The organism is Acinetobacter sp. UBA3461 (genome assembly GCF_002381195.1).
Taxonomy (GTDB): Bacteria; Pseudomonadota; Gammaproteobacteria; order Pseudomonadales; family Moraxellaceae; genus Acinetobacter; species Acinetobacter schindleri.
Map to the genome: position 1 here is coordinate 1 of NZ_DFRO01000025.1, position 57,671 is coordinate 57,671.

55 protein-coding genes and 1 riboswitch (1 of these 56 running past the window's edge) are annotated in these 57,671 nt (G+C 41.4%); of the genes, 25 read left to right on the top strand and 30 right to left on the bottom strand.

Annotated elements, in window-relative coordinates; translation table 11 throughout:
- Positions 1-728: 728 nt before the first annotated feature.
- The 10 genes from B3D47_RS05575 to B3D47_RS05620 form a co-directional block, all read right to left on the bottom strand.
- Positions 729-1,145 (bottom strand): roadblock/LC7 domain-containing protein, encoded by a 417-nt coding sequence (locus B3D47_RS05575; RefSeq protein ID WP_163165868.1) that lies wholly within the window; start codon positions 1,143-1,145, stop codon positions 729-731.
- Positions 1,146-1,155: 10 nt separating this feature from the next.
- Complete coding sequence (locus B3D47_RS05580; protein ID WP_004895107.1) at positions 1,156-1,692, bottom strand: GTP-binding protein; 537 nt, start codon at positions 1,690-1,692, stop codon at positions 1,156-1,158.
- Positions 1,693-1,704: 12 nt separating this feature from the next.
- The gene (locus B3D47_RS05585; protein WP_286860465.1) at positions 1,705-2,676 is read right to left on the bottom strand and encodes a hypothetical protein; all 972 of its coding nucleotides are present in this window, start codon (positions 2,674-2,676) and stop codon (positions 1,705-1,707) included.
- Positions 2,677-2,730: 54 nt separating this feature from the next.
- Entirely contained in the window at positions 2,731-3,090 is a 360-nt protein-coding gene (locus B3D47_RS05590) for a hypothetical protein (RefSeq protein WP_004895102.1), read from the bottom strand.
- A gap of 485 nt (positions 3,091-3,575) precedes the next feature.
- Positions 3,576-4,157: a lytic transglycosylase domain-containing protein gene (locus B3D47_RS05595; protein WP_286860467.1), complete on the bottom strand. Its 582-nt coding sequence runs from the start codon at positions 4,155-4,157 to the stop codon at positions 3,576-3,578.
- 133 nt (positions 4,158-4,290) lie between these two features.
- Positions 4,291-4,776, bottom strand: a complete 486-nt coding sequence (locus B3D47_RS05600; protein WP_286860469.1) for a GNAT family N-acetyltransferase — start codon at positions 4,774-4,776, stop codon at positions 4,291-4,293.
- Positions 4,777-4,888: 112 nt separating this feature from the next.
- Positions 4,889-6,088 carry an acyl-CoA dehydrogenase family protein gene (locus B3D47_RS05605; RefSeq protein WP_286860470.1) on the bottom strand — a complete coding sequence of 400 codons (1,200 nt, stop codon included), beginning with the start codon at positions 6,086-6,088 and terminating at the stop codon, positions 4,889-4,891.
- Positions 6,089-6,116: 28 nt separating this feature from the next.
- Positions 6,117-7,412: an acyl-CoA dehydrogenase family protein gene (locus tag B3D47_RS05610; protein WP_286860473.1), complete on the bottom strand. Its 1,296-nt coding sequence runs from the start codon at positions 7,410-7,412 to the stop codon at positions 6,117-6,119.
- Positions 7,413-7,664: 252 nt separating this feature from the next.
- Positions 7,665-9,038, bottom strand: coding sequence for an ABC1 kinase family protein (locus B3D47_RS05615; protein WP_004809593.1), 1,374 nt, complete (start codon positions 9,036-9,038; stop codon positions 7,665-7,667).
- A 147-nt stretch (positions 9,039-9,185) separates the two neighbouring features.
- Positions 9,186-9,494, bottom strand: coding sequence for a hypothetical protein (locus B3D47_RS05620; protein WP_286860475.1), 309 nt, complete (start codon positions 9,492-9,494; stop codon positions 9,186-9,188).
- Between the two features lie 199 nt (positions 9,495-9,693).
- Here B3D47_RS05620 and B3D47_RS05625 point away from each other — a divergent pair, with 199 nt between their 5' ends.
- The 5 genes from B3D47_RS05625 to B3D47_RS05645 all read left to right on the top strand — a co-directional run bounded on the left by B3D47_RS05625 (position 9,694) and on the right by B3D47_RS05645 (position 15,573).
- Positions 9,694-10,077, top strand: coding sequence for a DUF1311 domain-containing protein (locus B3D47_RS05625; RefSeq protein ID WP_286860478.1), 384 nt, complete (start codon positions 9,694-9,696; stop codon positions 10,075-10,077).
- 357 nt (positions 10,078-10,434) lie between these two features.
- Positions 10,435-11,445: a 50S ribosomal protein L3 N(5)-glutamine methyltransferase gene (gene prmB, locus B3D47_RS05630; RefSeq protein ID WP_004809587.1), complete on the top strand. Its 1,011-nt coding sequence runs from the start codon at positions 10,435-10,437 to the stop codon at positions 11,443-11,445.
- A 12-nt stretch (positions 11,446-11,457) separates the two neighbouring features.
- Positions 11,458-12,552, top strand: coding sequence for a chorismate synthase (gene aroC, locus B3D47_RS05635; protein ID WP_005222326.1), 1,095 nt, complete (start codon positions 11,458-11,460; stop codon positions 12,550-12,552).
- A 404-nt stretch (positions 12,553-12,956) separates the two neighbouring features.
- Entirely contained in the window at positions 12,957-13,865 is a 909-nt protein-coding gene (locus tag B3D47_RS05640; protein WP_004809584.1) for an AEC family transporter, read from the top strand.
- A gap of 241 nt (positions 13,866-14,106) precedes the next feature.
- Positions 14,107-14,194, top strand: a riboswitch (glycine riboswitch).
- 131 nt (positions 14,195-14,325) lie between these two features.
- Positions 14,326-15,573 carry a D-amino acid dehydrogenase gene (locus B3D47_RS05645; protein ID WP_376747604.1) on the top strand — a complete coding sequence of 416 codons (1,248 nt, stop codon included), beginning with the start codon at positions 14,326-14,328 and terminating at the stop codon, positions 15,571-15,573.
- A gap of 46 nt (positions 15,574-15,619) precedes the next feature.
- Here B3D47_RS05645 and B3D47_RS05650 read toward each other — a convergent pair whose 3' ends face one another.
- Positions 15,620-16,279: an A1S_1983 family putative colistin resistance protein gene (locus tag B3D47_RS05650; protein WP_262478315.1), complete on the bottom strand. Its 660-nt coding sequence runs from the start codon at positions 16,277-16,279 to the stop codon at positions 15,620-15,622.
- Between the two features lie 99 nt (positions 16,280-16,378).
- Here B3D47_RS05650 and ispF point away from each other — a divergent pair, with 99 nt between their 5' ends.
- Positions 16,379-16,867, top strand: coding sequence for a 2-C-methyl-D-erythritol 2,4-cyclodiphosphate synthase (gene ispF / locus B3D47_RS05655; RefSeq protein ID WP_262478316.1), 489 nt, complete (start codon positions 16,379-16,381; stop codon positions 16,865-16,867).
- Here the strand turns inward: ispF and B3D47_RS05660 are convergent.
- From B3D47_RS05660 to B3D47_RS05670, 3 genes are all read right to left on the bottom strand, one after another.
- Positions 16,855-17,379: a protein tyrosine phosphatase family protein gene (locus B3D47_RS05660; RefSeq protein ID WP_262478317.1), complete on the bottom strand. Its 525-nt coding sequence runs from the start codon at positions 17,377-17,379 to the stop codon at positions 16,855-16,857. The genes ispF and B3D47_RS05660 overlap by 13 nt on opposite strands.
- A gap of 62 nt (positions 17,380-17,441) precedes the next feature.
- Complete coding sequence (locus B3D47_RS05665; RefSeq protein WP_111810749.1) at positions 17,442-18,533, bottom strand: 3-deoxy-7-phosphoheptulonate synthase; 1,092 nt, start codon at positions 18,531-18,533, stop codon at positions 17,442-17,444.
- A 127-nt stretch (positions 18,534-18,660) separates the two neighbouring features.
- Positions 18,661-19,551 (bottom strand): sulfite exporter TauE/SafE family protein, encoded by an 891-nt coding sequence (locus B3D47_RS05670; protein WP_262478318.1) that lies wholly within the window; start codon positions 19,549-19,551, stop codon positions 18,661-18,663.
- Positions 19,552-20,110: 559 nt separating this feature from the next.
- Between B3D47_RS05670 and lpxB the strand changes: the two genes are divergently transcribed.
- On the top strand, positions 20,111-21,283 hold the full coding sequence (gene lpxB / locus B3D47_RS05675) for a lipid-A-disaccharide synthase (protein ID WP_262478319.1): 1,173 nt from the start codon (positions 20,111-20,113) through the stop codon (positions 21,281-21,283).
- A gap of 12 nt (positions 21,284-21,295) precedes the next feature.
- Here lpxB and B3D47_RS05680 read toward each other — a convergent pair whose 3' ends face one another.
- Positions 21,296-22,228, bottom strand: coding sequence for an AraC family transcriptional regulator (locus tag B3D47_RS05680; protein WP_262478363.1), 933 nt, complete (start codon positions 22,226-22,228; stop codon positions 21,296-21,298).
- A gap of 178 nt (positions 22,229-22,406) precedes the next feature.
- Between B3D47_RS05680 and B3D47_RS05685 the strand changes: the two genes are divergently transcribed.
- Entirely contained in the window at positions 22,407-23,621 is a 1,215-nt protein-coding gene (locus B3D47_RS05685) for an alkane 1-monooxygenase (RefSeq protein WP_248603751.1), read from the top strand.
- A gap of 66 nt (positions 23,622-23,687) precedes the next feature.
- On the opposite strand, the gene B3D47_RS05690 is transcribed toward B3D47_RS05685, so the two are convergent.
- Positions 23,688-25,475: an acyl-CoA dehydrogenase gene (locus B3D47_RS05690; protein ID WP_253170687.1), complete on the bottom strand. Its 1,788-nt coding sequence runs from the start codon at positions 25,473-25,475 to the stop codon at positions 23,688-23,690.
- Between the two features lie 113 nt (positions 25,476-25,588).
- Between B3D47_RS05690 and B3D47_RS05695 the strand changes: the two genes are divergently transcribed.
- Entirely contained in the window at positions 25,589-26,569 is a 981-nt protein-coding gene (locus tag B3D47_RS05695; protein ID WP_004895070.1) for a GlxA family transcriptional regulator, read from the top strand.
- A gap of 7 nt (positions 26,570-26,576) precedes the next feature.
- Here the strand turns inward: B3D47_RS05695 and B3D47_RS05700 are convergent, their stop codons facing one another.
- Positions 26,577-27,773 (bottom strand): MFS transporter, encoded by a 1,197-nt coding sequence (locus tag B3D47_RS05700; RefSeq protein ID WP_286860491.1) that lies wholly within the window; start codon positions 27,771-27,773, stop codon positions 26,577-26,579.
- The gene (locus B3D47_RS05705) at positions 27,766-28,206 is read right to left on the bottom strand and encodes a MarR family winged helix-turn-helix transcriptional regulator (protein WP_286860493.1); all 441 of its coding nucleotides are present in this window, start codon (positions 28,204-28,206) and stop codon (positions 27,766-27,768) included. The genes B3D47_RS05700 and B3D47_RS05705 overlap by 8 nt, the downstream gene beginning before the upstream one ends.
- Positions 28,207-28,460: 254 nt before the next feature.
- On the opposite strand from B3D47_RS05705, the gene B3D47_RS05710 reads away from it, so the two are divergent.
- A complete protein-coding gene (locus tag B3D47_RS05710) occupies positions 28,461-29,180 on the top strand; it encodes a hypothetical protein (RefSeq protein ID WP_262478323.1) in 720 nt (239 codons plus the stop codon).
- Positions 29,181-29,512: 332 nt separating this feature from the next.
- Here B3D47_RS05710 and B3D47_RS05715 read toward each other — a convergent pair whose 3' ends face one another.
- Positions 29,513-30,067 carry a thermonuclease family protein gene (locus B3D47_RS05715; RefSeq protein ID WP_108675274.1) on the bottom strand — a complete coding sequence of 185 codons (555 nt, stop codon included), beginning with the start codon at positions 30,065-30,067 and terminating at the stop codon, positions 29,513-29,515.
- Between the two features lie 232 nt (positions 30,068-30,299).
- Complete coding sequence (locus B3D47_RS05720) at positions 30,300-31,217, bottom strand: LysR family transcriptional regulator (protein ID WP_005222303.1); 918 nt, start codon at positions 31,215-31,217, stop codon at positions 30,300-30,302.
- Between the two features lie 91 nt (positions 31,218-31,308).
- Here B3D47_RS05720 and B3D47_RS05725 point away from each other — a divergent pair, with 91 nt between their 5' ends.
- The 5 genes from B3D47_RS05725 to B3D47_RS05745 all read left to right on the top strand — a co-directional run bounded on the left by B3D47_RS05725 (position 31,309) and on the right by B3D47_RS05745 (position 35,718).
- Positions 31,309-32,550 carry an acyl-CoA dehydrogenase family protein gene (locus tag B3D47_RS05725; RefSeq protein WP_004895058.1) on the top strand — a complete coding sequence of 414 codons (1,242 nt, stop codon included), beginning with the start codon at positions 31,309-31,311 and terminating at the stop codon, positions 32,548-32,550.
- A 50-nt stretch (positions 32,551-32,600) separates the two neighbouring features.
- Complete coding sequence (locus B3D47_RS05730) at positions 32,601-33,722, top strand: phosphotransferase family protein (RefSeq protein WP_184104669.1); 1,122 nt, start codon at positions 32,601-32,603, stop codon at positions 33,720-33,722.
- A complete protein-coding gene (locus B3D47_RS05735; RefSeq protein ID WP_005222301.1) occupies positions 33,719-34,417 on the top strand; it encodes a histidine phosphatase family protein in 699 nt (232 codons plus the stop codon). The genes B3D47_RS05730 and B3D47_RS05735 overlap by 4 nt, the downstream gene beginning before the upstream one ends.
- Positions 34,418-34,453: 36 nt before the next feature.
- The gene (locus B3D47_RS05740; protein WP_005222300.1) at positions 34,454-35,197 is read left to right on the top strand and encodes an SDR family oxidoreductase; all 744 of its coding nucleotides are present in this window, start codon (positions 34,454-34,456) and stop codon (positions 35,195-35,197) included.
- A gap of 179 nt (positions 35,198-35,376) precedes the next feature.
- On the top strand, positions 35,377-35,718 hold the full coding sequence (locus B3D47_RS05745; protein ID WP_005222299.1) for a hypothetical protein: 342 nt from the start codon (positions 35,377-35,379) through the stop codon (positions 35,716-35,718).
- A 133-nt stretch (positions 35,719-35,851) separates the two neighbouring features.
- Here the strand turns inward: B3D47_RS05745 and B3D47_RS05750 are convergent, their stop codons facing one another.
- Entirely contained in the window at positions 35,852-36,382 is a 531-nt protein-coding gene (locus tag B3D47_RS05750; RefSeq protein WP_184104671.1) for a hypothetical protein, read from the bottom strand.
- Positions 36,383-36,652: 270 nt separating this feature from the next.
- Between B3D47_RS05750 and B3D47_RS05755 the strand changes: the two genes are divergently transcribed.
- The 3 genes from B3D47_RS05755 (at position 36,653) to B3D47_RS05765 (ending at position 39,358) form a co-directional block, all read left to right on the top strand.
- A complete protein-coding gene (locus B3D47_RS05755) occupies positions 36,653-37,714 on the top strand; it encodes a fatty acid desaturase (RefSeq protein ID WP_004895036.1) in 1,062 nt (353 codons plus the stop codon).
- 313 nt (positions 37,715-38,027) lie between these two features.
- Entirely contained in the window at positions 38,028-38,738 is a 711-nt protein-coding gene (locus B3D47_RS05760; protein WP_004895034.1) for an SGNH/GDSL hydrolase family protein, read from the top strand.
- Between the two features lie 35 nt (positions 38,739-38,773).
- The gene (locus tag B3D47_RS05765; protein WP_004895032.1) at positions 38,774-39,358 is read left to right on the top strand and encodes a uracil-DNA glycosylase family protein; all 585 of its coding nucleotides are present in this window, start codon (positions 38,774-38,776) and stop codon (positions 39,356-39,358) included.
- 143 nt (positions 39,359-39,501) lie between these two features.
- On the opposite strand, the gene B3D47_RS05770 is transcribed toward B3D47_RS05765, so the two are convergent.
- From B3D47_RS05770 to B3D47_RS05780, 3 genes are all read right to left on the bottom strand, one after another.
- A complete protein-coding gene (locus B3D47_RS05770) occupies positions 39,502-40,029 on the bottom strand; it encodes a hypothetical protein (RefSeq protein WP_051005992.1) in 528 nt (175 codons plus the stop codon).
- 125 nt (positions 40,030-40,154) lie between these two features.
- Positions 40,155-40,592 (bottom strand): hypothetical protein, encoded by a 438-nt coding sequence (locus B3D47_RS05775; RefSeq protein ID WP_017401702.1) that lies wholly within the window; start codon positions 40,590-40,592, stop codon positions 40,155-40,157.
- Between the two features lie 186 nt (positions 40,593-40,778).
- Entirely contained in the window at positions 40,779-42,335 is a 1,557-nt protein-coding gene (locus tag B3D47_RS05780; protein ID WP_004895026.1) for a phospholipase D-like domain-containing protein, read from the bottom strand.
- Between the two features lie 123 nt (positions 42,336-42,458).
- Between B3D47_RS05780 and B3D47_RS05785 the strand changes: the two genes are divergently transcribed.
- The 5 genes from B3D47_RS05785 (at position 42,459) to B3D47_RS05805 (ending at position 48,916) form a co-directional block, all read left to right on the top strand.
- Positions 42,459-43,571: an S-(hydroxymethyl)glutathione dehydrogenase/class III alcohol dehydrogenase gene (locus B3D47_RS05785; protein WP_004895024.1), complete on the top strand. Its 1,113-nt coding sequence runs from the start codon at positions 42,459-42,461 to the stop codon at positions 43,569-43,571.
- Between the two features lie 205 nt (positions 43,572-43,776).
- Complete coding sequence (locus tag B3D47_RS05790) at positions 43,777-44,307, top strand: hypothetical protein (RefSeq protein ID WP_004809525.1); 531 nt, start codon at positions 43,777-43,779, stop codon at positions 44,305-44,307.
- Positions 44,308-44,828: 521 nt separating this feature from the next.
- On the top strand, positions 44,829-45,878 hold the full coding sequence (locus B3D47_RS05795; RefSeq protein WP_004809523.1) for a 3-deoxy-7-phosphoheptulonate synthase: 1,050 nt from the start codon (positions 44,829-44,831) through the stop codon (positions 45,876-45,878).
- Between the two features lie 244 nt (positions 45,879-46,122).
- The gene (locus tag B3D47_RS05800; RefSeq protein ID WP_004809521.1) at positions 46,123-47,301 is read left to right on the top strand and encodes a PilT/PilU family type 4a pilus ATPase; all 1,179 of its coding nucleotides are present in this window, start codon (positions 46,123-46,125) and stop codon (positions 47,299-47,301) included.
- 409 nt (positions 47,302-47,710) lie between these two features.
- The gene (locus B3D47_RS05805) at positions 47,711-48,916 is read left to right on the top strand and encodes a PilT/PilU family type 4a pilus ATPase (protein WP_048881092.1); all 1,206 of its coding nucleotides are present in this window, start codon (positions 47,711-47,713) and stop codon (positions 48,914-48,916) included.
- Positions 48,917-48,974: 58 nt separating this feature from the next.
- Here the strand turns inward: B3D47_RS05805 and B3D47_RS05810 are convergent, their stop codons facing one another.
- The 6 genes from B3D47_RS05810 to B3D47_RS05835 all read right to left on the bottom strand — a co-directional run bounded on the left by B3D47_RS05810 (position 48,975) and on the right by B3D47_RS05835 (position 55,818).
- Positions 48,975-50,153: an MFS transporter gene (locus tag B3D47_RS05810; protein ID WP_286860513.1), complete on the bottom strand. Its 1,179-nt coding sequence runs from the start codon at positions 50,151-50,153 to the stop codon at positions 48,975-48,977.
- A 230-nt stretch (positions 50,154-50,383) separates the two neighbouring features.
- Positions 50,384-50,758 (bottom strand): glycine cleavage system protein GcvH, encoded by a 375-nt coding sequence (gene gcvH / locus B3D47_RS05815; protein WP_004809515.1) that lies wholly within the window; start codon positions 50,756-50,758, stop codon positions 50,384-50,386.
- Between the two features lie 72 nt (positions 50,759-50,830).
- Positions 50,831-51,859, bottom strand: a complete 1,029-nt coding sequence (locus B3D47_RS05820) for an AraC family transcriptional regulator (protein WP_286860517.1) — start codon at positions 51,857-51,859, stop codon at positions 50,831-50,833.
- 152 nt (positions 51,860-52,011) lie between these two features.
- Complete coding sequence (locus tag B3D47_RS05825; protein WP_286860520.1) at positions 52,012-52,461, bottom strand: MaoC family dehydratase; 450 nt, start codon at positions 52,459-52,461, stop codon at positions 52,012-52,014.
- A 3-nt stretch (positions 52,462-52,464) separates the two neighbouring features.
- Entirely contained in the window at positions 52,465-54,309 is a 1,845-nt protein-coding gene (locus B3D47_RS05830) for an ABC transporter ATP-binding protein (protein ID WP_248603765.1), read from the bottom strand.
- Positions 54,310-54,561: 252 nt separating this feature from the next.
- On the bottom strand, positions 54,562-55,818 hold the full coding sequence (locus B3D47_RS05835) for a mechanosensitive ion channel family protein (protein WP_004809506.1): 1,257 nt from the start codon (positions 55,816-55,818) through the stop codon (positions 54,562-54,564).
- 358 nt (positions 55,819-56,176) lie between these two features.
- On the opposite strand from B3D47_RS05835, the gene B3D47_RS05840 reads away from it, so the two are divergent.
- On the top strand, positions 56,177-56,956 hold the full coding sequence (locus B3D47_RS05840) for a hypothetical protein (protein ID WP_286860525.1): 780 nt from the start codon (positions 56,177-56,179) through the stop codon (positions 56,954-56,956).
- Between the two features lie 155 nt (positions 56,957-57,111).
- A protein-coding gene (locus tag B3D47_RS05845; RefSeq protein ID WP_163171286.1) for a ParA family protein crosses the window boundary here: on the top strand, positions 57,112-57,671 show its 5' portion. Its footprint extends 88 nt past the window's final position; 560 of the gene's 648 nt are visible here — the first part of the coding sequence; its start codon is at positions 57,112-57,114; the stop codon falls past the right edge of the window.

The window sequence follows — 57,671 nt, forward strand, 5'->3', positions numbered from 1 at the left end:
TATTCTAAACACCCCCTGTCAAATGGCAGGGGGTGTTTTTTTATGCTTGAGATTTAATCGAAAGCTTGCAAATATTATTTTTAACCTAAACCCATAGCAGAAAATCTGCACACTATATAAATTCATAGTGGTTGCTATCTTCTAGGATGCATTCCCTGTAATCGATTTTAGTAGTGTTTTTTAGCTGATGCTTAAGTGCTGTATCGCTATTAAATACTTCGCTACAGTGCCTAGGAGGACGGGTGAAAGGTGAATAACTTTGTTTTACCTATCACCCTGGTGGTAATAAAACGTTTTGCGAGCTATCGGTAGATAGACTTATAGCTGTATGGACTCAAATGCCTTATATGAAGGGTATTGATATCTACGGTGTATATTTCATAAAGGATGAAAGATTTACCTATAAGTATTATTTTTAGTTATATGCTGTACGTTTATATAGAAACTTAGATCGTTAAATTACTGGTTCTTTATTCAGGATTATTTAAATTAAAATTGTGATTAAGTAATATCCTATAAATCAGGCAGAAGTAACAGCTGCTCCCGTGATGACTAGTTTGGGCTCTGCCATTTTATTTGTCTTACTTTTAATCAGTTCAGCTATAGTCGACCATATATTTAAATATGCTTTTCTCGTAGGAATCTCGACTGGAATTATGAGTAGTTATTATGAATCTTGATCATGTAATATTACAAGCCTGACTCAAGCTTGTAATATTCATATGGAATCAGATTTGAAAGTTAGAAATATCCTGAGCAATTTTTTTCGTGCAATATAACAGTTGACCTAAAAGTACATCATTAGTGGTCATGGCTAGGATCAGCATAGGAAACTTTGGATGCGGAATTGCAGTTAGGATCGCTTTACCATTATTAGCATCCAGTGTAATGCTTTGACAGCCTTCCAGTTGTAATTCCTGCATAAATGCCTGGACCATAGCTACAATAGAACTACTTACGGCAGCAAGTTTTCCTTTACCGTTAGTTTTAATTTTTTCAAATGAGGCTAATTCAAATCCATCAGAAGAGCACAGCATGGTAAGTTCTATACCTTGCACATTGAATAAGAGTGCTTGAATCTGCTTGGCTGCAAATTCAGTTAATTCTTGGGGAGCAGTACGTTTTGCAAGATCATTTAAGGACATGGAATTTTCTTCAGACAGTAAGTTGAACTTCAGCTGTGGCGATCAAGGCATCAACCAGCATTAAAACATCATTTTTTTCACGGGCATCAATAAAGAACATTGGATAAGTACTGTCTTGCTTTTCAGCCCAGCCATGATAGAGAGCAGCATTATTTTTAGCTTTCTTATCAATATGCGTAATGCCAATCACAACGTTTTTAACTTTATCTTTGAAGTAATTGAGATAAAATTCTAGCTCTTCTAGTGGCTCATCAATACTGTCATCAATCAGTAATATTACTCCAATAGCGCCTTGTGTAATTACGTTCCAGATAAAATTAAAGCGTTGCTGGCCTGGTGTGCCATATAAGCCGACTTTGACCCCATCTTCCAGGACCAGTTCACCATAATCGATACCGACTGTTGTTAGTGATTTTTGGTGTGCTTCAAGGTCGGTATTAATTGCTTCGGTACTTAATACATCAATATTAGAAATGGTGCGAATGGCTGTAGTCTTGCCAGCACCCATGCTACCGGCAAATACCAATTTAAATTGGTGCAAGATCAAACTGAATTACTCCTAGATACCGAGCTTCTTACGTAATTTGCTAAAGAAACCCATCATTTTATTAGCTTCCTTTTGAACAGCGGTGGTTGCATGCTGTGTGAATTTGGCTTGATCTGATGAGATCGGTTCAAGCATATTGGCTAGTTGTGAAGCACATAGAAATTGATGAATATATTTTTCACCTAATTTCAACTGTTGTTGTGCATAGGCAACTGATGCACCTTCACTGAAAAGGGCAGCTAATTTGAATAGATCTTTGCGCTGGTCGAAATCTTTAATTTGTGGCCATTTAGCTAAGCGGTAATAGTCTGGATATTCAAGTTCAGCAAATTGCAGATGATGCCATACAAAATTCCAGATCCCTTGGTTAAGATCTTCTGGACGCACTTGAGTGCGAAATTGCACAATACTATTTAGATCGGCAGGTTCAATGCTGAATTCTGAATCAGGTTGCGGATACCAGTCGATTGCTGGATAGAAGCAATGTTGTTCCAGATCGATAAGAGCTACACGTTTATCACTATTTTTGATTATGTATTTGCTATGACCTGATGGCTGAAATAGCTCATCTAGTATTAATTTAAATGACTGATATGCTATTTTGGCGCTACAAGAGGGTACTATTAATATGGGTTGTTCAATTAAATGAGGCGATTGAGTGCCTGATAAAAACTCACGTTGTAACCATTCAATTAAAGCATGGGGGTGCTCAAAGGGTAAGAATAAGGTATGTTCAATCACCTGAGATGACAATGTAGGGTTTTTCTCAACTTGTAGAAGTGTAAGATTATTATTTTTAATTTTTTGAATATGGGGTAAATCGACAAAATCAGCATTTACTAATAAAAGCTGTAGTTTCTGGTCAGTAAGATTGGTCCATACCAGATTATATTTTTCACTTAAAACATCAACCATTGTACTTTTAAATACATTTATTAAAGATAGGCTGAGTCCAAAAATGGAAATATAGAGAGTATCTTTCATGAGGATGTGCTCAATTTAAGGGTTACCGGAAAAAGTAACCCTCAAATAGCTTAATTAAGCAAAATCTAAACCTTTTTCAAAGTGTTTCAATTCATGACGTGCCATAGCGAGGTTTGAACGACTACGGTCAAGAACCAGATAAAGGAATAAATTTTCATTTGAATCAAGTGGGCGTAGCAAGTGATATTGTTTGCCTAAAGTGATTAGAATGTCTTCGATAGAATCATTCAGATTCAGGCTCGCTGCTACACGACGTTTAGCACGTACAACTTCTGTGTTGCCTGCAGCTGCGAGCTCAAGATCAATTGTATTATTGCCAAGAGTTGCTAATGCAAGACCGCTTTCGCTGTCTACGAGTGCTGCTGCAACGAAACCGTCAATATCTGTAAGTGCATCTAAAGTAAGCTTGGCCATACTATCCCCTGGAAAATTTTAAATAATGAAGATAAAAAAATTATCGCAAGAATGTTTATATAAAAGAACCAAGAATACAAGTTAGAATAAATCGAAAATATTTAGAAATTAGCTTATATGAAAACTATTAATTGAAATAGAGTATTATTTAAAATTAATTTAAAAATGATTTTATGTGACTTAATTCTTATTAATTTTAAATATTAACATCATATTTGGACAACTAATTATATGTATAAACTGATTTATTATGTATTAATATTGTAAATTATAAGTAATATAAAAAAAATATAACTAAAAATTTTAAATGTTGTATTAATAAACAATATAGGTTTTGATATATTTGAATCAAAGTGTGATTTAAATGGTGTATAAAAATTTAATAGTGACGTGGGTCAAATAATATTATAAAAGTGGAAAATCATGGTTTAGATGAGTAATTAAGCATAATCTATAATTATGCTTAATTACATCTATTAGAAAAACTAAATTGAATTTTTTAACGTTTTTTTATGATTAAGTACCTGTTTAGCGTATTTTTTACCTTGCTTACGCATCTTGCGATTATTTTCAAAACCAGATGGACCGACATTATAATATCCTAGTCCCTTTTTTAAGTCGCCTGCAGATTGTTGATAACGCGCTAATATATAGGAGCCACATTGGACATTGGTGGCTTCATGGAATAAATCAGCTCCACAACTACTTTGCCAATAACGTGGAATAATTTGCATTAAACCTACAGCACCAGCGGATGAGCTGACATACGGACGATAGGTAGATTCTTGTCGGATTACTGCTGCGACTAAGAGTGGATCTAAATTGTGCTGTTCGGCACTTTTAATAATCAGTGGCGATACGCGATTTGCTGTTTCTGGAGAGATAGAATATGCACTTTGTATCCCTTTGGAAAGTTTAGCTGAGCGTTTTTCTATGGAACCTCCACCTAAAGAAGAACATGCAGTTAAAGTAATTGCACTGCTTAGGAGGATGAGTTTTTTGAAATGCGAGGGTGTAAAAAAATGAGATAAAAGACGTTTTAAAGTAAATGACTTAAAGTAGGTCAAAATTAAATATCCGCATTATAAAATTAATTTGATACTAAAAAATGAACGGTTCAGCGTCAAGCTGATTAGCCTTTTAAACCTGAGCTACAATAATTTTTGCAGCTTTTTAGCTTGATCTTTACTTGAGGCACTTTTATATAGTTTTCAGCATCCAGATTTCACACGCTTCACTATGGCCCGTATTGCCTTCAGGATATGTCAGATGTTCAAAGCCCAGTTTTTCATAGAGTTTGACAGCTTGCCAAAGGGATTTTGTCGTTTCCAGATAAATCTTATGAAATTTTTGTTGCTGTGCGAAATCAAAAGCCAGATTCAAAATCTGCTTGGCAAACCCATGTTGACGAATGGCTGGGAGGAAATACATTTTCTGGAGTTCTAGAATGCTATTATCACCTTGTAGGGGAGCAATGCCACCACCACCATAAATTTGATCATCTTCATCGACAATAACCCAGTAAGCAGCGTTTGGTTGTTGATAAACCTGATATAAGCTGTCCAGAATAGAATCACCTACTGCAAAACCGGATTCAGCAGCAAGACCAAATTCAATAGAAACTTCACGAATGATTTTGGCAATTTGGGGATTATCCTTAGGCTGGATCGGTCGAATAGAATACATAAATCATGAAACATAAAAAAAGATGGAAATTTTATAGTCCTAAAACTGTAAAAAATCCATCTTTATAGCTTATAAATCCATCAACGAGTCAGCATGTTCGAGATTCTGCAACCTACTTCAGCTCACTAGATGATTTACCCAGCTCACGACGAGCAATAATCAGCTGTTGGATTTGCTGGGTACCTTCAAAGATATCGAGGATTTTTGAGTCACGAGCCCATTTTTCGAGTAGCTCAGTCTCGCTATAACCTGCAGAAGATGCTAACTCGACGCACTTTAAAGTGATTTCATTAGCAATACGACCAGCCTTAGCTTTGGCAATTGAAGCTTCGCGAGAGTTGGGTTTACGATTGTCTGCCATCCAGGCTGCTTTCAGCATCAGTAGTCGAGCTGCTTCCCATTCTGCTTCCATCCGGTAAATCTGCGCTGCAATATGGGAGGTCTGTAAATAGGGTGTACCGTAATCCGTATCTAGCTGGTCTTTGAATATCTCTTTGATTCGTTCTAGAGATGCTTTGGAACAGCCAATTGCCATTGCAGCAACCAGTGGGCGGGTATTATCAAAGGTTTCCATTACGCCAGCAAAACCTTTGGCAACATCAATATCTGCATTACCCAACAGATTTGCCGCAGGCACACGACAGTCTACAAAGCTGATTGCGGCGGTATCCGAAGCTTTGATACCAAGTTTATGTTCCAGACGCTCGACTTTCATCCCAGGCGTACCTTTGAGTACCACAAAGGATTTGATTGCAGCACGCCCCAGGCTTTTATCCAAAGTTGCCCACACCACTACAGAATCTGCACGTTCACCTGAGGTGACAAAGATTTTTTCGCCATTCAGGATATAGTCATCACTATCTTTGGTTGCCGTAGTACGGATTGCAGCAGAGTCTGAACCACAACCTGGCTCGGTAATCGCCATTGCTGCCCAGGTGCCTTCAAAACGTGTCAATTGTTCCTCATTTGCCACCGCTGCAATCGCCGAGTTACCCAGACCTTGGCGTGGCATGGACAGGAGCAGACCTGTATCGCCATAACACATCTCAATAATACTCAGTGCAGTTGACATGTTGACGCCATTTTTATTAGACGTATCCGTATCACCACGTTTATTGACTGCGGCACCAGCATTCATACCTTCGCTACCAGCATTCATGCCATCTACAACAGAAGCCAGCATATCCAGCTCTTTAGGATAGGCATGTTCAGCCTTGTCATATTTACGGGAAATTGGACGTAATACATTCAGCGCAACTTCATGGGCCTGATCAATCAGTAATTTAAATTTTTTTGGATTTTGCAGATTCATTATAATTATTCCATATTCATGTCAATGATCAGGCATGCAGCCCACTTTGAATGACAGCAGTCGCGCGTAAGTCACGATACCAGCGTTCCACAGGATGTTCACGGGTATAGCCATGTCCACCCAGGATTTGCACGCCATCTGTGCCAATCTTCATTGATTTTTCTGCGCAGAGAATACGGGCCAAATATGCCTCACGATGGAAAGGCTTACCTGCTTCTGCAAGACTGGCAGCGTTCAGCACCAGCATACGCATAGCATCTGTTTCAATTGCCATATCGGCAATCATGAAAGCAACCCCTTGACGATGGGAAATGGGTTCACCAAACGCTGTACGTTCATTGGCATATTGAATACAGTATTTCCTGACAGCCTCGCAGGTACCGACAGCCATGGCACACCACATCAGATTACCTAGATCGATAAAAGCGGTGTAATCAAAATCTTCATCACCGAGACGTTGTGCTGGTGTATTGTCGAAATGCAGTGTGGCAGTTTCATTTGCTTTAAGACCCATCGCAGCTGACTTTTGAATACTGATGCTCGGATCACGTTGCACCACAAATACATCCGGCTGACCATTGAGCATGGCGCTGACCAGATAGATGTCTGCAGTGGCTGCGAGTAAGACCAGTGTTTTTTCACCCTGAATCAGATAATGATCTTGGTGTGGCGTTGCTTGGGTTGTTAGCCTAAAAGGATTGAAAGCCGGTATATTTTCCTGCGTGGCAAATGTGGCTCGAATACCTGCATCATTTGCGAAAGAAGCCAGATAGTCGGATTGAATCTGTTCTGAACCCCATTGAGTCAGGGCATTGATCACACTAAAGGTTGAGAGCAGGCCAGCAGTCAGGCTAAAGTCTCCTTTAGCCAGATGTTCGGCAATCAGCACATTGCTCACAATATTCTTTTCAGTCGCTACACCACCTAAGGACTCAGGCAAGGCATAGAAGTTAAGTCCTAAGTCGGTACCATGTTGCCATAGAACCTCTGGAAAGGTTTCAGCGTGATCTGCATCGTGAGCAAGCGGATAAAGCACTTCGGCTGAGAACTGCTCCATTGCATCTACGGTCATCTGCTGCTCTTCAGTCAGGCTAAGATCAAACTGGGATTTATTCTGATTTGGCAGGCGCTGTTTTTTAATTTTTTGTCCTGATTTCAGCAGCTTTTGTGTCTGGCTTAGGGTTTTAAAACCTGCCTTAGAGCTTTGATACAGGGACTTTTCAACGAATTTTCGTAGCTTAAACTGATCCAGTAGCTCACTGCCTGCAATTTTAGTTAGTATGGATAAGCCAACTCCTTGGGCCTTATTCACCATATTGCTCATTATCATTATCATTATCCTGTTATAAATGTTTTAGGTATTTTCAGAATTATGCTGACATGTTGCCTGATAAAAAACCATGTCAGGAATGACATGATTGATTGACAATAATGAAGGAAATTTATTATATAAAATTTGCTAACAAGTTTATGAAATTATTAATATAATTATGTTATTTAAAAATATTAGAATGCAAAAAATTGACCCGGATGACAGATATCAGCCGGGTCAACTCAAAATATCACTTGATTCTCTTTAGAGATGTTTCTTGATCATGGCACGCACATTGGTTTTGGCATCAATCACGGTCATAAAGGTGTAGGCACCAATAAATTTACGGCTGATGAACATAAACTCTTTCGGTGGAACGCTGAAATAACGTGATGCCATCGATTTAGAGGCTTGTTGCATGACACGGCTATGCAACTGACTCTTTTTCCAGTCATAGCGATCTTGTGCATCCATTACGCCGGCTGGCAGGTCTTTATTGTTCATTGGCGAGCTAAATGCTTCAGTGGCCAGCAAGAAAACCTTGGCCATATCCGGTTTGATGCTTTGCGGAATCGAGTCAAAGAATTCATAACCAGTCATGGCTTTGACCATCATATCTGAATCATGATGATAACCCGCTTGAATCAGATTACGTGCCACATTGAGCAGATGTTGGTCAAACTGACGGATTGCACCGAAGTCGAGCAGAACAATTTTATCTTGTGCGTCGTCACCATTGCCTAAACGTACCAGATAATTCCCGAAGTTCGGGTCAGTCTGCATTTCGCCCCATTCGAAAATCTCGCGTACTGCGATTTCTAATGAAGCTTCACCGAGTTTATTACGACGTTCCTGTGGCAGAGACAGCATGACCGGACTATTGATTGGTACACCACGCTCATAGGTCATACAGAGCACGCGATCGGTCGAGTAATCTTCAATAATGGTCGGTACGATATAACGTGGATCATTTTGCAGACGTTGACGGAAACGGCGGGTTGTCGCAGCTTCAATTTTGTAGTCCACTTCACGATGCATCATTTCACGAACTTCATCAAACCACTGATCAAATTCACGGGTTTGCGGCACCATACGGGTCAATTTGAGCATGTTTTTAAACAGGCTCATATCTGAGTCAATCGCTTCTGCAACGCCTGGATACTGGATTTTCAGTACCAGTTCCAGCCCGTCAGATTTGCGTTTGGCGCGATGTACCTGAGCCAGTGAGGCTGTTCCTAAAGGTTCATGATCAATGGTTAAATCATCAAGTTTTGAACCAAGCTGCGCTTGTAACTGCGCTTTAATCGCAGGCCAGGCCAAGGCTACAGTCTTATTATTTAATGTATTTAATGCCTGAGTGATTTCTTCTGGCAGAAAATGCTCGCCATAGAGCGCCATCATCTGGCCAATCTTGACGATAGAACCTTTTAGCTTGCCGATTTCTGCAACCAGATAATCTGCCTGTTCTTTCATGGCTTTTTTGCGTTTTTTCTCTTTCTCTTCTTCACTTGAGAACATTGAAGTGGCATTTGATGCTGCCCAGCGGGTGCCTGCAAGTAGGGATGCCTTGGCGATCGATAAGCGTCGATCCATGGATGAGGTTTTCAGTTGTTTGAGCTTATCGTTCTGATCTGACATGTAGAATAAATCCTTTCCCAGCATATAGCAGAATAAATCATTGTAGCGGATATTAACCTGTCTTCACGTATTAAAAAAGTTTTAACAGATTGAATTTACGCTAAACATGATCAGGCTCGATGACCTGTATTTATATTAGCCAAGGCATTATGGCATCTGAAATTGAATTTTTAATTCAGTTCTTTGTTGCAACTGTTGGATATTTGTTTGAATGTGCTGTTGAATCAATGTAATCACGGACTCATGCTGAAAGCCCAGAGCATAACCTTTAACAATCACGATACTGGGCAAACTAAAAAACAGGTAGCGTGCATCTTCTGGCGTTGCCTGCTGAAAAACACCTTGCTGAATTAACATGTCTTGCAAAAATGCCTTTTCCTGCTGCACGTTATGAGACTGTACATCATCCCAATAATTCAGGCGCATGGCCATCAGGTTGTTATGCTTGTAGCTCATAACATTCAACTCGTTTACTTGTATATCTTCGCTATATAATGGAGACAATTCTGAGAGTTTCAATTGCTCATTTGCATAAAATCGATGCTTATAAAGGAATAGGAATTTTCACTGGACTCAGGTAGTATCGGAATATAACTTAAAACAAAATTGATGAGTGCGATTGTAAGCATCATGCCATTTTGGCAAAGGGGAATGTATGCGTTTTGCATGGTTATTAACTGCGATTCTGGCAGGTACAGCTGTACATACACAAGCAGCTCAGGATTATTCCAGAGAATATTCACAGTGTATGAAGTTCACCTATGGTGACCGTACCAAGACTGAAAAATGTATTGCCAAGGAATTAAAAGGGCAGACTAAAATCTTGAAAAAAAGCTATAAAAATTATCTTAAATTAAACGCAAATAATGCTGTTGTAGTAAAAAACCATTATGCTTTGTTTGAATCCAGACTGGACAAGCAATGTGGTCGTATCCGTGCTGGAAACTACACCAAAATCCAGCAAGGGCAATGTGCCCTGGCCATGGTAATTGAGCAGTCCAATTATTATCAATCACGTTCTTTTGTTGGAAAACGCTAAGGATCTGATCGGTATTCAAAGCATAACGGACATGTAAGTTTGTTATGCTTTTTAACTTATGGCGAGAATTTGAGATTTATTAAGACTGGACAGAAGCGCTGAATAGGTGAGTCAGTATTATTTATCACCTACTTCATAAAACGTTTGATTTATCTCTCATACTTTAAAGCATTCAAATCCGGATTAAAGCGATCTATTGTCGACCATTCTCATCATCAAATAACAGGCTTCTAAAACCAGATTCAGCCAGAGTGGAGTCGTGCTGTTTTCGTATTTTTCATGGTTTTAGCATTATAAAAGCAGGCGAAACAAGGTATCATAAGGCGTTTTAAAATATGACCTCTGGAGACGCCTTAAGTGGATCGACCGACTATTAGCCCTGAACATTTGCAGGAAGCCGCTGAAAATCTAACAACCATTCGTGATTTTATCCGTTTTGGTGTTACAGCATTACGTCAATACGATGCGCACTTGGGCCAAGGCACAGAAGATTATTTTGCTGAAAGTTCAGCACTGGTTTTACAAACCCTTTCTCTGGACTGGAATGCTGATCCAGAAATTCTGGATTCAAAACTGCTTCCAAGTGAAAAAGAAGAATTTTTGAATCTGTTAGGACGTCGTATCAATGAAAGAATGCCGACATCTTATCTATTAAATCTGGCTTATTTCTTTGGTAAGCCATTCTATGTGGATGAGCGTGTACTGATTCCACGTTCACCAATCGTTGAGCTGATTGAAAACCGTTTTGCACCATATTGCCTGGGCGAAAATGGTGAAATGGGTGCAGCGGTAAATAACCTGCCAGAAAATCCGAATCCAAAAACACCACAACGTATTCTGGACATGTGCACCGGTTCAGGCTGTATTGCGATTGCATTGGCATACGCTTTTCCAGATTCTGAAGTGGATGCAACCGATCTGTCTAAAGAGGCTTTAGAAGTAGCGCAGATCAACTGTGAACACCATAACAAGCAGTATCAAGTGGCATTGCTTGAATCGGACCTGTTCGCAAAAATTCCTGCTGAAAATCAGTATGATCTAATCGTTTCGAATCCGCCGTATGTGGATGCAGAAGACATGGCAGATCTACCAGACGAATTCCATCACGAACCTGAAATGGCTTTGGCTGCAGGTCAGGATGGTCTGGATCTGGTACGTAAAATGCTGGCTCAAGCGGCTGATTACCTGACTGAAGACGGTCTGATTGTAATTGAAGTCGGTAACTCTGAATGGGCAATGAAGCAAAACTTCAATAAAGTTGATTTCCACTGGTTGCAGTTCCAGCGTGGTGGTTCAGGTATCTTCGCATTGACTGCAGCCCAATGCCGTCAATACCGCGATTTATTTATTCAATCTGTTAATGCATAAGGAGTCGTTCACATGGCAGGTAATAGTATAGGGCAACTCTTCCGTGTAACGACTTGTGGTGAATCTCATGGTGTTGGCCTGATGGCGATCATTGATGGGGTTCCACCAGGAATTGAACTGTCTGAAGCTGATTTGCAAAAGGATCTGGACCGCCGCAAGCCGGGTACATCGAAATTTGCAACGCAGCGTAAAGAGCCGGATGAAGTGGAAATTATTTCCGGTGTGTTTGAGGGTAAAACCACCGGCACTTCAATCGGTCTTTTAATCCGCAATACTGACCAGAAATCGAAAGACTATGGCAATATCGCGCAGACTTTCCGCCCGGGTCATGCAGACTATACCTATACCCAGAAGTATGGTTTCCGTGATTATCGTGGCGGTGGCCGTTCAAGTGCACGTGAAACTGCAATGCGTGTGGCAGCGGGTGCGATTGCCAAGAAATTCCTGTTTGAGAAATTTGGTATTGAAATCCGCGGTCATGTCACCCAGATTGGCACTGAAAAAGCCGAGAAACTGGACTGGAATGAAGTTCCAAATAATCCGTTCTTCTGTGGTGATGTTGATGCCGTTCCACGTTTTGAGGCACTGGTCACGTCGTTGCGTGAACAAGGTACAAGTTGTGGTGCAAAATTGGAAATTATTGCTTCCAAAGTTCCAGTGGGTTGGGGTGAGCCAGTATTCGATCGTTTGGATGCTGACATCGCGCATGCCATGATGTCGATTAACGCCGTTAAAGGTGTGGAAATTGGTGATGGTTTTGGCGTTGCTGAGCAGTTTGGTCATGAAACGCGTGATGAATTAACGACGGATGGTTTCCTGGCAAACCATGCCGGCGGTATTTTGGGTGGGATTTCTAGCGGTCAGGACATTCGCGTATCGATTGCACTAAAACCAACCGCTTCAATCACGACTCCAGGTAAAACCATCACCATCAATCGTGAAGATACTGACGTGTTGACCAAAGGCCGTCATGATCCTTGTGTGGGTGTGCGTGCGACGCCAATTGCTGAAGCAATGCTGGCGATTGTATTGATGGATCACTTTATGCGCCATCGTGCACAAAATGCCGATGTGGTTGCGCCGTTTGCACCAATTGAACCAAAATAATTCGCTTCTGATCTGAAGTGAATCCAAAAAGTCAGACTTCGGTCTGGCTTTTTTTATATTTGCAAAGGCAATAGATGATTTAGGTGGAGAGAAACTTATTTTTCCTATGCTTTTAAGAAGTTTAGGTTGATTAAAAACGAAATTCGAAAACTCATCCAAAAAATGATTCAAAAATTTTTAATGAGTTAGAAGGTTTAAAAGTTGAGGTATTAAATATTGCAAAAGAAGAAAGCTGGACTTAATTGGTTTATTATTCATTAAAATGCATAAGAGACTTTCTCTTACTTATTATCCGTTGATTTTTCCACTACTTTTTCTCCTAAAACTCTTCGGTTGTTGTATCCTTAATCATTGACAGGCAGTTGGGTTCGATTGCCACAAAATTGCATGTTACGAGTGGCTCAATGCTTCATACTATCTTCAGCGTCCTGTTTCCACTGATTGCCCTAATTACCCTGGGTTATACATTAAAACAAAGGAAATGGTTAGAAGACGGATTTTGGCGGGGGGCAGAAAAGCTAAACTATTATGTACTATTTCCAATCATGCTATTCCTGAATCTGGCTACTGCTCAGATTCATATAGATATTATCCAGGATGTGGTGCTGGTTATTTCAATCATTACTGTACTGGTTTGTGCAGTGCTGTACAGTCTAAAAGCGATATACCGGATTAACTTTGCCCGATTTGGGGTCTATATACAAAGCATACTGCGCTTTAATACCTATATTGGCATTGCTGCGGTCAGCACCTTATTTGGGCAGGCAGGGATGACAGTATTTGCCGTCATTATGGTATTCTTTATTCCAGTGGTAAATACCGTTTCTGTGCTGGCATTTACTAAACCGGCCGATATGCAGTTTGGAAAAATTTTCATATCCCTCGCGAAAAATCCACTGATTTTAGGCTGTCTGGTAGGTGGGCTTTATAATCTGTCCGGATTGGGAATATGGCAGGGTATGAACCAGTTATTGAAACAGATGGCAGCATGCAGTTTGCCTTTAGGTTTAATGTGTGTCGGGGCAGCATTAAAGTTTGGGCAAATTAATCTGGATTTATGGCGCATCGTCTGGAACACAACTGGGCGTATGATTTGCATGCCATTGCTTGGCTTGGGGGTATGCAAGATAATGGGAATTTCCACGCTGACCACTCAAGTGCTGGTACTGTTTTTCGCATTACCCACAGCTTCTGCTTCGTATGTATTGACCAAAGTTCTGGGTGGAGACAGTGAACTTATGGCGAAAGTTATTAGTGTGCAAACCCTGGTTGCAGGATTAACCTTGCCATTATTCTTAACTTTTATCATCTAGTTAAAAGAATCCAATAGAGAAATTTTTCACTCAAAATAGCCTAAGCCAATTAAAATTTTTAATTAACCTATAATCCTGTTTCAAAAATCTAATCAAATATCTGCACCTTCATTTAAATTTCGTTTTATAGCTAAGCGAGCATAACGTATGCCTTGCTAATTACTGTGTCTTTACAACTTTGCACAGTAATTTTTTATTAAGCTCTATAGCATGGTATATAAATTGCTAAACAATACATATGCACATTATTGCAGGAGAGAAATGCACCTGCATTCGCCGAAGGAGCAACGACCCCGGAAACTCTCAGGCAGAAGGACTGTAATAATGCAAAACTCTGGAGAGAAGTGTTGAATCACTCACCGAAGGGGAAGGTTAAGGTATTGATCTCCAATACTGAAATCAAAGCTCTCAGGTAAAAATGACAGATGGGGCAGACATCATAATAAAAAAGGAGATGTCTATGCGTCATGTAATTGTCATTGGCGCCGGGATTACCGGCGTAACCACGGCTTATGAACTGGCTTTATTAGGGTATCAGGTCACTGTTGTCGACCAGCATCTTTACCCTGCCATGGAAACCTCGTATGCCAATGGCGGGCAACTTTCCGCCTGTAATGCAGAAGTCTGGAACCAAAAAGCGACAGTACTGAAAGGCCTGAAATGGATGTCGCAAAAAGCTGCCCCATTACTGCTCAACCCGTCTTTTAGTATGCATAAATACAGCTGGCTAATGGAATTTATGGGGAATATTCGTCATTACGAAACCAATACCCGGGAAACAGTAAAAATGGCGTTATTGGCCCGTAAACGTTTATTTGAAATTGCTGAAATAGAACAGATTGAGTTTGATCTGGAAAAAAGGGGAATCCTGCATTTTTATCATACCGAGCAGGATTATAAGGTCGCGATGAAGGTCAATGATCTGCTTTGCAGTGGCGGGCTGGAACGCAATGCGATTTCCAATGAAGAAATTAAACAGATTGAACCCACTTTAACCGGTGATTATTATGCCGGCTTCTTTAGCCGTAGTGATGCTACCGGGGATATTCATAAATTTACTACAGGTCTGGCCAAGGCTTGTGCAGACAAAGGTGTACTGTTCCTGTTTGGTCAGAATGTACAGGCAGTAGAGCAGAAGGATGGTTATATCCGGATCAGCTGTATGCCGAGTAGTGAAAATTCCAATACCAATCCGCAAGAACGACTAGAACTGAAAGCTGATGCCATCGTGGTCTGTGCCGGTGTGGGTAGTTATCAACTCTCTTATCTGTTGGGTGACCGGGTCAATGTCTATCCGGTGAAAGGATATTCAATTACCGTACAGCTTAACGATGAACAAAGTCAGCAAAATGCGCCGTGGGTCAGCCTGCTGGATGAAAGCGCTAAAATTGTGCTCTCCCGATTGGGTAAGGACCGGCTGCGTATTGCGGGTACGGCAGAGTTTAATGGTTATAACCGCGACATTCGTGCTGACCGGATTCAGCCTTTAATTGATTGGACACATCGTAATTTTGATATTTCCACTGAATATGTGATTCCCTGGACCGGATTACGGCCAATGATGCCGGATATGATGCCAGTCGTGCGTCAAGGAAAACACAAGCGGGTGTTTTATAATACCGGACATGGACATTTAGGCTGGACGCTCTCTGCTGCGACAGCAGCAATGATCAGCCAGCAGGTGGCTCAGACCTATCCTGTAGCTTGAAACAAAAAAGATCATCCTCGGATGATCTTTTTTTAATTGAATGGGTTTAGTCATATAGGCGATAGACACCGCTAAAGCGTTCACAGCCTTTCTGCTGGGTTTTTACCGAAAGAATGGCCTTGGTATAGTGAAATTCATACTTACAGTCGTTTTCGTTATCAGTGATTTCAGTTTTAGCTTCAGGAGTGGTATAAGCTAAAAAAGGGATAGTTTGAGTATCTATACGGTTTTTAGGACTGCGATAGGCAATACCTTCGATCTTGATGCGGTCTTTACTGAGCTGATGGACTTTCAGGTGTACCGGCTGTTTGGCAATCTGGCCCTGTTCAAATTTTAAATAATGCTGGGTCAGGCTTTGATTCAAAGAAATAAAGATATTCAGATCATCTAGACGCACATCAAACTGCTGTTTATAACAGTCTAGTGTTTTGCACTGTTGTAAGCGGTTTAGCCATAATTGATGCGTATCCTGAATAATACTTAAAGGTGCATCAGTAATCAGGTAGGCCGTGAGATACTGGCTCGCCAGATTTTTTCTAAATTCAGCCAGAGGCATGGAACACAGCGTCGAAGTTGCTTTACTGGCTTGTGAGCTATCTGAACATTCTAGCGGACGTACGGATGCTGTAGCACCTGTTGCCAAAGTGCTCAAACCCAGCATGAGACCTAGAAGTTTCATCATTTTTATATCAGTTTTCAGCAGCATGATCGCTTATACTTTCACTGTGTTACGCTTGGTCTAACTATAGCGAAATAGAAACGAAGTGTACAAGATTTCAATTGGTTATTTGTAAGGATGAAAACAGTGGTTGCACAAATTCGAATTGGTCAGGGGCTGGATGTGCATGCATTCGAAGAAGGTGATTTTGTCACACTGGCAGGCGTGAAAATTCCACATACCCATGGCCTCAAAGCACACTCGGATGGTGACGTTGTGTTACATGCATTATGTGATGCTTTGTTAGGTGCATTGGCGCTGGGAGATATCGGTCAGCATTTCCCGGATACGGATCCTGACTTTAAAGGTGCTGACAGTCGTGTATTGTTGAAGCACGTGTATCAGCTGATCTTGGATCGTGGTTATGTGTTGAATAATGCTGATATTACTGTGGCCTGTGAACGTCCAAAACTGGCAAAGCATAATCTGGAAATGCGTCAAAGCATTGCAGATGTATTAGACGTAGATGTAACCCAAATTAGCGTTAAGGCGACGACAACAGAAAAGCTGGGCTTTACCGGGCGTCAGGAAGGCATTCTGTCTATGGCGACGGTCCTGATCGCTCATGCAAAGTGATCAGGATTAATCATTGCCAGTTTAAGTTCTTCAGTTGCTTTACGGCCTTGTAGCTGTAAGGCAACAGCATGCAATAGACCCGTCCAGGTGTCATTCGGTTCCCAGACCTGATGCAGACTTGCTTGCGCCGTTGGTAGATCCATATCCATATAGTATTGACGATATAAATACATCAGGCTGCTGACATGCAAGTTCTGGTTGCAATGTACCCAAACGGCTTGTTGCTTGACTAGATGATCAATCATGTCCAGCACTAGCAGGCACTGATCATCGGATGGTATTTCCCAGGAAATTGGCAGCTGGATATAGTTGAGACCAAGCTCCAGACAGATTTTATCTTCATGGTCCAGGTGAGGCTCTGCATCGCTCAAAGCTACATTGATAACGGTCGAGATCCCGTATTCCTTTATCAGCTTGAGCTGTTCTGCTGTTGGCTGGCCTGAAGTAAACAGGTGCTCATGGATGAATTGAAAATTATTGATTTGACAGAGTGCAGTTTCAATTTCATTCATCAGATCATTTTCCTTATGTAGAAATGCAAACGCCATCTTACGATGGCGTTTTGATCAATCGCTTAGCGATTTGGTAAAACGTCCTTTAACGCCTCATGCATATCAAGTAATGCCTTTTCAGTCGTTTCCCAGTCGATACAGCCATCAGTCACTGATTTGCCGTATTCTAGATCACAAAGGTTGGCCGGGATATCCTGACGACCACCTTTAAGATGACTTTCTACCATAATACCAACAATTGATTTATTTCCATCAATAATTTGTTCAGTGATGTTTTTTAGCACTAATGGTTGTAAGTACGGGTCTTTGTTTGAGTTTGCATGACTGGTGTCAATCATGATCTTGGTACTAACTTTCGCTTTTGCCAAAGCAGTCTCAGCTTCTGCAACAGAACCTGCATCATAGTTCGGTTTGCCATTACCACCACGAAGTACTACATGAGCATATGGGTTACCAGAAGTACGAATGACTGCAACCTGACCTTGATCGTTCAGACCGAGGAAGCTATGACCGTGTTTCACGGATTGCATGGCATTGGTTGCAACAGTCAGGCCGCCATCAGTACCGTTTTTGAAACCTACTGGTGAAGACAGGCCAGATGACATTTCACGGTGAGTCTGGCTTTCGGTAGTACGTGCACCAATCGCTGACCATGAAATTAAATCCTGATAATACTGTGGTGAGTTTGGATCAAGTGCTTCAGTCGCACATGGCAGACCTTTTTCATTCAGCTCAAGTAAAAGCTTACGGCCAATGCGTAGACCTTTTTCAATATTGAACGAGTCATTCATGTCTGGGTCATTGATCAGACCTTTCCAGCCAATGGTAGTACGTGGTTTTTCAAAATACACACGCATTACCAGATACAGGCTGTCTTTTACTTTTTCGCTCAGCACCTTCAGGCGCTCGGCATATTCTTTGGCAGCTTCAGGGTCATGAATTGAACATGGACCAATCACGACAAAAAGACGTTTATCGTTGCCATCAAGAATATTGCGAATCGTTTCACGACCTTTCAGTACGGTTTGATAAGCATTCTCAGTCAAAGGCAACTCAGTCTTTAATTGTGCTGGAGTTACAAGAGGAATCATGCTTTGGATATTCACATCATCAATATCTGATTGTGAAATAGGATTTGACTGTAGTGTATTCATTGCCGTCACTGGTTCGATCATACAAAAGGTTGTTTAATAGCCCGAATATAACATGAATGATGCGTCACTTTGTTATAAAAAAGATGAATAAATCTTTGAAAAAAAAGTGATGAATCTGAGGTTTAGTTTAAACGGCCTGAGATTTTTCTGCTTCCGTTACCAACTCGGGTTGAGCTGGTTGGGCAGGTTTGGATTTGACTGGATTGAGCATAAAGTTTACACCCAGACAGAACAGGGTAACACCCAGAATTTTACGGATAATTTTCTCAGGCATACGTGAACTGATCAATGTGCCGATCACGATTGCAGGAATAGAACCCACCAGTAACCAGCCTAACAAAGCAAAGTCTACATTACCTGCGCTCATATGGCCCAAGCCTGCGACTAAAGTTAGAAGTACGGCATGCACCACGTCAGAACCGATAATACGAATCATCGGCAAATTCGGGAACATCAGAATCAATGCCATAATACCGAATGCCCCTGCGCCCACTGAAGACAAGGTCACAAAAACACCAAGCACGATTCCCATGATGATAATCAGAGCGCGTTTTTTGCCAGATTTAAAATCGACTTTTTCCAGATCCTGGGTCATATCTGGCAATTCTTGTTTACGGTATTTATTAAAGAACTTCTCAATTGAAGCGCGGAATATAATAGAAATACCGGTCAGCGTTAGCATAAAACCGAGTACCATGGTGAGTACTGCTTTATAATGGGTAGATTGACTGAGATAGTTCTCAAGTACCCAATGGGTTGCAAATGAGGCAGGAATACTGCCGATTGCCAGCCAGATCACAATGGGCCAGACAATATTCATTTTTTTTGCATGGACAAAAGAACCGCAGAATTTAGAGATTGCGGCATATAGAAGGTCAGTACCGATTGCAATGTGCGGTTCAATCCGGAATAGGCTGATCAAAATTGGGGTCATCAGTGAACCACCGCCGACACCAGTAATTCCTACACAGAAACCAACTAACACACCTGCTAAAATAAACTCAATCGGACCAAACATCTATATATGCCAATATCAAAAAACGAGCATATCTTATGACTATTAAAGATAAGTGGTTGTCTTGATTAATGATTTGCTTATTCCAAAATAAGATAAAGCAAGTGATTAAGGAGGTATTTTTTCAGCGACAAAATTGGTCTAAAGGATAAGTCCGATACGCTTTCCAAAGAATTTTCTTATAGTTAGGAAATACGATGAAGATAGGTGAAATCGAATTCATGAAATATGATTAACAGTATAAAATTTCTTCTTTATTAAAATAAGCAGATTTATTTGATTTAAAAATAGGCTTTTCGTGATAAGGGAAATTAGAAATTTGGTAGATCATCCCTTATATCATTTTTCAATCGAGCATATTTGTAGTCATGGTGATCCTGGTTATTCTTATCTAAAGTGAATTCAGAAAATCCCAGTAGTCATCATTATATTTGTAGATATAGCGCTTTAAATTTTTACATTCATCATTTTTAAACCATTTCATGCAGATCGGGATCAAGTTCAGCCTTAAGTTTTTCGTCTTATGCTAATATGCTGACAGCAATTCTCTGAGGATCACATCTTGCAAAAACGGAAGCTTAAAATTGGAATCGTCGTGGGTGAAGTATCGGGAGATACCTTAGGTGCCAGTCTGATTCGTCGTTTTCGTGAGCAGGGTATTGATGCTGAATTTGAGGGCATTGGTGGTCCACAGATGATGGCAGAAGGTTTTAAAAGCTATTATCCAATGGATATTCTGTCAGTGATGGGTATTGTCGAAGTCTTAAAAGATATCCGTAAGCTGTTTGCTGTACGTGATGGACTGGTGGAGAATTGGACGAAAGACCCAGTCGATGTATTTATCGGCATTGATGCACCAGACTTTAACCTGCGTTTATCCAAGAGCATCAAGCAACGACAGTTGCCAATCAAAACCGTTCAATATGTCAGCCCATCCGTCTGGGCATGGCGTCAGGGACGTGTACATGGCATTAAAGCCAGTATCGATCTGGTACTGTGTTTATTTCCATTTGAAAAAGTCTTTTATCAAAAATGGCAGGTATCCGCTGCATTTGTCGGACATCCATTAGCGAGTCAATTGCCGATACAAAATCCACTGACTGAAGCAAAGCAGGAGCTGGGACTCGATCCTGCCCAGAAATATATTGCCTTGCTGCCAGGCAGCCGGCGTGGAGAAATTGAACGTCTTGGGCCATTGGTGCTGGATACTGCACAAATTTTGCAACAAAAACATCCTGAATATATCTTCCTGATTCCTGCCATCAATGATGCACGCAAGCAGCAAATTCAAGCCTTACTACAAACTTATCCAGAAAGCTTACAGGCCCAAATTCGTCTGATGGAAAATACCGGTAGCGATTCCAAAATCGGTCGTCAGGTCATGAATGCAGTAGATATCGTCGCTTTGGCATCGGGAACAGCAACTCTGGAAGCAATGTTGTTACATCGTCCAATGGTGACTTTCTATAAGCTGCATTGGTTGACTTATCGTATTGTTAAACTTCTGGTGAAAATTCAGTACTATTCATTGCCAAATATTATTGCTGGCAAGAAAGTGATTCAAGAGCTGATTCAATCTGAAGCAACCCCTGAGAATCTTGCTGCCGAAATTGAAGCATTAATGAATGTTGAAGCAGCACAGATTCAGGCGATGCAGCATCTGACCATGCATAAGCAACTACTTTCAGGGAATAGTGAAGATCCTGTGACTGCCATTTTAGAACTGGTAAAATAATCTTCTCAGCTATTATTGACCCTGATGCTGCTGACGATACTGGCTCGGGGTCAGTTCAAACTGCTTTTTAAAACTCTGACTAAATGCAGTTTCTGAAGAATAACCTACGCGATGCGCAATCTGTTGCACGGTCATTAAGCCATCTCTTAAATAACGTGCTGCCAGACGCATCCTGTGCTGTTGCAGATAAGCCAAAGGCGTTTCACCGACCACTTGCGTAAACAATTGTGCAAATTTGGAACGTGACATATGGCATTGTTCAGCCAGACTTTCAACGGTCCAGCTCTGTTCTGGCTGGCCATGAATGGCAGCTAAGGCACTGGAAAGTTCAGGATGGCTTAAGGCATTTAACCAGCTGGAGGCATGCCGGGCATTCAAAATATAATCCCGCACACATTCAATAAGTAAAATACTGACCAGATGATCGAGAATACGGTCACGGCCCGGACGTGTATTCTGGGTTTCTAAAGCCAGGAACTGTAATCCGATCTGTAACCATTCCGGGGCTGAATCACTCAAAATATGCTGGATATGCAGATAATCCGGCAAAGAGGTAATTAGCGGTCGCGCCATCTGGATATCCATTTTTGAACGAATCGCCAGAATAAAGTTGCGTTGTGGCTGGACCTGACCGAAATCAATACTTTGCTGTGAATGCGAAGCAAAGAAGCTGTTAATGGGACTACTTTGTGTTAGTTCTTGATCATTTGGACAATGCAGCTGGTGCGCTTTGGCAGATGGAAGCAGAATCAGATCACCCTGCTGTAAGACAATGACATGGTCTGAATCTTCAAAGCTGAGCTGTGCCTGTCCATGCAAAATCACATAGGCCAGCATGGACGGTTCATGTCTGTATAACAGTCGATAAGGGTGATGAACATTCAGGTAGATATATTCTGATTTGGCTAAATGTATGTCATCAAAAATTTTACTAAGCGCATCCATGCGTGTTCTATTCTGAATTAAAAAGATATTTTTATTTAAGTCTGCATGTGAATTGAGGTCAGAAATCGGCTGATCAGGACAAAGACGCTGACATAGCTTTTCTGGACGCTGACAACTGTGCACATGCGCTGAATTATTCAACTATAAGGGCAGGGTAACATAAAACAGGAGGGTCGCAATGAATGCCCCTGCAAAAATCACAAATATTCACCTGGAGCAGGACGCTCAGTTGCTGAAGGGCCGCCAGCTAGATAAAAAACGTTTCGGATGGCTGTTGAGTCCGGGTCTACCAGTCATCGGTATGGGTATTTTGGCCGGCTACCATTTTGGACCGAAAGCCACCAAGAAAGTTTTTGCCTTGGGTGGGCCATTATTACTGCATGTCATCATTCCGACACTAGATGCTCTGATTGGCGAAGATGAAAATAATCCCAGCGATGATCAGATCAAAGCTTTGATCAAAGATCCTTATTATGACCGTATCGTAAAATTGTTTATTCCTTTGCAAATGGCTGCTAATGCTTTTGCAGGCTATGTGGTATCACGCCCCAATGTCTCATTGACCGATCAGGTTCTACTCGGGATCTCGATGGGTGCAATTAATGGGGTTGGCGTAAACACCGCCCATGAATTGAGTCACCGCCCGAATAAATCTGATCACTACTGGTCACATGCCAGCCTGATGCCACTGGCTTATAACCATTTCCGGATTGAACATCCTTATGGACATCATAAACGGGTCGCGACGCCTGAAGATCCCGCCTCATCAAAAATGGGGGAATCATTCTACAAATTCTGGCCGCGTACGGTGTTTGGCGGACTTAAATCTGCAATTGAAATTGAAAAACGCCGTTTACAGCGTAAAGGCTTGAGTTTCTTTAGCAAGGAAAATGAATTGTTTCATGGCTGGGGGATGAGTGCTGCTTATCATGGCTTGATGCTGAAAACCTTTGGCAAGAAGATTATTCCATATACGTTAACACAGGCATTTTATGGCATCAGCCTGTTTGAAATTGTCAATTATATTGAACATTATGGTTTGAAGCGTGCTGAAACTGAGAAAGGTAAATACGAGCGTACTTTGCCTGAACACAGCTGGAACAATAACAATATTGTTACCAACCTGTTTCTGTATCAGTTACAACGCCATTCTGATCATCATGCGTTTCCAAGCCGACCGTTTCAGGCATTGCGCAATTTTGAGGAAGCACCTGTCTTGCCAAGCGGTTATGCGACCATGCTGATTCCAGCTTTGATACCACCACTATGGTACAAAATGATGGATAAGCGTGTGTATCAACATTATCAAGGCGACCTGAACAAAGCCAATATCTTGCCTGCTAAACGCAAGCAGATTTTCAGAAAATTTGGCATACAAGATAATGCAGCTTAACTATTTCCAGTTTTGAATAAAAAATGCGCCTTTCAGGGCGCATTTTTTATTCATTTTCGTTAAATCTTAAAACCATTCTGGCTGCATATTCAGGCAGGTATCATCAAAGTTCATCAGTAATTGTGCCTGATGTTCAACTTCAGGCAGTTCCCAGCGGATAAAATATTGAGCTGCCTGCATTTTTCCTGTCAGGAATTGTTGATCTTCGGCATAGTCAGACGAGGCAAATTTTAACTGTGCCTGATTCGCCATTTCCAGCCATAACCAGGCAATAATGGTTTTACCCATCATATCCAGATATAAACCTGAATTCGCCAATGCTGCATCAACTCGGCCTTGATGCAAAGCCTGACCTAAAACCTGCGTGGTTTTTTGCACAGTAGCAAGATGCTTTTTAAAAGTTTCTGCCAGTTCAGCTAACTTATGATCCTGAATCTCGGATAAAGTCTTCTGGATACGCTGCATGAGCAGGCTTAAACCTTTACCGTTGTGTTGCCACAGTTTACGACCGAGTAGATCTAGAGACTGAATGCCATAAGTGCCTTCATGGATTGGATTCAGACGGTTGTCCCGGTAGCATTGTTCAATCGGATATTCACGGGTATAGCCTGCACCACCCAAGACCTGAATCGCCAGGTCATTGGCTTTGGGGCCATAGGCAGAAGGGAAGGATTTGACCACTGGCGTAATCAGATCCAGCAAAATAGCACTCTCTTCATCCTGAGCTGCCTGATGTTCATCAATCAGGCGGGCTGCAAACAGACACAGTGCCAGTGATGCTTCAACATAGGACTTCTGGGTCAACAGCATACGTTTAACATCGCTATGCTCAATAATATTCACTGGTTTACTGTTTGGATCTTTATCGGCTACCGGACGTCCTTGTGGACGGTTTTTGGCATAATTCAGAGACTCCAGATAACCACGATAGCCAATCATTGCCGCACCAAGTCCCACACCGACACGTGCTTCATTCATCATCTTGAACATATATTTTAAACCATGACCTGCTTCACCAAGTAAATAGCCTAAGCAATTGTCATTTTCCCCAAAGCTCAGCACCGTCGAGGTAGTCCCGCGATAGCCCATTTTATGCAGTAGGCCGGCCAATTGAACATCATTAGACTCATCAAGTGAACCATCGGCACGGGTCTTGAATTTTGGCACAATAAACAGGGAAATACCCTTCACGCCTTGAGGTGCATCCTGAATCCGGGCAAGCACAAGATGCACAATATTTTCAGTAATGTCCTGGTCACCCCCAGAGATAAACATCTTATGACCTTTAATCCGATAGGATCCATCTGCCTGAGGAATGGCCTTCGTGGTCAGATCACCAAGGGATGAACCGACATCCGGTTCTGTCAGTGCCATGGTGCCAGAAAAACGGCCGCTGAACATATGGGGTACAAACGTGTGTTTCAGTTCCTCGGTGCCGAAAGCCTGAATCACATTGGCTGCGGCAGCGGTCAAGAAAGAATAAGCCACCGTTGATGGATTGGCAGACATAAAAAAGGCATTACACGCCATATTGACCAGAATTGGTAACTGCATACCGCCGGCATCATAATCATGTTGAGCGCAGAGTAACCCGGCATCGGCAAACTGTTTCCATGCGGTTTTGACTTCAGCAATGGTTTCGACTTTTTTGCCGTCAAAAGTTGGTTCGTGCTGATCTGCTTTGGCATTGTGCGATGCAAAATAATCGGTAGCGATGCCTTTGGCCGTATCTAAAATACTGTCAAAGGTGGTTTTATCATGTTCCTGATAACGTTCAAGCTCGGTCAGCTGTTCCAGTTTAAAAACGTCATACAGCAGGAAATTCAGGTCTTTGTCATTGATAAGTTGAGTCATATTTAGTTTTAAATCGAGTATTCATATGATGTGTTTAAGACTAGTAGTTGCTTTTATTTTTTAGAATTGTCAATAATGACACTTAAGATGTGAAAAGTGACAATGATATTCAGATGAAAAAGGTGGTGGTTTTAGGTTTTGATGGGGCTTTAGCATCGGCTATTACTGGAGTCGTGGATTTATTTGCCATGGCGGGCGTGAGCTGGAACCGGATTCAGCAGCAGGAAATTCATCGTCTGTTTCAGGTAGAAATTGCCAGTGCCCAAGGGCAGGCGATCCGTTGTATTAATGGGATATTGATCCAGGCACATTTAGCTTATGCAGATATCAAGGATGTAGATATTGCCATTGTCCCTACAATTGCCGGGCCGATTATCGAAACCTTGCAACAGAATCCGGAACTGATCCGTTATTTAAAAGAAGCAGACCGGCAGCAGAAAGTGATTGCAGGAAACTGTACGGGGAATTTCTTCTTGGCTGAAGCCGGTATTTTGAATGATCGCCAGGCGACCACGCATTGGGGCTTTCAGGATATGTTTCAGACTCTTTACCCTAAAGTAAAACTTCATGCCGATCAGCTGATTAGCCGGGATCAGCATATCTACTGTGCAGGTGGTGGTCTGGCCTGGTTTGACTTAGGACTGCACCTGATTGAACGCTACTATGGTTTTGAGCTGGCGATGCAGTCAGCCAAATCCTTTGTGATTGATTATCGGCGTGACAGCCAGCTGTCTTATTCCTTACTAAAAATTGGCAAGCCGCATCATGACGAGCTGGTACAAAAAGTACAGGATTGGCTGGAACAGCATTTTCATGAAGCACTTAATCTGGAACAACTGGCAACACGTTTTAACCTCACCACACGTACTTTGATTAGGCGTTTTAAACAGGCACTGGATGTGCCACCGAATCAGTATCTGCAAGCCATCCGGATTGAAGCAGCCCGTAAACGGCTGGAAGAAACCGAACAGGCTGTGGATCTAGTCATGCAACATGTCGGTTATCATGATCCAAGCTCTTTCAGGCGATTATTCCATAAAAAAACGGGGTTAACCCCGTTAGAATATCGCCGTCGATTTAGCCGGCGCTTTTAGCATGTCATCAAGTTGCAGCAGCTTTAACTTTACGTCCATGCAGCAGGTAATACCAAAGCAGACAGCTGAGTGTAATGACCGCACTATACAAATACAAATGCTGATAACCGATCTGATCCAGAAACTGGCCAATAAAATACGGTCCAAAACCAAGTGCAGCATCAAGAGCAATAAAGAAGGTTGATGTTGCCAGTCCCATACGCTCTATTGTGGTACTTTTTACCGCAATGGTCTGGCAAATGGATTGAATATTGCCATAACCAAAACCTAATAACGCTGCACTGGTAAGGAGCATCCATGAATTATGTGCCTGACTGAGTAAACCAATACCGATTGCCATAAGCACAATCGCTGGATACATGATGATATTTTCGCCTTTGCGATCCATCAATGGGCCGGTAAATGGGCGAGAAATCAAAATTGCGGCTGCATACATCAGGAAGAAGAATGAAGCCGCCTGCAACAGGTCAATTTCCTTAGCATACAGGTTAAGGAAAGACAGTACGCCGGAATAACATGCACCAGCAATCAGGATAATAACCGCAATAGGAAAAGCTTTAGGCTCAACAAACTGCGCCAGACGTGAAGTAGGCTGAGCAGACTGCTGCGTACCAGCTTTTGCAGCCAGTTTTACTTTTGAAGTATCAACACCAAAACTGAAGAGCAGACAGGTGAAAGCCACAATAGAAGTAAAAGTGAAAATCACCTTATAGTCATATTGTGACATTAGCCAGATCGCCAGGAATGGACCAACTGCAGTGGCTAGCGTACTACTGGTACTGAAGTAGCCAATGCCTTCAGCACGTCGGGTTGCTGGAATGGTCTGGGCAATGACAGTTCCAATAACAGTCCCTGCGACACCCATCATAAAGCCGTGAGCAAAGCGGATCGCAATCAGATAAGGTACATCCACTGGAATAAAATACAGACCAGAGAACAGGAAAAAGCCCAAGGCTCCGGCAACCAGACTGGCTTTGGCACCCAAATTGGGCAGGAATTTTCCTATCAGCAATCGACCGACTAAAGTCCCAACCACGAATACACCGGAGATTAACCCTGCTTGTGCAGTAGTGGCATCCAGTTCAGCTAAGGCATAACCAACACTGACAATGACCAGGAGATAGAACACCAGAACCAGCTGGAAGTTCATTGCACTAAGAAAAATAAAATTTTTCGTCCAAAGCTTAGATGGAGCCTCAGTCATGTTGAAGCTCCTTTCTCGCCTGAAGGGAATGCATAAACTCTAAAACAAAAGCATGAGCACGTTTCAGCTCATCTTTATTGAAGTCTTGCAGTAATTCTGCTTCCAGAACATCAATCTTGCCGCAACATTGCTGGAACTGTTGTTCACCCATTTCAGATAGCTGCAGTAATTTCTGGCGTTTATCTGTCATGGGTTGTGATTCAATAAAGTTCATTTCCATCAAAATATTTAAACGCTTGGTTACAGCAGGTTTTGAAATCCTGAGTTCCTGAGCGATATCCAGCGCCGTACATTGACCATTCATTTTGATAATGACCAGACTTTGCCATAAGGAATAATTTAAGCCGTGTTCAATTAACACCGCATTCATTTCATCCCCGAGCAATCTTGCACAGCGTAATAATGCAAATCTAAAGCGGGAGGTAGTATCCATGAGGAATAATGTTAACCTGGTTAACTAAATATGCTTAATTTACGCTTATAAATATGAAAATTCAAGTGATGTATCAGTTGCTTCGATATGGCTTAACAGATATTTCAAGGAGTAAATGAGCTAATCTGATGGGAAAAATCTTTGGTTTTCTTTAACATGCAAATCTGGATGCGAGCAGTGGCTAAGGTGGATTTATGCAGGATTTAGACCTAACAACAATTATCAGTGAATGTTTTAAAAGCAGTTCTAATTTAATGATGGATTTACATCAACCAGCAATTACCTTACCTGAACAGCTGATCCACGCAGTTAAAGAGGCAGCACAAACACGCGCATATACTGAAACAATTCATCATGTAATGTTGCTGGATCAATTTGATGCTTCACGACTGAGTTATGTCTTTAGTCCGCTTATTCTGTCCGTGCTAAAACATAAAACCATCTTTATCGCTCCAGCCAATACTGAACTGCAACAGGTGCTGGGGGAATATTTCCGGGTAGAAGCGCTGAAACTAAACCATACCCAGGCCTTACAGGAAATGGATATTTGCTTTGATTTGGCAATTGATGGTTGTTCCATGCCAGATTTACAGCGCTATGCTGTATTCAAGGCCTTACTTGAGCGAAATTGTAAGAGCCTGATTGTCATTGGAAATGAACTGGATGCTGAGTTGAAAATATTACTCGAATCATTCGGTATACAGGTTATCCAGCACAAATTGATACAACAGAATTTTGATTTAACTGAAATTGAATTTAAAAAACTGTTATGGAAAAGGAAGACAGATTCAGTTGCCGTCACTTGTGAAGAGATCACGTCAGCTAATATTGAATTAGTTACTCAACTTAGTGGAATACAGCATGCCGATGCCGAGCGTCTAATTGATGACTTGATGTATAGCGAGCATCTGTTCGAAAAAGTCTCAGTCTTTGGCGAATTTACCGAAACTATTTATAAGCATCAGCTAAAATAAAAGATAGCGGAAAGGCATTATTGTCTCAGAGTTGTAGTGATTAGATTTTAGATATGCGCGCGGTGGCAGAGATGCCACACATTCCCCATCACGACACGACGTCGTAATGGGGGAATAAAAGACTTTTGCCTACTTTGAGTTTTTCCAAAGTAAGGTTCTGCCTGCACACAGCCACTTAGACTTTTAAAGAGAAGATAAAGCTGTGCAATACATAATTATAAATATTTATGAATATCATAAATTTAAAACATTATTGAGTTGCTATGATGACCTAATATATATCCTGATTAAAATTGTGGGACGGTAGTGAGCCAAAAGGCTCTTTATTCTGCTCAGGATTTTTTCTGTTTACGGTAAATACTTGGTCGTACCGGGTGTGTGCCGCGCCAGAGACCTTTCTTATTTTTCTTGGCATTGCTTTGCAGGCTCATCAGATAGGAGAGGTGTTTCTTGTCACGGATATATTCTTCATAAACCCAAGCTGCACCACGCTTGATGAGTTCTTCATTGACATTTTTACGACGTCGGTAAATGACTCCAACACAGCGTCCATAACGGTCAATATCGGTAATTTGCACACGGACCAGTCTATTCTTGATCATTTTTGCGACCAGCTGCTGGGATTCCTTGCCATAGGCCTGACTGGATTCAGGTGCATCCACATAGGCAAAGCGTAAGCGGGTTTCTGAACGACGGATATTGAAACGATAGCAGGTGAGGGTGTCGCCATCGCTGACGGCCTTAACTCGACACCAGTATTTTTTGCCTTTTTTGAAGGGGCGGAACAGTTCTTGTAAAAACACCACAAGTTTGTGCAGCAAATAATAGGAGAAACATAGAGCCACAAGGCCAAGTACAATTTGCCAAGAAGTTGAGAGATGCAACAAAATTAAAATCCAGAAGAAGCGCAGTCAGGTGAAGAAATAGCTGACTTATAAAGTGTTCATTCTAGATCAAAGCCTCACGTCTTAAGGCTCTGTAACCGTTTATACGAAGATTTTTTAAGCAAACAAAATAGCCTAAGCAAATAACAAAAAAACAAGCTGCGATTCTTAGGAATAAACTTTTAAGGCTCCATAAATAGCCTAAGCATTTTTAAAATTCACTTATAAAAATAGCCTAAGCAAAAATTTTATTAATCTCACTCCGTAAAAATTGATGTCTCTTATTCTCTTGTAAATCCTTATACCAATACATCCCCATATTAATTTTTTGCAGTTTTACAGGGACTTCAAAAATTTTCAGGCTTTTATCAATATGCAAATGATTTAAAACATTTCGGGGAATGGTGAGCATCGCTAAGGGATGCTGCTGCAAAATCTGTAACGCCGTCGAGTAATGCTGACAACGCAGGAAAATCTGTCGAGATAGTTGATTACGGCTTAAATACAGATCTTCAACTAATACGCCAGTCCGGCGCGAAGACACACCAATATGTGGGGAGGCGAGATAACTTTTTTCCGTGACTTGTTGCTGTTGAGTACAGACGACAAACTCATCCTGATCCAGTAATTCAAACTGGATTTTGTCGCCCAAAGGCTGTTCCAGATCGATCACAAAATCAACTTGCTGGGTTGCCAAATCAGAAACAATATTCTTTCGGTCCAGTTTAATACTGACAAACTGAATATCTAGATTAAAACGCTGAAAATGTGCGACCAGTTTTGGCAAGATCATCGGTTCAATTTCATCATGCACAGCAATCTTTAGATTTTGTACCAAGGTTGGCTCAAATTGCTGGTTCTGGATGGAAATATTCTGGATGGTGATGAGGGCATGTTTAATTTCTGAATAAATCTGTTCCGCAAACGGCGTTGGCTGCATTTTACTGCCAGTCCGTACAAACAAATCATCCTGCAGATGCTGTCTTAGACGCTGTAAGGCATGACTGGCAGCAGACTGGGTAATTGACAGGATTTGGGCAGCCCGGGAAATACTTTTCTGTTCAAAGACAGCAACAAAAAGTGGATATAAATTGATATCGATCCGATGGAAACTGCGAAGATCAATACTGTTTTCATTATGAATCTGTTGCATATTAAACTATGGAATAAAATCATTTTATTCATAATAGGTTTTAGGTTAAGGTCTTGTAAAGCAGAATAATCATATCCAGAGGAAAGTTGCCATGTTTGAGCTATCAGCACGTGCACAGGACTACGTTGAACGCACCAGAAAATTTATTAGAGATGAGATCGAGCCAATTGAGGCAGATTTCTGGCATCAGGTGCATGAGCTGAATCAGGGCGGTGACTGGACCAAATGGCAATGGCCGGCTGAACTGGAAAATTTAAAAGCCAAAGCCAAAGCAGCAGGGTTATGGAATATGTTCCTGCCATGTGCTGAATTGGGTCAAGCATTGTCGGTCAATGAATATGCGCATATTGCTGAACTGTCTGGACGTAGTCTGATTGCACCAACGGTATTTAACTGTAATGCTCCAGATAGCGGCAATATGGAAGTATTATGGCGTTATGGATCTGAACAACAAAAACAGCAATGGCTCATGCCGTTATTAGAGGGAAAAATCCGCTCGGTATTCTGTATGACTGAACCCGCAGTGGCCTCCAGTGATGCCACCAATATGCAGGCAACGGCGGTCATTGAAGGTGATGAAATTGTATTAAATGGCCGTAAATGGTGGTCATCTGGTCTGGGTGATCCAAATGCCAAAATCATTATCTTTATGGCACATACTCCCGATGAAACTAAAGACCGTCATCATCAGCATTCCATGGTTTTAGTTCCAGTCGATACTGCGGGCGTGAAAATCGAGCGTATGTTGCCCGTCTTTGGTGATTATGATGCTCCACATGGCCACGGCGAAGTTAGTTTTGATAATGTGCGGGTACCAGTATGCAATTTTATTGGGGGCGCTGGTCAGGGCTTTGAAATTGCCCAAGGTCGTTTAGGCCCAGGTCGTATTCATCACTGCATGCGTTGTATTGGTGCAGCAGAAAAATCTCTGGAACTGATGATTGACCGTGGTATGAGCCGCACGGCGTTTGGTAAAGAAATTTTGAAACTGGGTGGCAATCTGGAACGGGTCGCAGAAGCACGGGTTGCGATTGATCAGGCGCGATTATTAACCTTGTATGCTGCCTATAAAATGGATACTTTAGGGAACATGGCGGCTTTGACAGAAATCTCGGCCATTAAAGTCGTGGCACCAAGTGTGCTGGAAAAAGTCGTGGATATGGCAATCCAGATTCATGGTGGCGCTGGTGTTTCACGTGATACACCATTGACCGGATTCTTTGCCCAAGCACGTGCGCTACGTTTGGCAGATGGCCCGGATGAAGTACATAAGGGCATGATTGCAAAATTAGAGTTGGCAAAACGTGGTTATAGTACGCGTCGTAAAAAATAAGTCTTAAGTTTAAAGATATTTAGATAGTAAAAAGATTTTAAGGAAATATTATGGCAGTCATTGATGTCGGTGGAAAAGTTCGTGAGGGTGAAGAACTGGATGTCCGCGCTATAGGAAACTGGCTGATTGAACACGGTGAAAATATTAAAGGTCCAGTTGAAGTCACTCAATATTCTGGTGGTGCGTCGAACTGGACTTATCGGCTGAAATATAGCAATGCCGATTTAATTCTGCGTCGTCCACCTAAAGGCACCAAGGCCAAATCTGCACATGACATGGCGCGTGAATATCATGTGCAACGGGCACTGGCTGATCACTATCCAGTTGTTCCGGAAATGTTGTTGCTATGTCAGGATGAATCAGTGATTGGCTGTGATTTCTATGTGATGAAACGCATTGAAGGCATTATTCCACGAGCGAATTTGCCCAAAGATCTGGACTTCAGTGAAGCTCAGGTACGCGAACTTTGTATCAATGTCATTGATAAACTGATCGAGTTGCATCAGGTTCCTTATCACGGTACTGAACTGGAAAAGTTAGGCAAAGGTGAGGGTTACTGCCGACGTCAGGTAGAAGGTTGGGATAGCCGTTATGACAAAGCTAAAACGATTAACGTACCTTCATTCAAGTACGTACGTAACTGGTTAAAAGATAATATTCCTGCCGATTCTAAAACCTGTGTGATTCACAATGACTGGCGTTTTGATAATGTTATTCTGGATCCTGACAATCCAACACAGGTGATTGGGGTACTGGACTGGGAAATGGCGACTCTAGGCGATCCACTTATGGACTTGGGTTCTGCCTTGGCTTATTGGGTGGAAGAGACTGACAATGCAATTTTTAAGGCAACCCGCCGTCAGCCGACCAATCTAAAAGGGATGTTTACCCGTAAGGAGGTTGTGGATTACTACCTGGAAAAAACTGGATTACAGCCAGAGAATTGGACCTTCTATGAAGTATTTGGCATTTTCCGTTTAGCGGTAATTGCCCAGCAGATTTATTATCGTTACTACCATAAACAAACCAATAACCCGGCGTTTAAAGATTTTTGGGTGGTAATTCATGCATTGCATATCCGCGCCTTAAAGCTGATTGGCAAACAAAAGATCGAAGCCAATGATCTTGCCCAGAAGTATATGAACAAATTTAAAGAGTTAATGCCAAAATGACCACCATTTACCTGATTCGACATGGCCAGGCATCTTTTGGAGCAGAAAGCTATGATCAGCTTTCTCCCAACGGTGAGCTGCAAGCCAAGTTACTTGGACGTTATTTCGATTCTATTCTTAAAGAAGCACCTGTGGTGATGGCTGGATCAATGCAACGTCATCAGCAAACAGCGCAATTGTGTCTGGATGAATGTTTTCCTGAAAGTGAATTGATTACCAATTCTGCCTGGAATGAATTTAATCATACTCAAGTCTTTGCCAGGTATGAGCCGCGATTTAATCAGCCGGAATTATTAAAAGAAGATGTGGCACAACATGCCAATCCTCGAGCGTATTTAAGCAAAATCTTTGAAGGGGCAATTGAACGCTGGACGGGGGGAGATTATCACCATGAATATGAAGAATCCTGGCCAGACTTTAAAAACCGTATTGAATCTGCATTGCAAGATCTATGCAATGAACTGGCTGAGAAAAGACCGCGCTATGCTGTAGTGTTTACTTCGGGTGGCGTTATCTCTGTGGCAGCAGGGAAAATTCTAGGCTTGAGTCCGAGCAAAACTTTTGCCTTAAACTGGGCCATTGCCAATACCAGCATGACGACTTTGCGTTTGGTGGGTAATGAACCGCAGTTACTTAGTCTGAATGAACATCATTTTATTAAGGCAAATCAACCAGAATTACTCACCTGGATCTAAAAGATCTGGAACAAAATGATTTTAAAGGAATAAAAAATGGCTAAAACAATTCTAATTACCGGGGCAAGTTCCGGAATTGGTGCAGGTATGGCACGTGAATTTGCACAAAAAGGTTATAATTTGGCAATCTGTGCGCGTCGTATGGAACGTCTGGAAGCTTTAAAGCAGGAACTGGAAAACCAGTACGGGATCAAAGTGATTGCCAAAACCCTGGATGTGACCAACTATGATCAGGTCTTTGAAGTATTCCGTGCCTTTAAGGAAGAGTTTGGTAGCATTGACCGAATTATCGTGAATGCTGGCGTTGGTGAAGGTCGTCGTATTGGAAAAGGTAACTTTGCTATTAACAAAGCTACGGTGGAAACCAATTTTATTTCTGCCTTAGCCCAGTGTGAAGCTGCAGTGGAGATTTTTCGTGCGCAAAACTCAGGTCATTTGGTCATGATTTCATCCATGAGCGCAATGCGTGGTATGCCAAAACACCTGACCGCCTACGGGGCTAGTAAGGCAGGAGTCGCGCATCTGGCAGAAGGAATTCGTGCAGAGCTGATTGATACACCTATTAAAGTGACGACGATCTTCCCGGGTTATATTCGTACTGAAATTAATGAAGGTGCGAAAAAACTGCCTTTTGAGGTAGACGAAAAAACGGGTTCGCGTTTATTGGCTGCTGAAATTGAAAAAGCGCCGGTTAAAGCGTATGTACCAAAATGGCCTTGGTTACCGTTGGGCTTGGCTATGAAAGTATTGCCACTAAAACTGGTGAATAAACTAGGATAATTCTTGTTTGGATGATCAAAAAGCTCCTAACGGGGCTTTTTTATTTTTGGAATTGAAACATTTTGACTTTAAAAATTAAGAAAATAATGTCTGGAAATTATTTTTTATAAATATGATTATACATTATGGTTTAGCATAGCTAAGGGTTGGTGAATATATGTATATGGGCTTATAACCAAATGAAAAAATTAGCTTTTATCATTATTCTGGTATTGACAGCAATGCCATATGCTCAAGCAGCATCTGATGAAGGAAAAAATCCGGATACGACCCGATTGTGTGAGGGAAAAGGACCTCATGTAAAGCTTACGGTTAAAATTGAGGGTCATACCATAAAAGGCTCATGTCAGATCGGCTTTAAACCTGCTCAAGTAAATGCCTTGGACTATGAAGCAATACGCGCTCCCGCTGTGCAAAATGCATGTAAGAGCAAAGCACGTGGTTCGACTCTTGTCATGAATGTAAATGGTGAACAGATACCGGGTAAATGTGATCTAGTCTTTAAAAGCAATCATTTCTAATAAATTCAACGATTCATGTGACATCACTATTTAAGTTTACCTAATAGATTTTTATTTTAAATCAAAATATTTAATAAAATTTTGATCATTTAAAGGGAATATAGATTCTGACTCTATATTCCTTTAGATATGTTTATTGATATGGGAAATAGTCAAAACAATTTACATTAGACTGATTAAGACGTTGTTGTTCATACACCATTTCTTTACGTTGCTCATCATAGTAGTTGTGTTTTTCCGAAATTGTGGCTAGTAGTGAAGCAGGTAGGTCTTTTCTATTCCTGTTAGCGTCTAATTGCATAACATTTATAGCAGCTATAGCTGCACTTTCTGCTTCACATAAAATTTTTGTCTTTTTACTAAAATGTAGGTCATCCCGATTTGCTTGAACATACTCAGCGATTTTTTTATCATACTGTTTTTCGTAATAATTTAAAGCATGTATGATTTGCCCTGCTGTCATATTTACGGTAATTTGAGGCTTTGTATTAGTCTCCTGACCAATAACTTTTCCTCTCATTAATTCAGGATTATTAGTCTGAAGCATTGGGTTTAAAACATAAGTATATAAACCATCTTTAACTTTTCCCCAATTAATACCTTCCGCGAGAACCGTTGAGCTAACAGTTAGAGTTAGTGCTAAAATAGCTAATTTAATTTTCATAAATATAAGTTAAGTTATTGGAAAAAAATGAAGTTATATTTTAATATTCAACTTTATATGTATGAAAATTCACCTTTAGTCTAGGAATATATCTACTAAATTATTTAAAAGTGAAATCGCTTAAATAAAATACAATATTATTAGAGTGAAATTTATTTTGTAACAACTGCTGTTTTTCTAAACATCCTGCTTTGAAAACTAGAGATATCAACTTTTATTTTCCGTATTTTCCTTTAATGTACACCTGTCCATAAATTAAAGGTTGTACATATGTCTTCATCCTCGGATATGACCAGTCAGCAGCGGATTGCCAAAGTCAGAACTGTGGTCATGCAGGCTGGCGAGGACCTGCGAGCACGATATCCCATCCTGAAACATCAAAATTTCATTGGTGCGAGTATTCTGACTTTTGCCTGGTCAGGCATGATTATATCTGCGTTGGCCTTTTATTATGGATATCTGACCGCATGGATCACCATTCCACTGATTGCCATATTTGCATCCTTAACACATGAATTGGAACATGATTTGATCCATTACATGTATTTCAAAAAAATGCCATGGGCACATCATTTAATGCTGGCTTTGGTATGGTTGGCACGTCCGAATACGATCAGTCCGTGGGCACGTCGTCGCCTGCATCTACATCATCATAAATATTCAGGGACTGAAAGTGACTTGGAAGAACGTGGTATCAGTAATGGTATGCCGTGGGGGACTCGACGTATTTTAGTGATCAGTGACCAGTTGATGTCAGTCTATCTGCGGCCATTTCAGATGTTCAAAATGATCCACCTGTTTCTGGAAAAGCAGCCTGAAAAAGAACGTAAAATTGCACAAATTTCACAGCTGCTTGGCTTTTTGCCTTTAAGTATTGTTTACTACGGTTTGTGTTATGTATTTGCAGTATTTCATATTTCCAATGCGATCGTACCCATGTTTGGTTATGAAATGCTGTGGTCACAAAGCATAATCGAGGCCATGCCATGGGTTAATTTAATGGCAGTCATTTGGGTGCTTCCCAACTTTATCCGTTCTTTTAGTTTACAGTTTGTCAGTTCAAATATGCATTATTACGGCGATATTGACCCGCGTGATGTAATCAAACAAACCCAAGTCTTGAACCCATGGTGGATGATGCCATTTCAGCTATTCTGCTTTAACTTTGGTGCAACACATGCGATCCATCATTTTGTCGTAAAAGAGCCATTTTATATCCGTCATATGACTGCCAAGACCGCACATAAAGTCATGAAAGAAGTAGGTGTGCGCTTTAATGATATTGGAACATTCCGTCGTTTAAATCGCTGGAATGAAATCAAAGCTAAGTAAAATAATAATGAAGTAAAATCCTGCTATAAGCGGGATTTTTTTATTTCTATACTTTAATTTTAATACAGAATTATTAAGAAGAATTTTAAGCGGTATATATTGATATTGTGTTTTAATTTTTTGATTATTAATTGTTTTTTATAATAATGGCGAATACTTTTTTAAAATACTACAGCCATTATTAGGGGACAAGGCATAGAAATGGATAGAAATATAAATATGTGAATATTCATAAAAAGTGACTATTAAGTTGTTACTTGAAGATTATAAACTGGGGTAAAATTAATCCTATCCTTATATAAATTAATCCATTATGTTGCTCAAAGCTGCTACGATTGCCTTAATACCTGCTCTAGTCATCCAGGGTAATCGCGTCAAGAAAAAAACGCTACGATTACCAGAACCTGCTGGGGAACGCGAAGGTTTGATTGGGCAAGGGAAACCTTTATCCATCCTGATTGTTGGAGATTCGGCAGCAGCCGGTGTCGGGGTAGATCATCAAGAAGACGCATTAACTGGGGCAATCTTAAGTCAGCTCCAGCAAGATTATCAGATTCGCTGGAAACTTCAGGCGAAAACGGGAGATGCGACTTCCAACGTCATTCGCGTATTAGAAAAAATTCCGGCTGAACACTATGATGTTGTAGTGACTTCAGTCGGTGTAAATGATGTTACCAAGCTGATACCCGCAGATGTGTGGATTAAAAAGCAGCAGAAACTTTATCAGGCGATTGAAAGTCGCTTTAGTCCTGAGTTAATTATCGCGGCCGGTGTTCCACCAATGAACATGTTCCCGGCTTTACCAAATCCATTAGCTTGGTTATTTGGTCATTATGCCAAAGCCATGAACTCTGAGCTGGAGAAATTTGTCAGCAAGAAAGCCAATATGCAGTGGATTGAGTACGATATCAAACAATATCAGGCACTCAATCTGGAAATGGCCAAAGACGGTTTTCACCCGAGTAAAGAAGTTTATACGCTTTGGGGACAGGAAGTTGCTACAAAAATCCGCCAAAAATTTTAGAATAGAATTTCTATACACTAATTTAGTGGAATTTTATGTCGGATATTGAAACCCATCCTCTAGAACCTTTTTTACCGGAAAATTCCAAACTTCTGATGATGGGCAGTTTTCCGCCACCAGAAACACGTTGGAAAATGCGTTTCTATTATCCAAATTATCAAAATGATATGTGGCGGATATTTGGTTTAATTTTCTTTCATAATAAAGATTACTTTCTGGATATTGCCAATAAGAATTTTCAGGAGATGCTGATTCGGGAATTTTTGCTGGAAAAAGGTATTGCGATTTTTGATACGGCGTATCAGATCCGGCGATTGAAAGGGAATGCTTCAGATAAATTTCTGGAAATTGTTACGCCAACTGACCTCAACAAACTGCTTGTTCAGATGCCTTTATGTCATAGCATTATGACCACAGGCGATAAAGCGACCGAAACCCTGATGCTATCCATGCCTGAAGGCACAGAAAAACCTGCTATCGGGCAGCCGAGTAAAGCACATTTTGCTGGACGTGAACTAAAACTCTATCGAATGCCATCATCATCACGAGCCTATCCATTGGCTTTGGAGAAAAAGGCGGAAGCCTATCGGCAATTGTTTAGAGATGCTGGACTGATTTAGGTTTTAGCAATAAAGGTGAATGCAATACTTATACTGTTTACGTTAAATCTATCTTGATTGAAGCACATATTTCATTTTGGGATTAAGAAAATAAAATGCATGCATATTTATAGTTAATTACCAACTAATAGTAAGTATTAAATCTATGTATCCGGCATCATTTGTGGATATTCCACCCATTTAAAACCATGCGCCTGAAAATCCCGAACATGGCTAAAGTCAGACCAGATCAGGCGGCTGCCTTTGGTCCATCTTAATAGTTTTATTCTACGATGGACCAGCTCCAGTTCAGTTTCAGTTGCAGGTCGCAGTTCACTGATTTCCGCATATAAACGTACTCCTGGATAACTGCTAAATTTACCGCTCATTAAAGATTTTAGCCAAAATGACTGGCTACTATTTACTGCTTGAATACACGCTTTCGAACTATGTGGAAGGTTCTGTTTCAGGCTGGTACAGTAGCGGTCAAAGAAAAAGCCTGTGGGTTTATATTCATGTAAAAATAAAGTGCCGATGGGACTGCTTGTAGGAAATCCATCAGAGGTGATTGTAGATACCGAGCAGTGCATGGCAGCACGCTGGGCATCAGCAAAGACATTCCGGATCTTAAGCCAATCTTGAGGCTGAATATTTACCATCATAAGGTTATCTTCATTTTTTATTATTTTCATTAACATAGCATAGAGCATATATAAAATTGCCGAGACATTACGACTTACCATTCATCTCTATAGAAATTTTAAAATAAAAAAGGCGATTGAATCGCCCTTAAATGTTTTAGTGATGGCTTTAAATATTAACCATCATATTCCACATAATCCCAAAGATTTAAACGAGATTTAATTTCACGACGAATATTCGGTAATAAAGGCAACAGCGTGCCATCGATCCATAAACTCAAAGCTTGTGAAGATAGTAATTGTTGCTGCTCATCAACCAGTTTCGCACCTTTGACGACGACCAAAGTTTCTTCATTGACTTCAGTTTCTACACCTTTAAAGAGCACCTGCAGATCATAGCCAGAATCCTGAATCAGCCATTCCATTTCAATCTGGATATTTTCATTGGACTGGATGATAACCTGACCTTCAATCACTTCTGTATCAGAAATACAATCATGCTCTACACGGATTTTGGCGAGAAACCATTCCTGAGCGGATAATTCTTGAAGGGTTTTGTTTGGTGTGAGGATATCACTTAACTTAAACTGGCGGCTTAAATCAAAAAATTGCATGGGAGTGTGGCGAAAAAACTTCGCATAAAACTGGAAAAGTGTAATTTTAAGGCAATCTAGAGCTGTGGTACAGATCATGACAGCATTGATCGAATAAACGTCTAAAACCTGCACGATTTTCAATTAATCCTAAAATTAACAATCTCTAAAATGAGGTGGAAATTCAATTTTGTCATCTGTTTGTCATTACATTGCCCATTCAGCCGGAAAAGTCGTGACCAAATGCATCATAAAACGCTGGAATCGGGTTGTTTCAGGATCATGGGTAAATTTTAAAATTTTTCCGTCTTTCTGTTGGTCCAGCCAGATAATTTCCCCTTTATCATTCAGCTTAAGTTGATAAGCAATACGTGGCAGATATTTATCTAACGATGCTGCAATTTCATTTTGAAGTTTCTCTGATTCGATCACCAGTCCGACTTCAGTATTCAGGCGTGCTGAACGGGGATCAAAGTTAAAAGAGCCGATAAAGACTTTGCCATCCGCATGGAAAAACTTGGCATGCAGGCTGGAGCTGTTTTTATTTTTAGCTGGAATCACATTACCTGTCATTTTTTCATACCAGGTACGTTCCCGACGTTCGATATAAGGTTTAAATTCCCAGATTTCTATACCATTTTTGAGCAATTGATTACGGTATTGCTGATAGTAGGCATGTACCACAGGCACATCATTCGCCAAAAATGAGTTAGTGACTACCCGAATTTTCAAGCCATTTCGGGCACGCTTGCTCAGATAATCTGTTCCCCATTGGGTGGGAACAAAATAGGAAGACACCAGGTCTAACTGATTTTTTGGTTCACCCATCAGATCTAACATCTGGGTATAGATGAAGTCTTCATCATTTATCGTGTGACGTGCTTTTCTGGGGGAATCGGCAACAAAGTGCGCACTGGCCCATTGCACAGGTTGTGACTGTAATTGTTTGGCAATTTGTTGCTCGGCAATATTGACGCGACGCTGGGTTTCCTTGGCATCCAAACGGGTTTGAGCAAATAATTTTCTTAATTCAACCAAATCATCCGGTTTAGACCTTTCCTCTAAGATCTGCTGGATATCATAACTCAGCGTATCATTCCAGAAGTCGATAAAAGACTGGTTGGCATCTGTGACCGCATTGCCGGCAAAGAAAATATCGACATCGGTAAACTGAAAATCATTGCTGGCTTCAAAATATTCACTGCTGATATTACGGCCACCGGTGACAGCCACACTGCCATCGGCAATGATCAATTTATTGTGCATACGGTGATTCACTTTCTTTAAACGCAGCCCATAATCTAGGGCGCGAAAGTGACGAAATTTATAAGGATTAAATAATTTGGTTTCGATATTAGGATGTTGGCTCAGCGCAAGCAGTTTATCATCCAGCTGAGTACCATTCTGGTCATCAATTAATAGCCGGACTTTAACTCCGCGATCGGCGGCATTCAGCAACTGGGACAATACCAGATTGCCAATAAAATCATCGTTCCAGATATAATATTGCAAATCAAGATGATGCTTGGCGTGATTGATTAGGTGTAGCCGTGCTGCAATACTCATGAAACCGTCATATAGCGGTAAATAAGCGGTTAAACCTTCCTGAACATTTTCCCGGGCTTCGGTTTTTTGAATCCAGTGCTGGGATTGTACCGGTGTAATTTTTGCTTTAGTCGATGTGTTTGGATCTAACTCACAGCCTGTCAAAAAAATGGATAAGCTAATAAAACTGATACAAAGTATTTTAGTTCGGTGAGTCATTGAGTTTCCATTAATTATTTGGCTTTATTCTTCCCATATTAAGGATGTTAATGGTTGAATCTCAGAATAGAAAGAGGTTACTGTTAGTCATCTGTTAAATCAGCAAACAAAGGATAGTTTTAAATGAAATCACGTGCAGCGGTAGCGTTCGGTCCAGGCGAGCCATTACAGATCGTTGAAGTTGATGTCGCACCACCGAAAGCTGGCGAAGTTCTGGTAAAAATTAGCCATACGGGCGTGTGTCATACTGATGCCTTCACTTTATCTGGTGAAGATCCTGAAGGTGTATTCCCGGCAATTCTGGGCCATGAAGGTGCAGGTGTGGTGGTTGAAGTAGGTGAAGGTGTCACCAGCTTAAAACCAGGTGATCACGTGATTCCTCTATATACTGCTGAATGTGGTGAATGTCTGTTCTGTAAATCTGGAAAAACTAACCTGTGTGTTGCTGTACGTGCGACTCAGGGTAAAGGGGTAATGCCGGATGGCACCACGCGTTTCTCTTATAATGGCGAGCCAATTTACCATTACATGGGCTGTTCAACATTCTCTGAATATACCGTGGTTGCTGAAGTTTCTCTGGCGAAAATCAATCCGGAAGCAAATCATGAACACGTTTGCTTATTAGGCTGTGGTGTCACTACAGGTATTGGTGCAGTACATAACACAGCAAAAGTACAGGAAGGCGATACGGTTGCAGTATTCGGTCTGGGTGGTATCGGGTTGGCAGTAGTACAAGGTGCCCGTCAAGCCAAAGCCAGCCGTATTATTGCAGTAGATACCAATGCTGACAAATTTGAACTGGCAAAACAGTTCGGTGCAACCGACTTTTTAAATCCAAAAGACTATGACAAGCCAATTCAGCAAGTCATTGTGGAAATGACAGGCTGGGGTGTAGATCATTCATTTGAATGTATCGGTAATGTCGACGTAATGCGTTCTGCACTGGAATGTGCACACCGTGGCTGGGGTCAATCAGTCATTATTGGTGTCGCTGGTGCAGGTAAAGAAATTTCGACCCGTCCATTCCAGCTCGTGACTGGTCGTAAATGGATGGGGACGGCATTTGGTGGCGTAAAAGGTCGTTCACAATTGCCAGGAATGGTTGAACAGGCCATGAAAGGTGATATCCAGCTGGAACCATTTGTAACCCATACCATGCCGCTTGAGCAGATTAACGAAGCATTTGATCTGATGCATGAAGGCAAGTCGATCCGTACAGTGATTCATTTTGACTAAGCGGATTAATTTTAAAAGACCGGTAAATACCGGTCTTTTTTATGTTTATTTATTTTAAATTGGATACATTTGCCTCTTAAACCCTCACAGAGCTTAACTGAATCCGCACAAGCCTTCTAAAGTCATTTTAGTTCAAAGCTTTATAGTGATGAAAGCATATTGATATGCGTTAAGAAAACCATTTTCAACAATAAGGATAAACTCTATGTCGAATGATAATTTTGATCGTGATTTAATCAAGAATTCTCCGAAAGAAGTACGTGATGATTTAAATGCCGATCCAATTACTGGTGAACCGGGTGCGCATCCGGTAGGTACAGGTGTCGGTGCTGCAGGCGGTGCAGCTGCAGGTGCAGCAATTGGTTCTGCTGCTGGTCCGGTTGGAACTGCTGTCGGTGGCGTAGTCGGTGCAGTGGTTGGCGGGTTAGCGGGTCATGGTGTAGGTGAAGTGGTAAACCCAACCGAAGAAGAAGCATATTGGCGTGAAAATTCATTAAATACGCCTTATTATACTGAAGCACGTACAAGTTATAGCGATCTGGATTATGATCGTGATTATCATACGGCGTATCAGGTCGGTTATGAAAATCGTGCCCATTATGATGCTAACACCCGTTTTGAAGATGCCGAATCCGATTTAAGAATCAAATGGGAACAGGTAAAAGGCGAGTCACGTTTGAACTGGGAGCAGGCTAAATATGCGATCCGCGATGCCTGGAACCGTGTTTCACGTTGATTCTGCTTTAATAATGAGTCACTGAATCTTGACAAGGTCTGAGGTAGCTTCAGATCTTGTCAAACTTTGGTATAGCTATGACAAATAGGTGGATTGATAAATAAAAATAGCCACACTAATAAATATTTTTTTTACAATTTTTACTTGTCAAATACTGATATACCGCGTATTTTAAATTTCATATTCACATTTTTATGAATTACATAACATGCTCAAGCAACCTGTAAACTTAAACGCTTATTATTATTTCTGGCAGTTTAGATGATTGCCTGAATGCGTTCGGGCAAGTAAAAGGTTGCCCACCCAGTTTATACCTGATCGGCAACCCTGATCAGGTTTTTTTATGCTTGTTATATTTACTAATTTTGGAGACAGCCATGACTTACTTTAACTATTCATACTTTAGCAACTTTTATTGGTTCTACTTTAACCAGTTGATGAACCTTAGCACACAGACACATAGACCCATAAAGCTCAAATAAAAGTTCGGACTGTATTGATCAGTCCAAAGGATGAAAGTCATGAATAGCGTTATTACATCACAACAACAGCAAACTGAAACTCTATTAAGCCTGCCGGCAGAATTGAAAGCACAATTGCCATTGTCTCCACAATTGGCTGAACAGATTGCCGGACAGCGACAAACCATACAGAACATTCTAGAGGGTAAAGATCACCGTCTGATGGTGATTACCGGACCATGCTCCATCCATGATGAAGCCTCCGCACTTGAATATGCAGAAAAATTAAAACAGTTACAGGCTCAAATTTCTGATCAGATTTTCCTGGTCATGCGAGCTTACATTGAAAAGCCTCGTACCACAGTCGGCTGGAAAGGTTTCCTATACGACCCTGCACTGGATGGTTCATCCAATATGCAGCTGGGTCTGCAAAAATCCCGCGAACTTTACCTGAACATTATTGGCATGGGCTTACCGATTGCTTCGGAGATCCTCAGTCCAATGGCGACGGCGTATTTTGATGATTTACTGGCGTGGGGTGCGATTGGTGCACGTACCAGTGAATCTCAGATCCACCGCGAAATTTCTAGCCAAATGCCATACAGCATCGGTTTCAAAAATGGCACTGATGGTTCGATTCAGATTGCTTTGGATGCGATTCAGTCAGCTTCTCATCCGCATCAGTTCCTGGGCATGAGCCAATCGGGTTTACCATGTATTTTAAATTCCAAAGGCAATCCAAAAGCCCATCTGATTCTGCGTGGATCAAATAGTGGTCCGAACTACCAGTTATCTGAAATCGAGAAAATCAAAGCCAAACATTCAGCGGAATTGCCAGCATTAGTGATTGACTGTAGCCATGGCAACAGTTCCAAAAATCCGATGTTACAACCGGAAGTTTTAGAGCAGATCGTGGCAGAACGCCTACAGACCAATGTTCGCGGTGTGATGCTGGAAAGTCATCTGGTTGATGGCAATCAGAAAATTTCAGATGGTATGGTTTACGGACAGTCGGTTACAGATGGATGTCTGGGCTGGACAAAAACCGAACAACTGTTGTTAAATATGACAGATTCACTGCGACTGGAAGGTTTAAAGCGTAGTGCTTAAATTTACGGTCATGCCTTTCCTCACACTGTTGGGGGAAAGGCATGAGTGAATGCTACTGAGAGGAAGACTGCTTATAAAGTTTCGATCAGCACCGTTACTATGTAGAACATACAGAATAATAATCATTAAAAATATATTTATAAATACATCAAAAAATAAGTGATTTCACAATAACAATAATTTTTCAGGATCTGCATCAAACCGTTTTATATCGCGCGATGGACATGATCTGAGGGACCTGGATATGTATACACCCGAATTGCTCGATGAAGCACGTAAATTTATGCACCATATGCTGACCAAAGTGGTTGAATATGGAGGTTCCGATCTTTTTATTACCGCAGATTTTCCACCAAGTATCAAACAGCAGGGCTTGATGAAACCTTTTGGTCAGCAAAAACTGGCAGCGGATAAAACCCGTTTGTTTGCCTATGCTTTAATGAATGAACGACAGATCAAGGAATTTGAATCAGTGATGGAATGCAATTTCGGTATCAGTGTACCGGGTGTATCACGCTTCCGGGTCAATGTCTTTCAGCAACAGCATAATGTTGGGATGGTAATCAGAACCATTACTACGGAGATTCCAAGCTTTCAGCAATTAGGACTACCAAACTCTTTGCAACAAGTGATTATGGAAAAACGTGGGCTGGTTCTGATTGTAGGTGCGACAGGTGTTGGTAAATCCACCACACTGGCAGCCATGATTGATCACCGCAATACCTATTCTGAAGGACATATTATTACCATGGAAGATCCGGTGGAATACGTGTATCAACATAAAAAGTCCATGATTACCCAACGTGAAATTGGCGTAGATTGTGTTTCTTGGCATAACGCGCTGATCAATACCATGCGTCAGGCACCGGATGTGATCGTGATTGGTGAAATCCGGGATACCGAAAGTATGGAGCATGCGATTGCCTTTGCTGAATCCGGTCATCTGTGTTTGGCCACCCTGCATTCTAATAATGCCGATCAGGCTTTAGACCGCATTATTAATTTCTTCCCGGAAGAACGCCGCAATCAGCTGTTAATGGATTTATCCGCCAATATGAAAGCTGTGATTTCGCAACGTTTGATCCGTATCGAGGATGGGCAAGGTCGTCGTGCTGCCGTTGAAATTTTATTGAATACGCCGCTGGTGTCTGATTTTATCCGTAAAGGAGATTTTTACGAGCTGAAAACTATTATGGCGCGTTCGCGTGAACTCGGCATGCAGACCTTTGATCAGGCATTATTTGATTTGTATAACCAGGGAATTATTTCTTATGACGAAGCTTTGCGTAATGCGGATTCAAGTAATGAAATGCGTTTGCAGATCAAATTAAAAAGCAGTCGCATCAATCCCGCTCTTCAGGAAGAAGGGAGTAGGATGACGATACTGGAACAATCCAAGGAAACTACACTTTCCAGAATCTGACCAGCATTTTGCTGAAATCAAGCTGCATTCAAATGCAGTTGAGTTGGATGATAAGTTTGTCCACGGTGGTTTAAAGATCACAACGCTTTAGCCATCAAGGCTTTTAATTTAATTTCCTTATTCAAAAAATAGTATAGAGCGGATTTATTTCGATGAGTTTCCAATTTACTTTCCTAAAATCTGAACTCTAATTTATCAGTAGTTATAACTATTAGATTTTAATTCCATTAAGATCATTTCCCTTTATTTTTATTTTCCTTGAATCAGGTCACAGAATTATTTGAAAAAATTATCTTTATAAATCAAATGTATTTGAGGCTTTTAAAAAAACGCTGCACAATAAAATCAAAATATATTGATATGAGTCTTTTTTTGAAGATTTATACCATTGTGCATTACAGAGGAAAATATGTTCACGGCAGAGTTATTAGAAGAAGCACGTAAGTTTATGCATCATATGCTGACCAAGGTCGTTGAATATGGTGGTTCAGACCTGTTCATTACCGCAGACTTTCCTCCGAGTATCAAGCATCAGGGATTAATGAAACCTTTTGGGCAACAGGAACTTACCCCAGAAAAAACCAAACTGTTTGCCTATGCACTGATGAACGAAAAGCAGCGTAAAGAATATGAAGCAGAACTGGAATGTAACTTTGCCATTACTGTACCGGGCGTTTCACGTTTCCGTGTCAACGTGTTCCAGCAGCAGCTCAATGTCGGTATGGTGATCCGGACCATCACTGCAGAAATTCCGAATTTCCAGAAGTTAAAATTGCCAGAGTCACTCAAGCATGTGATTATGGAAAAGCGCGGTCTGGTACTCGTCGTGGGCGGTACAGGTTCAGGTAAGTCGACTTCACTTGCTGCGATGATTGATTATCGTAATGAAAACTCAGCAGGCCATATTATCACCGTAGAAGACCCGGTGGAATATGTACATAAACATAAGAAGTCAATGATTACCCATCGCGAGGTCGGTGTAGATAGCCATTCCTGGCATAATGCCTTAAAAAATACCTTGCGTCAGGCACCCGATGTGATTCTGATTGGTGAAATCCGGGATACGGAAACCATGGAACATGCGATTGCCTTTGCCGAAACAGGGCATCTCTGTCTGGGGACACTGCATTCTAACAATGCCAACCAGACGCTCGACCGGATTATTAACTTCTTCCCGGAAGAACGCCGTAATCAGTTATTGATGGATCTGTCTTCCAATATGAAAGCGATTGTCTCTCAGCGTTTGGTCCGTACTGAAGATGGCAAGGGGCGTCGTGCCGCAGTCGAAATTATGCTGAATACACCATTGGTATCGGATCTGATTCTGAAAGGTGATTTCCATGAATTAAAAGCAATAATGGGTAAATCACGCGAACTTGGCATGCAGACTTTTGATCAGGCATTATTTGATCTTTATAATGAAGGTGCGATTTCTTATGAAGAAGCATTGCGTAATGCTGATTCGACCAATGAACTTCGTCTGCAAATCAAACTGAAAAGTACGCGTGCTAATCCAGCCATGAATAATACAGCCACCGCATTTAGTATGGTGGAAGAGAAAAAGCCGGACAATGAAACGGATGAAGATGCCAGTAGTACAGAACAAAGCTCATAAATATTAAGCATTTAAACTAAAAACCGACATGAAATAAGGTCGGTTTTTTATTGCTGGATTAAGCTATAACAGTTGTACGTTGAACCACGAATTTAAAATACAGCAGGCTCAAGGCTGTTAGAGCGGCACAAATAATAAAGGCGAAGCTAAAGCTCTGCTTGGTAATCATCATCCCAACGACTAATGAGCCAATGGCAATGCCAATGTCGTAGCAGGTATAGAAAGTCGAAGTAGCATAGCCAATCCGATGCTTGGGAGCACGTTGAATGGCGAGAGTTTGCAAGCAAGGTTGAGCACTGCCAAAACCCAATCCGATCAGTACGGCTGCCAGCATAAATCCAGTCAGGGTATGAATCTGACTTAAAACCAATAGCCCCAGACTAAAGGTAAGAACCGCAGGATAAATTACATATTGTGGACCTTTACGGTCATAAATTTTGCCAGTAATCGGGCGTAAGCTCATCATGGAAATGGCAAAAACCACAAAGAATAAGCCTGCGTACTGCATCAGATGAATTGAACTGGCAAAGGGGGCAATAAAGGACATGATGCTGGCATAAGAGAAGGATATCATCATGACCATTAAGGCAACAGTCAGGGATCTTCTCTCAACAAAATCACTTAAACCCAACTTGGTTTTTTCAGCTTCACTGTCTGGTTGTTTGACTTCTTGCACGGGAATTAGAAAGCAGAATATATAACCGATAAAGATCATGGCTACCAGTACAGCAGTCACCATGGTATAGCTTAAATAAGGAATAAGACTTAGGCCAATGAGGGGGCCGAGTACAATTCCGAGATTCACCGACATGGCATAATAACCCATGCCTTCGCCTCGGCGACTATCCGGAATAAACTGGTTTACCACAGGAACACAAACGGTAGTGAGGATACTAAACCAGACTCCATGGATTAAACGCAGGATATATAAACTGGTCATATTGCTAATAAATAAATAGCCAAGAGCAATAAAACAGAACATCGTCGCCGAGATAATTAAAGTACGGCGCTGTCCCAATTTATCAATAATCAAACCACTAAATGGGCGAATCAAGATCGCAGAAACCATGAATAGCGTCAGGGTTAATCCCGCTTGGGTTACACTGCCCCCAAGTTCTTTAAGAATATAAATCGGTAAAATCGTAGTTTGGGCAAAATAAAAAATAAACAAAAACAGATTATTTGCCAGACAAAGCAAAAAGGACTTTGTCCACAACGGCGTTACAGTTGCGTTCATCATGATCCAGAAATTTTAATGTGAAACGCTAGGCCAAAATTAGTATTTTTTTTATGGAACATGCTGAATGCGATATTCAGCAACAAAGCGCGTCACGAAGACTATATGGGAGATTATGTGAATAATACAATAAAAACCGACAAATGTGGGGTCATTTTAATATGTAAAAGGTCTTAAAAATTTAGGTATAAAAAAATCAGCCCGCAGGCTGATTCTTAAAACAGGTTAAATTAAAGGCCTGCTTCATATTCAGTATTGCTGAGCAGTTTTTCGACATCCGCGATATTATCTGGCTTGATTTTGTAAATCCAGCCTTTGCCATACGGGTCATCATTAATGAAATCCGGATCATCTTCCAGTGCCGGGTTAATTTCAACAACGATACCAGAAACAGGCGCATGGATATCTGACGCAGTTTTTACAGATTCGACAACACCTGCTTGCTGACCTGCGGTCACGTGTGAATCAAGATCTGGCGCTTCAACATAGACCAGGTCACCTAAAGCATCCTGTGCATGGTCAGAAATACCGGTCACCACAAGATCACCCTCAATGCGTACCCATTCATGTGTACTTGCGTACTTTAATTCTGAAGGATGATTCATTGATAACTCCTTAAATCGCTTAGGTTCATTTTTGACATGATTTATACATTCTTTTGCTGCAAAACAAAAGGCTTATAGATACGGATCTTTACGCCAGTTGCTTGGACTGCGACCACTCCAGCGTTTAAAGGCACGACTGAAGTTGGCGACATCACTATAACCGAGTTCATCGGCAATCTGTTCCAGAGTGAAGTCTGTTCGTGAAAGCAGGGAAGTTGCATGACGATAACGTACTTCATCGACCAGTGTCGAGAAAGAAGTGCCTTCTGCGGCCAGCTGACGTTTCAAGGTACGATCCGACATATGCAGACGGTCGGCGACTGCTTCAATACTAAGATAATGCTGTTCTGAATTGGTCAGAATATCCCGTACCCGCATGGCAATACGATGCCGTTCACCCAGTGCAGAAAGTTCTGCTTCACACTGGTTAATCGCAATCTGGCTGGCAATTGGGTCGGCATGCACCAGTTTATTCATCAGATAGTTTTTATCAAAGCTAAGTAACAGATGTGGCTGTTCAAAACGGAACTGATGCGTAGGGAATTTCACCATAAAGCGTTCAAAACCTTCCGGCTTTTTAAAATCGAAATCAATTTCTCCGGTTGCATCGCTGATCCCGGTAATGGCTTTAGCCATACTGATCAGACCGATCATCAGGGCGATTGAAATTTCAGTACGCAGCGGTTCCATCTGAATATCAGTTTGTAGCTGTACTGTGGCCTTGATCCCAAAGGTCGAGAAGAACAGTTGCAGGAAGGGCAAACGCAACTGAATAAAACGATTGGCCAGCACCAAAGCTTCGGTAATATTGTTTGCCGTCATGATGGCATAGCCAATAAAGCCATGAATAGAAATACGCATCTGTGTGCCGAGATGATAGCCCAAGGTCGGTTCACCCGTCAGCTTGAGTGCGTGTTTAACCATATCATTGGCAATGGCAGTCGGAATTCGGAACTCAGGGTCTGCCAGCTGTTCGCTGGTCAGTCCAAAAGGTTGGAATAGCGACTCATCGTTATAGCCCCAGCGGGAGATAACGTCGAGAAGCAAAAGACCATAAACACCCGGGATGCCTTGGTCTTGGCGTGGAACAATCATCTTCATGCGCGATCCGTTGCACTCAGTTAAATTTTTTCTATTTATGCGCCCATATTGGCATGAACTAGCCAGTTTTATCTTTAAAATTGTTGGACAAAATGCCGAGCCTTACCCAAACACTTCAAGCAGATTAGCCTGAAATGTGGGTAAAAATCAAACTAAACTGCTGTAAATTCTCGCTTAAATACCAGAATATTTGTGGTTGAATTAAACAGAACCTGATCTTGCTGGTTCAAGGCTTGGGTTTCATAGCGAACGATGCCACGATCAGGTTTACGTTTGGAAGGTTGAATATCAGTGATGGTCACAATCACCCGGATTTCATCATCAGGGCGGGTCGGGCAGGGCCAACGCACATGCGAATCCGCCCCAATCAGACCATAAGCAACCGGGAAACATTCGGTCCATAAACGCATGACCACTGCAGCAGTATGCCAGCCACTGGCGGCCAGACCCCGGAAGATCGGATGCTGTTCGGCCTGTTCCGTATCGACATGAAACGGTTGCGGGTCATAGGCATGAGCAAACTTTAGAATTTCGTCCTTACTCATGCGGTAAGAGCGACTTTTAAACTCATCACCAATCTTCAGGTCTTCCAGATATAACATGTTCTATCCTTGTTCTTTTGTGTCGTGTTCTATTAAAAATCCGCCAGTCTGACGTTGCCATAGATGCGCATAAATTCCATTCAATGCCACCAGTTCATCATGTGTGCCTTGCTCGACAATCTTACCCTGATCCAGCACAATCAACCGGTCCATTTGCGCAATAGTAGAAAGACGGTGAGCAATCGCAATCACGGTTTTACCTTTCATCAGCTCATCCAGACTGCTCTGAATTGCCGCTTCAACTTCTGAATCCAGTGCACTGGTTGCTTCATCCAGAATCAGAATAGGTGCATCTTTCAGAAAGACACGGGCAATCGCAATACGCTGACGCTGACCACCAGACAGCTTGACGCCACGCTCGCCAACATAGGCCTCATAACCACGCTTACCGCGCATATCGCTTAGTTGCGGAATGAATTCCTCTGCCTCAGCTTTACGCACCGCCTCAAACATTTCTTCATCTGTCGCATTCGGACGGCCATATTTTATATTTTCAGCCACACTACGATGTAACAGTGAAGTGTCCTGTGTCACCATGGCAATATTCTTGCGCAGGCTATCTTGAGTCACATCTTCAATATTTTGTCCATCGATTAAAATACGACCTTGGTCAATACGATAGAAATTCAGCAATAGCTGAATCAGGGTAGATTTACCGGCACCAGAACGACCCACCACACCGATTTTTTCACCTGGTCGTATGGTCAGGTTCAAACCATCAATCACATTTTTGTCATTATAGGCAAAGCAAACATTATCAAATTTGATTTCACCCTGTTTCAGTTCCAGTTCTTTGGCATCCGGCTTGTCCTGAATCGAAATTGATTTACCCAGAGTTCCCATGCCGTCCTGAATGGTTCCGACATTTTCAAACAATTGCGAGGTTTGCCACATCAGGAATTCGGCAATACTGTTCAGTTTCAGTACCATCGCCGTAGTTGCAGCAATAATGCCGAGCTGAGCCTGACCTTCCATCCATAACCAGATCGCTGTCCCTAATACACCGCCATAGAGTACGAGGCTCAGCAATAAAATACTGATTTCATACTGGGCCCCCAGTCGCATCTGTTTATAAACCGTTACCATAAACTCTTGCATGGATGCTTTGGCATACTGGCTTTCACGGCCTGCATGAGCAAAAAGTTTAACGGTCTGAATATTGGTATAGGCATCGGTCACACGGCCAGTCATTACCGCACGGGCATCGGCCTGTTCATGCGAGATTTTGCTGAGACGGGGAATGAAATAGCTGGCAGCACAGATAAACAGTAGCAGCCATACCATCAGTGGAATAATCAGATAAGCAGAAATTGAACCGAGTACGATGTTAATGGTAATGAAATAGATCACTACATAGGCCAGCATATCGCCGAGAATGACCCAAAATTCACGGATCGCCAGTGAAGTCTGCATGACCTTGGCAGATAAACGACCGGCAAAGTCATTGTGGAAGAAATCCAGGCTTTGCTTGAGCAGCAGATTATGGAAACGCCAGCGCAAACGCATCGGGAAATTACTGTATAAAATCTGGTGCTTGATCAAGGATTGCGCACTGGCAAAGAAGATATTGGCCAGCAGGACTATAGTGAGTAAAGTCAGGTTGGTCGCATGTTGCTCCAAAAAGGTGTCTGGCTGACTTTGGCTGAGCCAATTAACCAGATCGCCAATTTTAGCATACAGCAAGGCCTCGAAACTGGCTGCACCCGCAGTACAAAGGACAAGAATCAACAGATAACGGCGTACGCCATAAGCCGCTTGCCAGACAAAAGGGAAAAAACTGGTGGGCAAGGGTTGGTTCAGATTTTTGGTGGGATAGGGATCTACCAGCCGTTCAAGCCATCGAAACATTAGTGTGCTCTTTTCTCATGCATTTTGCTTTTCACGGATTATAAAGGATTCTGTTTTTATAAGGCTGAATTAAGGTGAAATTGCCACAAAATGATTAACTAAATCAAACTTTAGGTTGCAAAGCTTAAAACCTGGAAAAGTTAATTTCAGGTAAATAAATTTTAAAAAGACATTGATGAGATTACATGTCTAAATCAATAAAAAAAGCCTGAGATGACGTATCATTTCAGGCCTGGAGTAACTGCGTTGAAATTAAGTAATAATTGGCGAAGCAGGCGCTGTAAATACTTCCTTAAAATCGCTGCCTGAAGGTGCCTGATACACTTTCAGGCCAAATTCAGGAATAATTGCCAATACATGATCCATAATATCAGACTGAATATTCTCATATTCAGTCCACACCGTGGTATTGGTAAAGGCATAGATTTCTAGCGGTAAGCCTTCACTGGTCGGCTGTAATTGACGCACCATCAGAGAAAAGTCTTTAGTAATACCCGGATGCTGTTGCAGATAAAATTCCAGATAGGCACGGAACGTTCCTAAATTAGTTAAACGGCGCTGATTATATTGGGAATTATGCTGTAACTGCTGGTTGAATTTGACCAGTTCTTCAGTCTTGGTATTCAGGTAATGATCGAGCAGGATAAAGTTTTTGAGTTTGGTCTGTTCTTCCTCACTCATAAAATGCACGCTGCTTTGATCAATATGAATCGAACGTTTGATACGACGTGCACCAGCTTCCTGCATTCCTCGCCAGTTTTTAAAGGTATCCGTCACTAACTTATTGGTTGGAATAGTCGTAACGGTTTTGTCAAAGTTTTGCACGGTCACAGTATGTAATGACATATCAATTACATCACCATCCGCATTCAGTGAAGGCATTTCAATCCAGTCACCGATACGCACCATGTCATAAGAAGAAATCTGTACTGAAGCCACCAATGAAAGAATCGTGTTCTGAAACACCAGCATCAGCACGGCAGCCATCGCACCGAAACCCGCCAGCAAAGTAAACACATCCTTTTTCAGGAAGGTACCCAGAATCATCAATCCACAGACAATAAAAATCAGCAGTTTCACTAGCTGCAAATAGCCTTTAATCGGTTTATTGCGTGATTTGGGGTTGCGCTGATAAATCAGGTTAAAAATATTCAGCAATTCACCCAGTGCTAGGGCAATGGTTAGGAAAATAAAAGCCTGAGCGCCCATCTGTACAAAGGTCTGCACTTTATCTGACAAGTGTGGAACCGTGCTGATCCCATTCATAATCACAATGGCGGGTACAATATTGGCAATACGGCGAATTACACTGTGTTCCGCAAAGATCGTGTTGTTGGCAAAAGGTAATTTGGAAATCAGTTTACGAATTCCACGAACAACAACCTGTTTGGCAAACAGATTGGCGATAAAAGCCACCGCAATCACAATGCTTAAAGAAGACAGCATTTCCAGCCAAGGGTATTGATCTGCCCAATCTTGAATGTTCTGAATAAATCTAAACTGTTCCAACTGATCTTTCTCTTCAATGTAAAAATGCCATACAGTTTATAGGCTTAGAAATTATTTATTAACCTTGAATAACGTTTTAAAACATATCTGTCCCGTTACAGCATTTTGATCCTTCAATATTATGCTTATAAAAAGATACAAAAACGGATAGAGAAGCAGATCCTGCTTATTTAAAATTTGATTAACCAGCGGTCATCCTTATGACTTGTTGAAATGATCAGGAAAGTTTTAAAACTGTTAATTACATCAGATGAACAGGAGACTTTATCGGCATTTCATATCAGCTTCTAAGTAGCTCAGCTATGATAAAGATGAATATTAAAGATCACCCTCCTACAAAAATACAAAGGGTAGAATTATGCAAAAACAGTTAGCAATTGCTGGTCTAGCCTTAGCGCTGAATGCCTGCGGTGATGGGAATGATGATATTTTTAGAGGTGTAGATGGTTCATCTTCAAGCCGTTTGACAGGTGTTTATCTTGGCAGTTTTACAGATGAAAATTTGAATCCGCGCTCTATTCTGGGTGTGATCGAAAAAAACAGTAATTTCTGGTTATTGTATTCACTGCCCGCAGATAATGGTTATACCGGTATTATGCGTGGGCAGTTTTCTTTATCGGGCAATCGCTTTAGTGCGACCAACATTCGCGACTATAATTTTGCCTTCAATCAAACTGCTAGTGTAACCCTGAATGGTCATTATACGGCGGAAAAGAACCTGCAGGGAAACGTCAATAATACCAATAATCGGCCTTTTAACCTTATTTATAATACGGATTACAGCCGTGACAATACCAGTATATCCAGCCTGCAAGGGCACTATAGCGGTCGAACCACGACTTTAACCAATAATGTAATTACTACAGTCAATATAGACCGTAGCGGAGTGGTGACAGGAATTGTCGGCGATCAGGACAAATGTGCATTTGCAGGAAGAGTGAGTTCGGAAAACAATGCACCATATTTTAATATTCATCTGGTCTTAACAGGTTCTGCAAGTTCCGACTGTTTGAATGGGGCACAGCAAGTAGATGGGATATTGCTGAATCAGATTGATAGCCAGTCAATTTATATGATGGCCGAGAACAGCAATCAGCAGGATGCAATTCTGTTTATTGGACAGAAAACTCAAAATTGATCTCAGTTAGAAAGCTTTTTAAACAAAGCATCTGAGGGTGCTTTTTTACAGTCTAATGAAAATGAGTTTTGACTTTTTAAATTAAATCATTCATTTTAAAACCATAATTATTTTAAGTATTTAATAATATTTTTTATTAAAAATGCGGGAATAACATGACGATCTTTGTGGTGACCAGCCCGAAACGAGGGTCAGGTAAAAGTACCTTGGCGATGAATCTGACAGAATATCTGCGTCTTCAAGCCAGAACACTCTATATTGATACTGATGACGATAAGCAGAATTTTGAATGGGTGGCTTTGCATCGTACAGGTTTTGGCTTTGAACATATTTCCTTAAAAGACCATCCAGATGAGTTAATGCGGCGTGTAGAACAGATCAAAACTCAATATGATGATATCGTGATTGATATCGACGGGCATGATAGTTATGCATTGCGCTCGGTGTTAATGCGAGCAGATAAACTGATTATTCCTATGTCAGCAGAGGCTGAAGAGCAGGAGATGTATAGCCAGATGCTACAACTGGCCATCAGTGTTGCACAGTTTAATACCCAGTTAAAAGTCTATGGAATACTGATGCGTGTACCTCAGCAGATCGAAATCTCGCAAATTGAAGCAAATCAAAATTTGCTCAAAGGCATTCCTGGTGCACATTTTTTGAATACTATTATTTATGAGGATGAAGCCTTTGGTGATGCAAAGAATTTGGGCTG

Bases quoted from the DNA above. Each gene is read 5' to 3' on its own strand.
- aroC (WP_005222326.1), top strand. From the start codon at position 11,458: ATGGCAGGTAATAGTATAGGGCAACTCTTCCGTGTAACGACTTGTGGT.
- B3D47_RS05720 (WP_005222303.1), bottom strand. From the start codon at position 31,217: ATGCAACAGATTCATAATGAAAACAGTATTGATCTTCGCAGTTTCCAT.
- B3D47_RS05650 (WP_262478315.1), bottom strand. From the start codon at position 16,279: ATGCTGCTGAAAACTGATATAAAAATGATGAAACTTCTAGGTCTCATG.
- B3D47_RS05740 (WP_005222300.1), top strand. From the start codon at position 34,454: ATGGCTAAAACAATTCTAATTACCGGGGCAAGTTCCGGAATTGGTGCA.
- B3D47_RS05640 (WP_004809584.1), top strand. From the start codon at position 12,957: ATGCTTCATACTATCTTCAGCGTCCTGTTTCCACTGATTGCCCTAATT.
- B3D47_RS05780 (WP_004895026.1), bottom strand. From the start codon at position 42,335: ATGACTCACCGAACTAAAATACTTTGTATCAGTTTTATTAGCTTATCC.
- B3D47_RS05765 (WP_004895032.1), top strand. From the start codon at position 38,774: ATGTCGGATATTGAAACCCATCCTCTAGAACCTTTTTTACCGGAAAAT.
- B3D47_RS05745 (WP_005222299.1), top strand. From the start codon at position 35,377: ATGAAAAAATTAGCTTTTATCATTATTCTGGTATTGACAGCAATGCCA.
- B3D47_RS05690 (WP_253170687.1), bottom strand. From the start codon at position 25,475: ATGACTCAACTTATCAATGACAAAGACCTGAATTTCCTGCTGTATGAC.
- B3D47_RS05600 (WP_286860469.1), bottom strand. From the start codon at position 4,776: ATGTATTCTATTCGACCGATCCAGCCTAAGGATAATCCCCAAATTGCC.
- B3D47_RS05645 (WP_376747604.1), top strand. From the start codon at position 14,326: ATGCGTCATGTAATTGTCATTGGCGCCGGGATTACCGGCGTAACCACG.
- B3D47_RS05795 (WP_004809523.1), top strand. From the start codon at position 44,829: ATGAATAGCGTTATTACATCACAACAACAGCAAACTGAAACTCTATTA.
- B3D47_RS05750 (WP_184104671.1), bottom strand. From the start codon at position 36,382: ATGAAAATTAAATTAGCTATTTTAGCACTAACTCTAACTGTTAGCTCA.
- B3D47_RS05830 (WP_248603765.1), bottom strand. From the start codon at position 54,309: ATGTTTCGATGGCTTGAACGGCTGGTAGATCCCTATCCCACCAAAAAT.
- B3D47_RS05625 (WP_286860478.1), top strand. From the start codon at position 9,694: ATGCGTTTTGCATGGTTATTAACTGCGATTCTGGCAGGTACAGCTGTA.
- B3D47_RS05605 (WP_286860470.1), bottom strand. From the start codon at position 6,088: ATGAATCTGCAAAATCCAAAAAAATTTAAATTACTGATTGATCAGGCC.
- B3D47_RS05665 (WP_111810749.1), bottom strand. From the start codon at position 18,533: ATGAATACACTACAGTCAAATCCTATTTCACAATCAGATATTGATGAT.
- B3D47_RS05670 (WP_262478318.1), bottom strand. From the start codon at position 19,551: ATGTTTGGTCCGATTGAGTTTATTTTAGCAGGTGTGTTAGTTGGTTTC.
- B3D47_RS05575 (WP_163165868.1), bottom strand. From the start codon at position 1,145: ATGTCCTTAAATGATCTTGCAAAACGTACTGCTCCCCAAGAATTAACT.
- B3D47_RS05695 (WP_004895070.1), top strand. From the start codon at position 25,589: ATGAAAAAGGTGGTGGTTTTAGGTTTTGATGGGGCTTTAGCATCGGCT.
- B3D47_RS05805 (WP_048881092.1), top strand. From the start codon at position 47,711: ATGTTCACGGCAGAGTTATTAGAAGAAGCACGTAAGTTTATGCATCAT.
- B3D47_RS05660 (WP_262478317.1), bottom strand. From the start codon at position 17,379: ATGAATGAAATTGAAACTGCACTCTGTCAAATCAATAATTTTCAATTC.
- B3D47_RS05840 (WP_286860525.1), top strand. From the start codon at position 56,177: ATGCAAAAACAGTTAGCAATTGCTGGTCTAGCCTTAGCGCTGAATGCC.
- B3D47_RS05820 (WP_286860517.1), bottom strand. From the start codon at position 51,859: ATGAAGATGATTGTTCCACGCCAAGACCAAGGCATCCCGGGTGTTTAT.
- B3D47_RS05590 (WP_004895102.1), bottom strand. From the start codon at position 3,090: ATGGCCAAGCTTACTTTAGATGCACTTACAGATATTGACGGTTTCGTT.
- B3D47_RS05775 (WP_017401702.1), bottom strand. From the start codon at position 40,592: ATGCAATTTTTTGATTTAAGCCGCCAGTTTAAGTTAAGTGATATCCTC.
- B3D47_RS05680 (WP_262478363.1), bottom strand. From the start codon at position 22,228: ATGGATGCGCTTAGTAAAATTTTTGATGACATACATTTAGCCAAATCA.
- B3D47_RS05615 (WP_004809593.1), bottom strand. From the start codon at position 9,038: ATGTCAGATCAGAACGATAAGCTCAAACAACTGAAAACCTCATCCATG.
- B3D47_RS05790 (WP_004809525.1), top strand. From the start codon at position 43,777: ATGTCGAATGATAATTTTGATCGTGATTTAATCAAGAATTCTCCGAAA.
- B3D47_RS05725 (WP_004895058.1), top strand. From the start codon at position 31,309: ATGTTTGAGCTATCAGCACGTGCACAGGACTACGTTGAACGCACCAGA.
- B3D47_RS05620 (WP_286860475.1), bottom strand. From the start codon at position 9,494: ATGAGCTACAAGCATAACAACCTGATGGCCATGCGCCTGAATTATTGG.
- B3D47_RS05730 (WP_184104669.1), top strand. From the start codon at position 32,601: ATGGCAGTCATTGATGTCGGTGGAAAAGTTCGTGAGGGTGAAGAACTG.
- gcvH (WP_004809515.1), bottom strand. From the start codon at position 50,758: ATGAATCATCCTTCAGAATTAAAGTACGCAAGTACACATGAATGGGTA.
- B3D47_RS05735 (WP_005222301.1), top strand. From the start codon at position 33,719: ATGACCACCATTTACCTGATTCGACATGGCCAGGCATCTTTTGGAGCA.
- B3D47_RS05825 (WP_286860520.1), bottom strand. From the start codon at position 52,461: ATGTTATATCTGGAAGACCTGAAGATTGGTGATGAGTTTAAAAGTCGC.
- B3D47_RS05610 (WP_286860473.1), bottom strand. From the start codon at position 7,412: ATGAGCAATATGGTGAATAAGGCCCAAGGAGTTGGCTTATCCATACTA.
- B3D47_RS05685 (WP_248603751.1), top strand. From the start codon at position 22,407: ATGAATGCCCCTGCAAAAATCACAAATATTCACCTGGAGCAGGACGCT.
- B3D47_RS05710 (WP_262478323.1), top strand. From the start codon at position 28,461: ATGATGGATTTACATCAACCAGCAATTACCTTACCTGAACAGCTGATC.
- B3D47_RS05800 (WP_004809521.1), top strand. From the start codon at position 46,123: ATGTATACACCCGAATTGCTCGATGAAGCACGTAAATTTATGCACCAT.
- B3D47_RS05755 (WP_004895036.1), top strand. From the start codon at position 36,653: ATGTCTTCATCCTCGGATATGACCAGTCAGCAGCGGATTGCCAAAGTC.
- B3D47_RS05785 (WP_004895024.1), top strand. From the start codon at position 42,459: ATGAAATCACGTGCAGCGGTAGCGTTCGGTCCAGGCGAGCCATTACAG.
- B3D47_RS05705 (WP_286860493.1), bottom strand. From the start codon at position 28,206: ATGGATACTACCTCCCGCTTTAGATTTGCATTATTACGCTGTGCAAGA.
- B3D47_RS05700 (WP_286860491.1), bottom strand. From the start codon at position 27,773: ATGACTGAGGCTCCATCTAAGCTTTGGACGAAAAATTTTATTTTTCTT.
- B3D47_RS05810 (WP_286860513.1), bottom strand. From the start codon at position 50,153: ATGAACGCAACTGTAACGCCGTTGTGGACAAAGTCCTTTTTGCTTTGT.
- B3D47_RS05760 (WP_004895034.1), top strand. From the start codon at position 38,028: ATGTTGCTCAAAGCTGCTACGATTGCCTTAATACCTGCTCTAGTCATC.
- B3D47_RS05770 (WP_051005992.1), bottom strand. From the start codon at position 40,029: ATGAAAATAATAAAAAATGAAGATAACCTTATGATGGTAAATATTCAG.
- B3D47_RS05585 (WP_286860465.1), bottom strand. From the start codon at position 2,676: ATGAAAGATACTCTCTATATTTCCATTTTTGGACTCAGCCTATCTTTA.